56 protein-coding genes and 1 pseudogene (1 of these 57 running past the window's edge) are annotated in these 57,671 nt (G+C 44.1%); 35 read left to right on the plus strand and 22 right to left on the minus strand.

Annotated elements, in window-relative coordinates:
* The 6 genes and pseudogenes from BM265_RS13085 to BM265_RS13110 all read right to left on the minus strand — a co-directional run.
* Nucleotides 1-202 (minus strand): annotated as a pseudogene (locus BM265_RS13085) (IS110 family transposase); the annotation flags it as partial.
* Nucleotides 203-507: 305 nt separating this feature from the next.
* Nucleotides 508-1,131, minus strand: coding sequence for an immunity protein Imm33 domain-containing protein (locus BM265_RS13090; protein WP_074962264.1), 624 nt, complete (start codon nucleotides 1,129-1,131; stop codon nucleotides 508-510).
* Nucleotides 1,132-1,171: 40 nt separating this feature from the next.
* Nucleotides 1,172-1,861: a hypothetical protein gene (locus tag BM265_RS13095; RefSeq protein ID WP_074962265.1), complete on the minus strand. Its 690-nt coding sequence runs from the start codon at nucleotides 1,859-1,861 to the stop codon at nucleotides 1,172-1,174.
* Nucleotides 1,858-2,121 carry a DUF4321 domain-containing protein gene (locus tag BM265_RS13100; protein WP_074829137.1) on the minus strand — a complete coding sequence of 88 codons (264 nt, stop codon included), beginning with the start codon at nucleotides 2,119-2,121 and terminating at the stop codon, nucleotides 1,858-1,860. Before BM265_RS13100 ends, BM265_RS13095 begins: the two co-directional genes overlap by 4 nt.
* Before the next feature lie 15 nt (nucleotides 2,122-2,136).
* On the minus strand, nucleotides 2,137-2,655 hold the full coding sequence (locus BM265_RS13105) for a S1 RNA-binding domain-containing protein (RefSeq protein ID WP_074962266.1): 519 nt from the start codon (nucleotides 2,653-2,655) through the stop codon (nucleotides 2,137-2,139).
* Nucleotides 2,656-2,762: 107 nt separating this feature from the next.
* Nucleotides 2,763-3,305: an FtsB family cell division protein gene (locus BM265_RS13110; RefSeq protein WP_074962267.1), complete on the minus strand. Its 543-nt coding sequence runs from the start codon at nucleotides 3,303-3,305 to the stop codon at nucleotides 2,763-2,765.
* A gap of 301 nt (nucleotides 3,306-3,606) precedes the next feature.
* Here BM265_RS13110 and serS point away from each other — a divergent pair, with 301 nt between their 5' ends.
* The 4 genes from serS to mnmE all read left to right on the plus strand — a co-directional run bounded on the left by serS (nucleotide 3,607) and on the right by mnmE (nucleotide 8,624).
* Entirely contained in the window at nucleotides 3,607-4,896 is a 1,290-nt protein-coding gene (gene serS, locus BM265_RS13115) for a serine--tRNA ligase (protein ID WP_074962268.1), read from the plus strand.
* A 91-nt stretch (nucleotides 4,897-4,987) separates the two neighbouring features.
* Nucleotides 4,988-5,275, plus strand: coding sequence for a hypothetical protein (locus tag BM265_RS13120; RefSeq protein WP_074962269.1), 288 nt, complete (start codon nucleotides 4,988-4,990; stop codon nucleotides 5,273-5,275).
* An 80-nt stretch (nucleotides 5,276-5,355) separates the two neighbouring features.
* Complete coding sequence (gene mnmG, locus BM265_RS13125) at nucleotides 5,356-7,218, plus strand: tRNA uridine-5-carboxymethylaminomethyl(34) synthesis enzyme MnmG (RefSeq protein WP_074962270.1); 1,863 nt, start codon at nucleotides 5,356-5,358, stop codon at nucleotides 7,216-7,218.
* A 38-nt stretch (nucleotides 7,219-7,256) separates the two neighbouring features.
* Nucleotides 7,257-8,624: a tRNA uridine-5-carboxymethylaminomethyl(34) synthesis GTPase MnmE gene (gene mnmE / locus BM265_RS13130; protein WP_074962271.1), complete on the plus strand. Its 1,368-nt coding sequence runs from the start codon at nucleotides 7,257-7,259 to the stop codon at nucleotides 8,622-8,624.
* Nucleotides 8,625-8,866: 242 nt separating this feature from the next.
* On the opposite strand, the gene BM265_RS13135 is transcribed toward mnmE, so the two are convergent.
* From BM265_RS13135 to mobQ, 4 genes are all read right to left on the minus strand, one after another.
* Nucleotides 8,867-10,495: a recombinase family protein gene (locus BM265_RS13135; protein ID WP_074962272.1), complete on the minus strand. Its 1,629-nt coding sequence runs from the start codon at nucleotides 10,493-10,495 to the stop codon at nucleotides 8,867-8,869.
* Nucleotides 10,496-10,603: 108 nt separating this feature from the next.
* Complete coding sequence (locus BM265_RS13140) at nucleotides 10,604-10,825, minus strand: hypothetical protein (RefSeq protein WP_074962273.1); 222 nt, start codon at nucleotides 10,823-10,825, stop codon at nucleotides 10,604-10,606.
* 219 nt (nucleotides 10,826-11,044) lie between these two features.
* Nucleotides 11,045-11,488, minus strand: a complete 444-nt coding sequence (locus BM265_RS13145) for a hypothetical protein (protein ID WP_074962274.1) — start codon at nucleotides 11,486-11,488, stop codon at nucleotides 11,045-11,047.
* A gap of 254 nt (nucleotides 11,489-11,742) precedes the next feature.
* On the minus strand, nucleotides 11,743-12,828 hold the full coding sequence (gene mobQ, locus BM265_RS13150; RefSeq protein ID WP_081358467.1) for a MobQ family relaxase: 1,086 nt from the start codon (nucleotides 12,826-12,828) through the stop codon (nucleotides 11,743-11,745).
* 312 nt (nucleotides 12,829-13,140) lie between these two features.
* Between mobQ and BM265_RS13155 the strand changes: the two genes are divergently transcribed.
* The 11 genes from BM265_RS13155 to BM265_RS13205 all read left to right on the plus strand — a co-directional run bounded on the left by BM265_RS13155 (nucleotide 13,141) and on the right by BM265_RS13205 (nucleotide 27,662).
* Nucleotides 13,141-14,985 (plus strand): hypothetical protein, encoded by a 1,845-nt coding sequence (locus BM265_RS13155; protein WP_074962276.1) that lies wholly within the window; start codon nucleotides 13,141-13,143, stop codon nucleotides 14,983-14,985.
* Between the two features lie 12 nt (nucleotides 14,986-14,997).
* Nucleotides 14,998-16,254, plus strand: a complete 1,257-nt coding sequence (locus tag BM265_RS13160) for an HNH/ENDO VII family nuclease (RefSeq protein ID WP_074962277.1) — start codon at nucleotides 14,998-15,000, stop codon at nucleotides 16,252-16,254.
* Nucleotides 16,255-16,286: 32 nt separating this feature from the next.
* A complete protein-coding gene (locus tag BM265_RS13165) occupies nucleotides 16,287-17,522 on the plus strand; it encodes a hypothetical protein (protein WP_074962278.1) in 1,236 nt (411 codons plus the stop codon).
* A gap of 1 nt (nucleotide 17,523) precedes the next feature.
* The gene (locus BM265_RS13170; RefSeq protein ID WP_074962279.1) at nucleotides 17,524-18,942 is read left to right on the plus strand and encodes a zinc-ribbon domain-containing protein; all 1,419 of its coding nucleotides are present in this window, start codon (nucleotides 17,524-17,526) and stop codon (nucleotides 18,940-18,942) included.
* 383 nt (nucleotides 18,943-19,325) lie between these two features.
* On the plus strand, nucleotides 19,326-19,802 hold the full coding sequence (locus tag BM265_RS13175; protein ID WP_074962280.1) for an RNA polymerase sigma factor: 477 nt from the start codon (nucleotides 19,326-19,328) through the stop codon (nucleotides 19,800-19,802).
* Nucleotides 19,803-19,806: 4 nt separating this feature from the next.
* Nucleotides 19,807-22,386, plus strand: coding sequence for a TolB-like translocation protein (locus tag BM265_RS13180; protein ID WP_074962281.1), 2,580 nt, complete (start codon nucleotides 19,807-19,809; stop codon nucleotides 22,384-22,386).
* Nucleotides 22,387-22,795: 409 nt separating this feature from the next.
* The gene (locus BM265_RS13185) at nucleotides 22,796-23,584 is read left to right on the plus strand and encodes a TatD family hydrolase (protein WP_074962282.1); all 789 of its coding nucleotides are present in this window, start codon (nucleotides 22,796-22,798) and stop codon (nucleotides 23,582-23,584) included.
* A gap of 35 nt (nucleotides 23,585-23,619) precedes the next feature.
* Nucleotides 23,620-24,582, plus strand: a complete 963-nt coding sequence (locus BM265_RS13190) for a glycosyltransferase family 2 protein (protein ID WP_074962283.1) — start codon at nucleotides 23,620-23,622, stop codon at nucleotides 24,580-24,582.
* A 37-nt stretch (nucleotides 24,583-24,619) separates the two neighbouring features.
* Nucleotides 24,620-25,234: an SseB family protein gene (locus tag BM265_RS13195; RefSeq protein WP_074962284.1), complete on the plus strand. Its 615-nt coding sequence runs from the start codon at nucleotides 24,620-24,622 to the stop codon at nucleotides 25,232-25,234.
* A 107-nt stretch (nucleotides 25,235-25,341) separates the two neighbouring features.
* Complete coding sequence (locus BM265_RS13200; RefSeq protein WP_074962285.1) at nucleotides 25,342-25,878, plus strand: NAD(+) diphosphatase; 537 nt, start codon at nucleotides 25,342-25,344, stop codon at nucleotides 25,876-25,878.
* A 2-nt stretch (nucleotides 25,879-25,880) separates the two neighbouring features.
* Nucleotides 25,881-27,662: an Rqc2 family fibronectin-binding protein gene (locus BM265_RS13205; protein ID WP_074962286.1), complete on the plus strand. Its 1,782-nt coding sequence runs from the start codon at nucleotides 25,881-25,883 to the stop codon at nucleotides 27,660-27,662.
* A 603-nt stretch (nucleotides 27,663-28,265) separates the two neighbouring features.
* Here the strand turns inward: BM265_RS13205 and jag are convergent.
* From jag to rpmH, 5 genes are all read right to left on the minus strand, one after another.
* Nucleotides 28,266-29,075: an RNA-binding cell elongation regulator Jag/EloR gene (jag, locus tag BM265_RS13210; protein ID WP_074962287.1), complete on the minus strand. Its 810-nt coding sequence runs from the start codon at nucleotides 29,073-29,075 to the stop codon at nucleotides 28,266-28,268.
* Between the two features lie 54 nt (nucleotides 29,076-29,129).
* On the minus strand, nucleotides 29,130-30,527 hold the full coding sequence (yidC, locus tag BM265_RS13215) for a YidC/Oxa1 family membrane protein insertase (protein WP_074962288.1): 1,398 nt from the start codon (nucleotides 30,525-30,527) through the stop codon (nucleotides 29,130-29,132).
* Nucleotides 30,528-30,726: 199 nt separating this feature from the next.
* Complete coding sequence (gene yidD / locus BM265_RS13220; protein WP_074962289.1) at nucleotides 30,727-30,987, minus strand: membrane protein insertion efficiency factor YidD; 261 nt, start codon at nucleotides 30,985-30,987, stop codon at nucleotides 30,727-30,729.
* A 9-nt stretch (nucleotides 30,988-30,996) separates the two neighbouring features.
* Nucleotides 30,997-31,377: a ribonuclease P protein component gene (gene rnpA, locus BM265_RS13225; protein WP_074962290.1), complete on the minus strand. Its 381-nt coding sequence runs from the start codon at nucleotides 31,375-31,377 to the stop codon at nucleotides 30,997-30,999.
* Between the two features lie 276 nt (nucleotides 31,378-31,653).
* Nucleotides 31,654-31,788: a 50S ribosomal protein L34 gene (gene rpmH, locus BM265_RS13230; protein ID WP_024858169.1), complete on the minus strand. Its 135-nt coding sequence runs from the start codon at nucleotides 31,786-31,788 to the stop codon at nucleotides 31,654-31,656.
* 1,048 nt (nucleotides 31,789-32,836) lie between these two features.
* Between rpmH and dnaA the strand changes: the two genes are divergently transcribed.
* From dnaA to BM265_RS13320, 19 genes are all read left to right on the plus strand, one after another.
* A complete protein-coding gene (gene dnaA / locus BM265_RS13235) occupies nucleotides 32,837-34,216 on the plus strand; it encodes a chromosomal replication initiator protein DnaA (RefSeq protein WP_081350424.1) in 1,380 nt (459 codons plus the stop codon).
* 523 nt (nucleotides 34,217-34,739) lie between these two features.
* Nucleotides 34,740-35,846 carry a DNA polymerase III subunit beta gene (gene dnaN / locus BM265_RS13240; RefSeq protein ID WP_074962291.1) on the plus strand — a complete coding sequence of 369 codons (1,107 nt, stop codon included), beginning with the start codon at nucleotides 34,740-34,742 and terminating at the stop codon, nucleotides 35,844-35,846.
* A gap of 16 nt (nucleotides 35,847-35,862) precedes the next feature.
* Nucleotides 35,863-36,039: a DUF6440 family protein gene (locus tag BM265_RS20140; protein ID WP_177219596.1), complete on the plus strand. Its 177-nt coding sequence runs from the start codon at nucleotides 35,863-35,865 to the stop codon at nucleotides 36,037-36,039.
* 41 nt (nucleotides 36,040-36,080) lie between these two features.
* The gene (locus tag BM265_RS13245) at nucleotides 36,081-36,305 is read left to right on the plus strand and encodes an RNA-binding S4 domain-containing protein (protein ID WP_074962292.1); all 225 of its coding nucleotides are present in this window, start codon (nucleotides 36,081-36,083) and stop codon (nucleotides 36,303-36,305) included.
* Nucleotides 36,305-37,435, plus strand: a complete 1,131-nt coding sequence (gene recF, locus BM265_RS13250; RefSeq protein ID WP_074962293.1) for a DNA replication/repair protein RecF — start codon at nucleotides 36,305-36,307, stop codon at nucleotides 37,433-37,435. The genes BM265_RS13245 and recF overlap by 1 nt, the downstream gene beginning before the upstream one ends.
* Nucleotides 37,436-37,455: 20 nt before the next feature.
* Entirely contained in the window at nucleotides 37,456-37,806 is a 351-nt protein-coding gene (locus BM265_RS13255; RefSeq protein ID WP_207646984.1) for a hypothetical protein, read from the plus strand.
* 31 nt (nucleotides 37,807-37,837) lie between these two features.
* On the plus strand, nucleotides 37,838-38,182 hold the full coding sequence (locus tag BM265_RS13260; protein ID WP_074962295.1) for a hypothetical protein: 345 nt from the start codon (nucleotides 37,838-37,840) through the stop codon (nucleotides 38,180-38,182).
* 49 nt (nucleotides 38,183-38,231) lie between these two features.
* Nucleotides 38,232-38,555: a hypothetical protein gene (locus BM265_RS13265; RefSeq protein ID WP_074962296.1), complete on the plus strand. Its 324-nt coding sequence runs from the start codon at nucleotides 38,232-38,234 to the stop codon at nucleotides 38,553-38,555.
* A 59-nt stretch (nucleotides 38,556-38,614) separates the two neighbouring features.
* The gene (locus BM265_RS13270; RefSeq protein ID WP_074962297.1) at nucleotides 38,615-38,914 is read left to right on the plus strand and encodes a hypothetical protein; all 300 of its coding nucleotides are present in this window, start codon (nucleotides 38,615-38,617) and stop codon (nucleotides 38,912-38,914) included.
* A 43-nt stretch (nucleotides 38,915-38,957) separates the two neighbouring features.
* Nucleotides 38,958-39,221, plus strand: coding sequence for an extracellular matrix regulator RemB (remB, locus tag BM265_RS13275; protein ID WP_074962298.1), 264 nt, complete (start codon nucleotides 38,958-38,960; stop codon nucleotides 39,219-39,221).
* Between the two features lie 91 nt (nucleotides 39,222-39,312).
* A complete protein-coding gene (gene gyrB, locus BM265_RS13280) occupies nucleotides 39,313-41,268 on the plus strand; it encodes a DNA topoisomerase (ATP-hydrolyzing) subunit B (protein WP_074830155.1) in 1,956 nt (651 codons plus the stop codon).
* Between the two features lie 24 nt (nucleotides 41,269-41,292).
* Complete coding sequence (locus BM265_RS13285) at nucleotides 41,293-41,997, plus strand: YcxB family protein (RefSeq protein ID WP_074962299.1); 705 nt, start codon at nucleotides 41,293-41,295, stop codon at nucleotides 41,995-41,997.
* Nucleotides 41,998-42,573 (plus strand): hypothetical protein, encoded by a 576-nt coding sequence (locus BM265_RS13290; RefSeq protein WP_074962300.1) that lies wholly within the window; start codon nucleotides 41,998-42,000, stop codon nucleotides 42,571-42,573.
* Between the two features lie 89 nt (nucleotides 42,574-42,662).
* Nucleotides 42,663-45,173, plus strand: coding sequence for a DNA gyrase subunit A (gyrA, locus tag BM265_RS13295; protein WP_074962301.1), 2,511 nt, complete (start codon nucleotides 42,663-42,665; stop codon nucleotides 45,171-45,173).
* A 112-nt stretch (nucleotides 45,174-45,285) separates the two neighbouring features.
* A complete protein-coding gene (locus tag BM265_RS13300; protein ID WP_074962302.1) occupies nucleotides 45,286-46,095 on the plus strand; it encodes a leucine-rich repeat domain-containing protein in 810 nt (269 codons plus the stop codon).
* Nucleotides 46,096-46,319: 224 nt separating this feature from the next.
* A complete protein-coding gene (locus tag BM265_RS13305) occupies nucleotides 46,320-46,604 on the plus strand; it encodes a hypothetical protein (RefSeq protein WP_074962316.1) in 285 nt (94 codons plus the stop codon).
* A gap of 92 nt (nucleotides 46,605-46,696) precedes the next feature.
* Complete coding sequence (locus BM265_RS20740; protein WP_242940852.1) at nucleotides 46,697-47,218, plus strand: hypothetical protein; 522 nt, start codon at nucleotides 46,697-46,699, stop codon at nucleotides 47,216-47,218.
* A 203-nt stretch (nucleotides 47,219-47,421) separates the two neighbouring features.
* On the plus strand, nucleotides 47,422-48,258 hold the full coding sequence (locus BM265_RS13315) for a zinc ribbon domain-containing protein (protein WP_074962303.1): 837 nt from the start codon (nucleotides 47,422-47,424) through the stop codon (nucleotides 48,256-48,258).
* Between the two features lie 75 nt (nucleotides 48,259-48,333).
* The gene (locus tag BM265_RS13320; protein ID WP_074962304.1) at nucleotides 48,334-49,104 is read left to right on the plus strand and encodes an AraC family transcriptional regulator; all 771 of its coding nucleotides are present in this window, start codon (nucleotides 48,334-48,336) and stop codon (nucleotides 49,102-49,104) included.
* A gap of 495 nt (nucleotides 49,105-49,599) precedes the next feature.
* Here the strand turns inward: BM265_RS13320 and BM265_RS13325 are convergent, their stop codons facing one another.
* The 4 genes from BM265_RS13325 to BM265_RS13340 form a co-directional block, all read right to left on the minus strand.
* Entirely contained in the window at nucleotides 49,600-50,892 is a 1,293-nt protein-coding gene (locus BM265_RS13325; protein WP_074962305.1) for a CAP domain-containing protein, read from the minus strand.
* Nucleotides 50,893-51,105: 213 nt separating this feature from the next.
* Nucleotides 51,106-52,023 (minus strand): ParB/RepB/Spo0J family partition protein, encoded by a 918-nt coding sequence (locus tag BM265_RS13330; protein WP_074962306.1) that lies wholly within the window; start codon nucleotides 52,021-52,023, stop codon nucleotides 51,106-51,108.
* Nucleotides 52,024-52,036: 13 nt separating this feature from the next.
* Nucleotides 52,037-52,534, minus strand: coding sequence for a pyridoxamine 5'-phosphate oxidase family protein (locus BM265_RS13335; protein WP_242940853.1), 498 nt, complete (start codon nucleotides 52,532-52,534; stop codon nucleotides 52,037-52,039).
* Nucleotides 52,535-52,552: 18 nt separating this feature from the next.
* A complete protein-coding gene (locus tag BM265_RS13340; protein ID WP_074962307.1) occupies nucleotides 52,553-53,332 on the minus strand; it encodes a ParA family protein in 780 nt (259 codons plus the stop codon).
* Between the two features lie 501 nt (nucleotides 53,333-53,833).
* On the opposite strand from BM265_RS13340, the gene BM265_RS13345 reads away from it, so the two are divergent.
* On the plus strand, nucleotides 53,834-54,688 hold the full coding sequence (locus BM265_RS13345; protein WP_074962308.1) for a ParB/RepB/Spo0J family partition protein: 855 nt from the start codon (nucleotides 53,834-53,836) through the stop codon (nucleotides 54,686-54,688).
* A gap of 348 nt (nucleotides 54,689-55,036) precedes the next feature.
* Here the strand turns inward: BM265_RS13345 and sfsA are convergent, their stop codons facing one another.
* The 3 genes from sfsA to BM265_RS13360 form a co-directional block, all read right to left on the minus strand.
* Complete coding sequence (sfsA, locus tag BM265_RS13350) at nucleotides 55,037-55,702, minus strand: DNA/RNA nuclease SfsA (RefSeq protein WP_074962309.1); 666 nt, start codon at nucleotides 55,700-55,702, stop codon at nucleotides 55,037-55,039.
* 111 nt (nucleotides 55,703-55,813) lie between these two features.
* Entirely contained in the window at nucleotides 55,814-56,233 is a 420-nt protein-coding gene (locus tag BM265_RS13355; protein ID WP_207646985.1) for an NUDIX hydrolase, read from the minus strand.
* 3 nt (nucleotides 56,234-56,236) lie between these two features.
* Nucleotides 56,237-57,671 carry the 3' portion of an alpha-galactosidase gene (locus tag BM265_RS13360; RefSeq protein WP_074962310.1) on the minus strand. Its footprint extends 776 nt past the window's final position, so 1,435 of the gene's 2,211 nt are visible here — the last part of the coding sequence; its start codon lies off the right edge, out of view — the gene reads right to left on this strand; its stop codon occupies nucleotides 56,237-56,239.

The following is a 57,671-nucleotide window of genomic DNA, read 5'->3' on the forward strand; positions in this document are numbered from 1 at the left end:
TCTTTTCCATGATCCCGGTGATCCATTCAAAAAAGCCTGCGAATCCTTCTGCGTCATTTGTGAACACATAGGCCTTCTTTGAATACTCCATCCCTCTCCAGTCAAATGCTCTGGCATAGTGCTTTTCGCTGCCTACATCGATCCCGACAATTATTTTTTCTTCTCCTACTTGCAAAATCTTTTCATTTTGTGTATAATACATATAGAGGACACCTTTCTGTAGTTTGTATTACTAACTTTCGCATCGTCAGTATTTACATTCTACACTGAGGTGTTCTTTTTTGCAACCCCTTGATTTGTTTGGTTACAGGAAGCTCCATTATCCGGTATTATTCTCTTAAATGGCTATAAACACCTAGAATGATTATATCAGAAATTTAACGAACTGTCAATAGTATAGCTTATTTTTTAAGGGGGGAGTGTTCATAAAGAAAGTGGAAAGATGTTGAGATTTGGTGGATGCTGCCAAAGCTCTCTTCCTTGACAGTTCCCGCTTGTTTGCTGTTGCTACGAATTATATATCAGGCTCTCTCCTTCATCATCAAACAGCTCTGCCAGGTCTTCCCCCCTGAACACTGCTGTATACCCATAGGGCAGACACATAAAGTCCAGCAATTCGGGTCTTTTTACCATCAGCTTATAAACAAACACAGGCTCGAATACCGTTGCATCATCTATCTCCGCTTTGCCTTTTTCGTCGTAAGAATAGCTGTTCAGCTGCCAACCTGACGAACCCATCTCCTTGAAGCGGGTCATCACAAGGTTATCTTTTTCAAGTGCGCCTTTCGCCACTGCCATCTTATCGTAGAAATGCACAGCGTCACCCATAACGCCAAGTTTTTTCAGCAGAAGCACCTGTCTGTACTGTATCTCAAGGGCTGTGGTAAGGTCTGTGTTAAGTGCGGTGAGTGGGTCATCGGTGAAATCGGGGGCGGCTATATCGAAACCGCCGTTATGCTCGCTCAGCAGGAATGTGGAAAATCCTGCCCTTATCCTGAAACCGTCCTTTATCCTTTCTGCGGGGATATGTTCTATCGCTTCAAGCAGAGGTTCAACAAATGGACGCAGAGCTATTTCCGATGAAAATCTGAATTTTATTCCGTGTATCTCTTCTGTAAAATTTACTACCATTGTTATCTCCCTATAAAAAACAGGCGGGAACTATAGTATATCAGCCCGCCTTATCGTTCATAAATTGCTTTACAGTGTTTTCAACAGTACCAACACTGTTTTTTTCGGTTATATCGACCCTGTATGCGTAGGTCTGTTCTTTGCCGTCAGTTTCGGCTGTGGTGGTCTCTGTGAAGTATTCCAGTTTACCGTCGGCATCGAAGTAATACTCTGCTGTAAACCCTGTGACCTCGCCTTTTTCAACTTTTGCGCCTATCTTCTGCGCATCGTAGACGTGGGTGACTTTTATACCGCCGTCGATAGTTTCCTCTTTTGCCGAGGTTATATTCTTTGGGGTATATATCAGCAGACCCTCGTCCGCCTGGGGGTGGGGCATCTTTCTTGTATACCTGACAAAATCCGAGTCGCCTTTGACAGAATATTTCACTTCGCCGTTTTCGTAGGTGAAACATTCCAGTCCGTTATTGAACTGTGCGTACTCGCTGTTATCGCTTTTGCCGTAATAGGAAAAGATCAGCGTGTCCTTTTCATCGTATTTAAAGGTGAAGCACTGTTCTTCCTCACCAGAGTTCATATCTGTCATAGTCACCTTAGCGCTGTTAAGAGAAGCATAATCTTCCCGCGCCTGCTTTACCAGCAGACCGCCCGCCTTATCCTCGGGTTCTCCGCAGCTGCCCAGCATGACAGCGGCTGAAAGTCCTGCAAGCAGGGCTCTGACGAATTTTCTCATAAGTTCTTGCCGATCTTAGAGAAGAGTACGAGCGCCAGAGATATAGTTACCATCTGTGAAAGTGTAGCGCGTATCATAAATCCGATATGGAATCTGATAACATACAGATCAACATTCCAGTTCTCAATACCTATGTCCTTGCCCCATGACATCCAGTTGAAATAGGGTATATTCTGGCATACCTCAGCGAGAAAGCCTCCGAGGATTATGCCTGATATCACAAAGAACAAAAATGCAAAGGTCTTTTTGAATTTATCCATAGCCTGACTCCGTAATTACTTTCTGCGAGAGGGTGAACGTCTCTTGTTATCGGTGATCTTTTTGAGATCGGAGAACTTCTCGTCGCTTGACGCTTTGAACTTACTGAGCATATCTTCAAAATCCGCATTGCCGGATTTCTGGTTGGGGTCGTATATCGGAGGCGGGTTCTTGCTGAAGTCCTGAGGAGGTCTGTCATCTCGGCGGGGTCTGAAACCGCCCTGAGGTCTGCCCTGACCGCCGCGGTTATTATTTCCGCCCATAGGTCTGCCGCCCTTATCGCCCATTTTCTTCGGGGGAGCGGGCTGTGCTTTCTTTATGGACAGAGATATCTTGCCGTCCTCGCCCATGCTCAGCACCTTAACCTTGACAGACTGACCCTCCTGCAGATGGTCCTTTATTTCGCTTACGAAGGTGTTAGCCACCTCGGAGATATGTACCATGCCGGTGGTATCCTTGTCAAGCTCAACAAAAGCGCCGAACTTTGTGATACCGGTTACTTTTCCTTCATAGATCTTTCCTACTTCAAGCTGCATCTGGATTTTACTTCCTCACTTTATTTTTATTTATTTGTACAAACGGCATATTTTCGTACCCAACGGATACCGTACCATGCCGTTTGCAATATTTCATTATGGATAACTTATTCCGACTTGTTCACTATATAGTAGCGTCTTTCATTGGGGTAAGAATAACCCAGCTGTTCAACAGCCACTCTCTCCATGAACTCGTCTTCGTCCGCTTCAAGCAGAGCGGTATACTCGTCGTTCTTCTGCTTTGTTTCTTCTATCTTGCCGGTCATCATGACAGTTTCCTGCCGCAGCTGCTCTATCTCATTCTGCTGAGACATCATATCCACTGCTGCTATGACACAGAAGCACACAATTATAGCAAACAGCACAGGTCTGAACACACTGCGCTTGCTCTTGGGCGCAGCATTCTCTCCGACGTCTTCATCATCATCGGGCAGAGGTTCATCATCGTCTGTTTCGGGAACATTTTCGATATAGACATCGTCAGCATACTCTTCGGCATATTCCTCATCCGACTTGGTATACTCGGTATTATCTTCGGTATCGTCAGTAACATTAAGTTCAGCTGCCTTTACAAGCTCTGCAGCGTCTCCGAGATCGTTGTCATTTTCTGAATTTTCATCATGGATATCAAGCTCGTCGTCCCGTTCCATCGTCTGCTCCTTTCCGACTTCCCATACATTATTATAAAACAGAAGTCTACTCCCAAGTATTATACAACATTTTCGCCCAAAGTTTCAAGGGCTTTTCACAACTTTTTCTATTTTAAGACAAATTTAGGCGTTTTTAACAATAATATAAACCTGCTGTACTCTGTTTTTGTGAAATCAATATCGGCGGTTACTAAGCATTTATTGAAAGCCACAGTCTTCGGGACTTGACAAAACCTATAATAAATGGTACACTATAAGTTGATAAATTTTGGGCGGAAGCCCCAGGTGAGGAGTAATAGATATGATAGATATCAAGCTTATAAGAACTAACCCCGATCTCGTCAAGGAGAACATCAAAAAGAAGTTCCAGGACGAAAAGCTCGTTATGGTAGATGAGGTCGCTGAATTTGATAAGGAATACAGAGCTGCACGCACCAAGGCAGACGAACTGAGAAACCAGAGAAACGTCAAGAGCAAGCAGATAGGCGCTCTGATGGGCAAGGGTCAGAAGGAAGAGGCTGAGGCTGTTAAGGCTGAGGTCAATGCTATGGCTAAGGAACTGGCTGATCTGGAAGTCAAGGAAGAAGAGCTGGAAGCTAAGATCCGCGAGAGAATGCTGGTCATCCCCAATATCATCGATGACAGCGTGCCCATAGGCAAGGACGACAGCGAGAATGTTGAGATAGAGAAGTTCGGCGAGCCTGTTGTTCCCGATTTTGAAGTTTCCTACCATGTTGATATCATGGAGTCATTCGACGGCATCGATCTTGACGCTGCAAGAGAGACATCGGGTAACGGTTTCTACTACCTCAAGGGCGATATCGCAAGACTTCACTCTGCTATACTCTCCTATGCAAGAGATTTCATGATCGACAGAGGATTCACCTACTATGTACCTCCTTTCATGATAAGATCCAGCGTTGTTACAGGCGTTATGAGCTTCGCTGAGATGGAGAACATGATGTACAAGATCGAGGGCGAGGATCTGTACCTGATCGGTACTTCCGAGCACTCAATGATAGGCAAGTTCATCAAGACAACTCTGCCTGAGGCTACCCTGCCCCAGACCCTCACCAGCTATTCCCCTTGCTTCCGTAAAGAGGTAGGCGCACACGGCATCGAGGAGAGAGGTGTGTACCGTATACACCAGTTCGAGAAGCAGGAAATGATCGTTGTCTGCAAGCCTGAAGACAGCAAGACCTGGTATGACAAGCTGTGGCAGAACTCTGTTGACTTCTTCCGTTCACTGGATATCCCTGTACGTACTCTCGAGTGCTGCTCGGGCGACCTGGCTGACCTGAAGGTAAAGAGCTGCGACGTTGAAGCTTGGAGCCCCAGACAGAAGAAGTACTTCGAGGTAGGTTCCTGCTCTAATCTGGGCGATGCTCAGGCAAGAAGACTCCAGATAAGAGTAAAGGGCGAGGACGGCAGCAAGTACTTTGCTCACACCCTTAACAATACCGTTGTTGCTCCTCCCAGAATGCTGATAGCTTTCCTGGAGAACAATCTCAACGGCGACGGCACAGTATCTATCCCCGAACCCCTGAGAATGTACATGGGCGGCAAGGACAAGCTGGTTCCCACAAAGTAATAATAATTATGCGCACTTTCTCCGTCCGCAGGGCGGGGAGATGCGTTTGCTGTATCATCTCCGACACAGATATTTATAGGAAAATGGAAGCATGAGCGAACTAAAAAATGTTGATACAGACGCTTTCGGAAAAGTAAATACTCCGAAAGAACGCAGTGAGATAATGTGCGAAAATTACGACAGGATGTGCCTTGAATACGCAGGCATCTGCCGCAGATACCGCTCTATGCTCGATAATAAGGACAAAGATATTTTTCGGCTGAGAGAAGAAGTGATAAGCTATCAGAATACCCTGTTTTCCAAAGAACGGCAGATAAAGGACTTGCAGAAAAAGATAGCAAAGCTGAATAAAAAACTGCTGAAAGCTCAGCACGATTAGGGTAATGTATACACGGAAGAACCGTATCTTCGCCGCACCTTTATGTGGTGCGGCGAGTTTTTTGAGAAGGAGCAGACCGTATGGAAAATTTTGATATCATAGTTATTGGCGCAGGTCATGCGGGCTGTGAGGCTGCGCTGGCAGGGGCAAAACTTGGTCTTAAAACTGCATTGTTCACCATAACGCTGGACGCTGTTGCCAATATGCCCTGCAATCCGTCGATAGGCGGTACTGCAAAGGGTCATCTTGTGCGCGAGATAGACGCTCTAGGCGGCGAGATGGGCAAGGCGGCAGACAAGACCCTTATCCAGAGCCGTATGCTGAACCGCGGCAAAGGCCCTGCGGTACACAGCCTGCGTGCGCAGATAGACCGTGTGGCTTATCACCGCCTTATGAAAAAGACCATCGAGGACACCGAGGGACTTTTCCTGAAACAGGCTGAGATAACCGATGTACTGTTTGAAGATGACGGCAGAACTGTCCGCGGTGTGCGTACACATCTGGGTGTTGAATATGGCTGCAAGGCGGTAATTATCGCCAGCGGCACTTACCTTAACGGCGAGATACACGTAGGTACTACCACCTATCCCAGCGGCCCTGATTCGGTACTTCCTGCAAGAAAGCTCTCCGACAGTCTGAAAGCTGCTGGTATGAACCTACGCCGCTTCAAAACAGGCACTCCCGCCAGAGTACACAAGCGCTCCATCGATTTTTCAAAGCTTGAAGTACAGCACGGCGATGATGATATCACACCTTTCTCATTCACCAACAGCGGCGATATCGAAAATAAAGTTGACTGCTATGTGGGCTACACCAATGCTGAAACTCACAAGGTCATAACCGATAATATCCATCTTTCACCCATATATTCGGGCAGGATACACGCTATAGGTCCCAGATACTGTCCTTCCATCGAGGACAAGATAATGAGATTCTCGGACAAGCCCAGACATCAGCTGTTTATCGAGCCAATGGGTCTTGATACCGAGGAATACTATCTTCAGGGCATGAGTTCTTCACTGCCTGTTGATGTTCAGCTGAAATTCCTGCGGACTATCGAGGGTCTTGAAAATGTGGAGATAATGCGTAACGCTTATGCTATCGAATACGACTGCTGTGACCCCAACGATCTTCTGCCTACCCTTGAATTCAAGGAATTCCACGGGATATACGGTGCAGGACAGTTCAACGGCACATCGGGATATGAGGAAGCGGCGGCACAGGGTCTTGTGGCGGGCATAAATGCCGCGCTGAAGCTGAAAGGCGAAGAGCCTATGGTACTGGACAGAGCCAGCAGCTACATCGGCACACTGGTGGATGATCTCTGTACCAAGGGAGTATCCGACCCTTATCGTATGCTTACCAGCCGAAGCGAGTACAGACTTCTGCTGAGGCAGGACAACGCCGACCTGAGACTTACGGATACAGGTCACAGGGTAGGTCTTATCGATGATGAGAGGTATGCGACTTTCCTGAAAAAGAAAGAGCAGATAGAAGCTGAGATAAAGCGTATCTCGGCGATAAACACTGCGCCCTCCGAAAAGCTGAACGAGTATCTCGTTTCACAGGGCACAGACCCCATAAACAACGGCATAAAGCTGGCACAGCTTATCCGCAGACCTCAGCTGACTTACAAGGGTCTTGCATTCATCGACCCTGAGCGCCCCGAACTGCCCGATGATGTATGCGAGCAGGTGGAGCTGATGATAAAGTACGAGGGCTATATCAAGATACAGCTGGAGCAGGTAGCGGCTATGCGAAAGCTTGAAAACAAAAAGATACCCGAGGATATAGATTATTCAAAGGTAGGCTCACTGCGCCTTGAAGCCGCTGAAAAGCTGGCGAAGATACGTCCTCTCTCCGTAGGACAGGCAAGCCGTATCAGCGGTGTGAATCCTGCGGATATAAATGTTCTGCTGGTATATCTGGAGACTATAAAGTAGCCCGCACCCAATAGAAACGATTTCAAAGGAGTGACAATATGTCAACTGTATGTGCTATATCTACCCCCCTTGCAGAGGGTGGTATATCTGTTATAAGGATAAGCGGCGAGGACGCTTTTGAGTGCGCGGCTAAAGTTTTCAAACCTTTCACCTGTGAGAGTGTTGAAAAAATGCAGGGCTACACCTGTGCCTACGGTCAGATACGCGACGGCGAAAAGACTGTGGATGACGGCGTGCTGACGGTTTTCCGTGCGCCACATTCCTACACGGGTGAAGATGTCTGCGAGATATCCTGCCACGGCGGTATATATGTTACCAAAAAGGTGCTGAGACTTTGTCTTGAAAACGGCTGTGAGCCTGCACAGGCAGGCGAATTCACAAAGCGTGCTATGCTCAACGGCAAGCTTTCACTTACACAGGCTGAGGCTGTGATGGATACCATAGCGGCACAGGGCGAATACGCTCTTGCTTCTGCGAACCTCACAAGGCAGGGCAGTCTTTTCGGGCAGATACACAAAGTCACAGGCGAACTTGTAAAGCTTCTGGGTGAGCTTGCGGCATGGGTGGATTATCCCGAGGAAGACCTCCCCGCAGTTGAGGAAACAGCCCTCCGCGAAAGCATAAAAAACGCGCTGGCTGTCACAGGCAAGCTTATCGCAGATCACGACAACGGTATGCTGATAAAGCAGGGAATAGATACTGTCATAGCAGGCAAGCCGAATGTTGGCAAATCGACCCTGATGAATCTTCTGCTTGGCTATGACCGTTCTATCGTAACCGATGTTGCGGGCACTACCCGTGATGTTATCGAAGAAAGCGCAAGGCTGGGCGAACTGGTATTCAAACTTTCTGATACAGCGGGCATACGCGACACCGAAGACAAGGTGGAGAAGATAGGCGTTGAAATGGCTGAAAAGCGCCTTGATGAGTGTATGTTCGTTATCGAGGTCTTTGATACTTCTGTTAAACCCGATGAGGACGATATTGCCCTGCTTGAAAAGGTCAAGGCATCACGCAAGAGAAGCCTTATCGTGCTGAACAAATCCGACCTTGAAAGCGCTGTTGACGAAAGCTTTTTCAGGGGATACAGCGAAAACATCGTGTGCATATCCGCTAAAAATCTCGATGACAGGTCGCAAATACAGGCGGCGGTGGAAAAGATATTCACACCCGAAAATTACGATGTGAACAGCACGATATTCGCCAACGAAAGACAGAAAAGCTGTCTTGACAAAGCGCACGAAAATCTGAGCACGGCGCTCGAAGCCCTTGATATGGGCGAAACTCTCGACGCTGTAACGGTGATGATTGACTTCGCCGCAGATTCTCTGCTTGAACTTACAGGCGAAAAAGCCACCGAAGCAGTGGTTGCCGAAGTATTCTCAAAATTCTGCGTAGGAAAATAGGAATATCCCAATTCGGCTGTATATTGCTATAAACGATAATTTATCCTACGAACTGCGGAACTTATTGAGGAAGACCCTTTTGAAAAAGGGTCCTCCTCAAACTCCTCCCCGAAAACTTTTAACTCTTTTTGGCAGGGGGCAGATATTTCTCGAAAGTGCAGTTAGTGACCGTACTAGGTGAACTTTTTAAAGATAGCTGCCCCCTGCCAAAAAGAAATATCATTCATTGTCAAAACCATCTTTTATCTATCCAACTCACAATAGTCTATAATAACCGCATAGACCTTGTCAATTGGCACTTTTTTGATTGAGTATTTGATCTTGAAACCGAACGGCAGACCTTTTAGGAATATTTCCAGACGTCCGTATTCGGGGATAATGATATTATCGATCATCGAGCGATAGAGCTCGGTGTTATTGTTATCGCTGTCAGATATTAACTCTATCTTTCGGATTGCTTCTTTTAATGACTCGATCTGATCGTTGTAGACTGTCTCGGCAGATTTGTGTTTTGAAATCTCATCGCTCAGCTTTGCGATCTCGCCATCATAAAACTCCGTCTGCTCTTTCAGACCATCTTTGTCAAGCAGACCTTCTAGCATTAAATCAACTGCTTTCAGCTTCTTTTGTTTCAGCTTGGAAATCTCGTTCTGCTTTGAGCTTATATCATCGGTAATATTACTCTTTTGAATACATTGAATCTCTGAGAGCAGCTCCGATTTCAGTTGTTCGCTGATATCGTAGATATTTTCCATGACCGATTTCATAGCAATCGCGAGAACACGTTCGTCCACCGTTCTGTTGTCACAGCCTAAAGCCGCACCGTTCACATCGGTACGTTTTTCTTTGCCATAAAGCTGTCGATTCCTGCAAGCAACAGCTCCGAAACCTAATCTTGACGATTTAGCTGAAATATAGCTGTAACCGCACTTCCCGCAGGTGCATAATCCGCTGAACCAGTGTGCTTTTGAATGACGTGAGCCACTTTTGTTCTTTGCACTGCGCCTCTGACGTTCTTTCTGAACTGCGTCCCAAAGTTCACGGGAAACAATGCCCTCATGATGGTTTTTAATTGTAATAAGAGGATTATCTGGGTCATCACCACGATTGACTATTGAATGTTCCGATAGTATATTTGGCTTGTAATTCTTACGCTGTGTCAAATCACCAACATATTTTTCATTTGCGATCATATTCAATATATTCTGCGAGCCCCATGTCTTGTTTTTAAGTGTCGGAATATTTCTTGCTCTCAAATCATTTGCTATCGCAGCTGCGCCCTTGCCGTCATAAGCGTAACTTCTGAATACCTCTTTGACTATCTCGGCTTCTTCGGGGACAACTTCAAGTTTTCCACCTATGACCCTGAATCCATAAACTCTCCCGCATCCCAGAACAAAGCCGTTTTCCATGTTTCTTTTTATCGACCATTTGATACGCTCGGACGTTTTGCGGGATTCTTCCTGAGCGATCGAAGCCATAAGCGTCAATCTCAGTTCGCCGTCCTTATCGTTGGTGTCGATGCCGTCATTCATGAATATCACGTTGATTCCGAGTTCTTGCAGCTTTCTTGTGAAGTTCAGGGTATCGACAGTATTTCTGGCAAAGCGACTGACCTCTTTGGTGAGTATCGTGTCGATCTTACCTTTTTCGCAGTCCGCTATCATGCGATTGAAGCCTTCACGTTTCTTGGTTGATGTTCCGGTGATGCCCTCATCATAATAGACATCGGCCATCTCCCATTTATCGTTGTCGCTGATGTACTCGGTGAAATATGCTCTTTGAGCCGAAAGAGAGTGTATCTGGTCAGAACTGTCCGTGCTCACTCGGCAATATGCCGCTACTTTCTTTTTGCTGTTTTCCTTATACATTGTACCTCCTCTCCCGAATATTCCGGGAATAAAATTCCCCTGCACAGTATACATTTTAGCATAGTAGAGAGCGAAAGTCAAGACCTTCGCTCTCTAAAATACTGTTGATCAATTCAATTTCTGTGCGTCCTTTTCAACAGGCTTGTCCTGCATGGCGATAAGCATTTCAAGCTGTTCATCGGTGAGCAGACCTTTTCTGTGAAAATCCATGTAAAAACCTATCTTCATAGCCTTCAAAAGCTCGTTCTGATTTTCCTTGGATAACTTTGTCACGCTCTGCACAGGTGTTTTGTGTTTCTTCTTATGTTCTATAGCTATATTCTTGTTCAAACTCATGCTCCTATTATCCACTGTATTTGAGAGGGTGATTGGCAAACCCATTCACAGGCAAAAATCATTATGAAAGGAGGATCTATATATGCACAGCAGACGTAGTGTATGCCGGAGTTTGAATTTCTGTTCTCGGGTGCAAAGATTGGCTAGGTATTATTCCCCGGGAACAGTGATCTTTTTACATTGGACTCACCTTACCTTTTCTTCATTTATCTTTTACGCTAATTCGCTGCCTGCGTCCGAATGAACAACTTCATCCGCAGGTGCAGTTTCAGCATCTTCCTCAATATTATTGTTATCATCAGCGGGGACAGATTCAGTAGCTGCACTATTTTCAGCTTTTGCCTTTTCTAGTTCCAGATTATGCCGTTCGATAACCTCAGATATGAACTCCACGCAGTCATCATGCATGAACATGAAATCGATGATCTCACCATATTTGTCCAGTGGCAGAGATACATCCAGTTTACTCCTGAACTTCTTTCCGACCGCCTGATCAGTTACCATTTCGGCTTTTTCCAGTTCATCGGCAATTTCGGCATCGAGCTTCTTTTTAGCAGCCCGCATGGTTTTCATTTTATTTTGCAGCCGTGTCATCTCATCTTCATACTCTTTCGACTTCTCGATCTTTTCTTCTGTTGTCAGTTTCTTGTTACTCAATGGCATTCTCCTTTCGTTCGGCGCATACGCGCCTGATGCATACGCAACCAGCCGTCACAACGGCGGTTTTGACAGAATGGTTATTTTTGCGTTTTTATTCTTCACTTCGTTTTGAACTAACTGACCCCGTAGGGCGCACTTATACAAACTCTCCGAGTTTGCAGTGCGCCAAAGAGGGAAAACTCCCTCTCTGGACTCTCCCTTATGCAAGCGATACCGCTTTAGTGCCATACGGCACAAGGGTGGCTTTGGTGTCATAATCGGGGCTTTGGCTTTTTCGGTGGCGCAGATTTCTGTTGCGTATTGCTCTGGTCGTCCCTTTCAAGGTTCTGCTTCCTGAACTGAGACAGCAGACCGATAGCTTTTTCCTTTTCTGATTTCGGAACAAACAATTCGTATTTATCCTCATTGTAGAAAATGAGTTCGCTAGGGATATTATGACTTTGCAAGTATTTCTCGTACTGTTCCAGCACAGGCATTTCATCATGTATCGCGAAAGCCTCCGACACCTTGTACCCGATATTGGCTTCGATATATTCAATCGTCTCCTGTTTATGCTTAGCACGAGTAGACCGCATCTCCTTTTCAAGCTCTGCGATCTCAGCTTCAAGATTGCGCCGCCTGATTCTTCTGTTCTTGTTTCCCTTGTCAGTCTTAAAGCCCTTGCGTTCAACAGCACAGACCTCGACACCCAGATGTATCTGCGGCAATCGGTCAATTCCTTGTTCCTTATAACTTCGATGATCGACCCGAGCATCTGAAACGAAATATAGTTTATGATTACACCAATCCGCCCAACGCTCTCTCCACTCCAACAGAAGCTTGCGGTCATTCCATGAACGTTCCTTTTGTGTGAATCCATTCTTGTCCACGCGGCGGGTGGTCAGCAGAATATGAACGTGAGGATTTCCGTCGCCCTTGTCATGGATAGCAAAATCACAACACATTCCTTTGCTCACGAAACACTGCTCACAGAACTGTCTGACCAAATCGATCTGATCACCTCTTGACAGTTCGCGCGGTAATGCCGCATTTATACTTCGAGCTGTTTGGGAGTTCTTGCGCTTTTCAGCACACTCGGCAGCGTTCCAGAGTTTGGCTCTGTTGCTGTATTCGGACGGCGCAGATTTCGGCAGCAGAATCTCCTTATGGACAACTTCATGCTTATTGCGGTAATCGTGGATCTTCCCGTCACGCTCATTCCTTATCTTCTCACCTGCGATATATGCTGCACTTGCTACGCAACTGCCCCCACTCGTTCGCGTGACCATTTTGACGTTGAAATGATATATTGCTGTTATGCGCCTTCTTTCGGTTTGGATTAATCTTGATATGCACATACGTTCGATTGTATAGCAGATTATAGCACGAATGTTCGCACTTGTCAAGGGCTTATCGAAAATTTGTTCTTATAGGGAAATAAATTGTACTCATCGATATAGGATACAATAATATTTCTAGTGAAAATAAGTTTATTCATAACTATCATAATAATCGCACTATCGTAAACAACGCAAGATAAAACTAAACAAATTGTATGATGTTAATAGTTTTATTAAAATAAAAATAAAGTTACCTATATATATTGACTTGAATTTGTTTGCATGATATAATTAATACAATAAATACTATGCAAAAGGAGGAATCGTACTATGAAAAAAATCATGCACTTTCTATTAACGGCTACAATATCGTGTGCAAACATACTGTCTTCATCATTACCGTTTCAATTTAACGTATCAGCTTTATCTTCTTCAGAAACCATATACGGAAAACTATACGAATTTGATGAGAAGAACGATTATGAATTCTCATCTTCAAATTCACATTCCGCTATTAATAAATCAAATGCTATCGGTTCGGTAATTGTAAACGGAGAAATTGTCTCTAAAACAACCAAAGATTATATTCAAAGCTTTGAAGTTAAAGACGATACAGCTTTATCAATTTCATTTGAATACAGTTCAGATCTTTTAGATGCATCAGATAATGAATGGTATATCGTATCTGACAGCAAAAAGAAAATAGATAGTGTTGAGCTTGATGAGAAGATAGGCACTGGTACGATAATACTCCAAACTTCACTAGATAATGAGCATTGGTTTGTAAATACCGTTCGGAATGATTTTATAAAGTCAACAGGATCGGTAAGCAGTCAGATTAATATAGCTACGACCAATGATATTCAGCTTACAAATGGCTGTTATTATCGTGTTATAGTAGCATATAAGCTTGAAAAAGAGATCGAGGCTGATATACTGGACGGTAATTTGGGCTTTAATGATTGTAGAAAGCATGCAGAAGTATATAGTTTTTATGCTGGTTATAAAACTAAGGAAGAAACCACCGATACCAATATTCAGAAGTATTATTTTGATGATATTGTTAATACAGGAAAGGACAACGGCTATTCAGGAAACAATAATATCGGTGACGATGATCCTCACTACGGCTGGAAAATGGGCACATTTAAAATAAGTGGTTTTTCCGATAAAACAGATGACCAGATATTTCTGAAAAACGTAGGGGACAAGCTTGAACTTAGTTTTGATATGCTGCAGAATGTAGAAAAGCTCAATAATAATGAAAATCTGAAAATTGTTGAAGACAAAGACGGATACGATCAGTATTTCCAGACTGCAAAAACTAACATGAAACACGGCGCATTGATAATCAGGTATACTGACTACCAGAATGTTAAACATGATCCTGTTATATACACAGATTATCTTGCAGCACTTACTTCGCCAAGTGCAGATACTAAGGTGAAACTCTTTGAAGAAGGCGATTACGAAGTTGCGCTCGATTACAAGATCAAAGATAGTTCCAGTTTAAGAAATAAAGAAAATGATTACCGTCTGTTTTTTACATTCAAAGTACGAAACAGTAACTGCATGGTATTCCCATTTGATACTGTTACCAAAAGTGAGCTTACGGAAAGCTCCGTCACAGAAAATGGATTCTATCTTGATATGGCTAGATCACGTTATCTGAAAATCAATGTCACCATGGCAAGATGGACAAAAAACAATGATGGTCATTATGTAGAGGATATCAGATACAGTAAGTCAGCAAAAGACGGTGATAAATATACCGAGGATGGCATCTATACGATCGAAGTCAAAAATCCTTCGACAGGCAAGAGCATAGAAAAGAAGATTTATGTCGGCACTGATAGTGTGTTAAAAGCATCAATGAATCCCGAAAACGCTTCGTATACTATAGATCAGATCTCTCAGTTTGTAACAGATGGTGCAACGATATCTGATGACGGAACGATCATAATGCCTGTGAAGAACGAAGAATCATCCGAAGAAGAAAGCATTTCTGAAATAAGCTCGGAACCGGAAGTGTCAGAAACCTCTGAAGCAAATATTTCAAAAGCTGAAAAAGAGCTAGTAAAGCAGAAATCGTCAGCTCCGATAGCAGCCGGAGGTGTAGGCGCAGTTACGATCATAGGGATTGCAGCGGTTGTACTAAAAAAGAAAAAGCGATAAGGGGGCGTTGTTATGAAAAAAATACTTGCGTGTTTATTGTCATGCACTCTTTTGCTTACGGGGTGTGGGCTTTCAATTTCTGAAAATGACTCAAATGAGATAACAACTACTACAATCGCGGTTGAAAATAATAATACAGAATATAAAGAAGAAACTATAGCCCAGTCAATAGCATATATTGATACAAATTCAGAAGAATATATTAATTCCTTGGGATTTCAAACTCTGGATGATCCAGAACTTGATAGATATGTAGAAGACACTATATATTCACAGTTGGTTTCTCAGTTGGACAGTGATGATTACTTCGTTCAAAATATTGAAACAACCTATATTTCAAAAGAATATTTGGAAGAGTTAGAGTATAATTCTCAAGCAAATATCTTTTTTGGCTATAAACTTGATGAACTCGATCAACAATTTCAAGGGACAAAATATGTTTTTACACTAGGGAATGATGGACAAACAACAGTAATACCATTTGAAGATTATGATGGTACATATGATGAAATAATCAAAAATGTTGCTGTTGGGTCGGGTGTTATTCTAATATGTGTAACCGTTTCAGTAGTATCAGGTGGAGCTGGAGCTCCTGCGGTAAGCATGATATTTGCTGCTTCTGCAAAAAACGCTGCTATATTTGCTTTATCGTCTGCCGCTATAAGTGGTACAGCTTCAGGGATAGTCGAAGGATATCAAACCGGGAATATTGAAAACGCCTTAAAATCAGCAGCTTTGAATGCGAGCGAAGGATTTAAATGGGGAGCTATATCTGGAGCTGTTTCGGGAGGATTTGAAGAGGCAACAGCACTTAAAGGTGCAACCTTGAATGGTTTAACAATGAATGAAGCTGCAACTATACAAAAAAACACGAAATATCCACTTGATGTCATAAAACAATTCAGCAGTATGGAGCAATATGAAATATGTGAAAAAGCAGGATTAACAGCTAAAATGGTAAATGGAAAAACCGCTTTGATCAGAGATATTGATCTTAATTATATAGCTCAAGAAGCTAATGGAAAGACTAATCTGGAATTAATGCTTGAAGGCAAAGCACCATTTGATATGACTGGAAAAAAATACGATCTTCATCATATAGGTCAAAAATCAGATTCAACTCTAGCCATTCTAACGCAAGAAGAGCATAGATTAGGAGATAGTTATAGTATTTGGCACAAGTTAGAAGGGGATTCTGAAATAGATAGATCAGCATTTAAATCCATAAGGGAAAATTTTTGGAAAAGTTATGCTAATTCTCTTATGTAATTTTATGTGTATCATAAATGGAGGTCGCCTAAATGAATGAGATCAACCCGAATATAGAACAAGAAACAAAAGCATACCTCGATACAATAGGTATTCATACAGAAATAATGACAATAAAGCCAAGCGTTGCCGAACTTCAAAAACAGGGATATAAAAAGCTACCTAATGAGGCTTTCGGTCATATCGGAATGGCTTTTCAGCAGGTACCGGGGCTGGTTGCTCATACTGCAAGCAGATCAGGTGCATATAAAGTAACTATTGATGGAGTCGGTAAACTACAAAAAGCTGCAAATGGTAAGCATTTTTATGGTACGGTAGTAGACGGTGTCAACAATAATATTGTTGGTCAGGCTAAGCTGACTAATCTATCAGCTGCTCCTATTGCGGTCGGTGTGATCTTCTCAGTTATGTCAGCTATCACAGGGCAATACTACCTAAACCAGATAAACAGCAAATTATCAGACATCAATACAAAGATAGACGGCATAAGGCAGTTCCTTGAAGCCGATAAACGCAGCCATATCTGGGGCAGACAACAGTTTATTATGCAGACTATTAACGGGCTTGAAAGCATACGTAGCAACGAACTTCAAAAAACTTCAACGATAACCCAACTGCAGCCTATACGAATAGAAGCCATGGCGGATATAGATTTTTATTCGGTAATGGTCAAAAACAAGGTCAATGAAATAAAGGCACTGCGCTCGGATAAGGGTAATTTCCATGAAAAAGCTACCGAAATGCTGGATGATATCGGATCAAAACTTCCACTTTACTGGTGTTCGGTTTATCTGTTTGCCATGTCTTACTATCTTGAAACGGTGCTTTCGGATAACAAGGATAAAGATTTTCTAGAGCTTGTTTACAACGAGATATACAAAGCAAGAAATTCCTATAAAGAGCTTGTCACGAGCTTTCGCAATGAACTTGAAGATATATTAGAAAATGCAGCTGTCTACAAAACAAATGATACAGTAATGAAGATAGCACAAGTCACTTCAAAAGGAATGAACACTGTATTTAGGAGAGCAGCAGAAACAGGCAGCAACTTAGCCGACAGGTTTGCACAAAAGAATGAAGAGAAAAAAGAGCAGGCTCGCTCAGAGATAACCGATTATATGTACGCTTTGGTAGACCAGTGTTCCAACTATAAGCCTATCACTGAGATTGAGAATAATCTATATCAGTACAACACAATATGTAATTACAGCAAGCTTGAGGTATTGTGTGCTGATGATGAGACGTATGTTAAGTCTGTGAGGGTATAATATGATTAAAATAATAGTTGGTGAAAATGATCTTGCTACAACACATCCTGAACTTGCCAAACAATGGCATCCTACTAAAAATGGAGAGCTGACTCCTCAGAAAGTAACTGCCGGATCTAACAGAAATATCTGGTGGATATGTGCCAAAGGACACGAATGGCATTCAAGAGTTTATCACAGAAGAGATGGAATTGGATGTCCATATTGTTCCGGACAAAGGGCTATACCAGGAGAAAATGATCTTGCATCTGTAAATAAGGAACTTGCTGCCCAGTGGCATCCGACAAAGAATACTAAGTCACCAAGCGAAGTGCTTCCATACTGTAATGACAAAGTTTGGTGGGTTTGTTCTGAAGGTCATGAATGGGAGGCTAGGATCAATGGGCGTTCACGCGGAAAAGGTTGCCCATATTGTAGTGGAAGAAAAGCAACCAAAGATAATAATCTTAAAGTAGTGTATCCTGAATTGATGGAAGAATGGCATCCTACCAAAAATGGAACACTTGATCCTGCTGAGTTGACTACAAGATGTGACAAAAAGGTATGGTGGAGATGTAAAATATGTGACTATGAATGGCAGACAAATGTACACGTTCGTACAACTGGTCATGGCTGTCCTGCGTGTGCAGGAAATGTTGCCATAACCGGCAAAAATGATCTTGCAACTGTTAATCCAGACTTGGCATTGGAATTCCATAAAACAAAAAATGCTGAATTGACACCACAGCTTATCGCTGCATATTCAAATAAAAAGGTTTGGTGGAAAGGAAAATGCGGACATGAGTGGCAAACAACAGTTTCAAGCCGCAATCAAGGAGGCGGTTGTCCTATTTGCTCAAACCAAAAAGTGGAGAAAGGTATCAATGATCTTGCTACAACTAACCCTGAACTAGCAAAACAATGGCATCCGTATAAAAATGGGAAAAAGACAGCTTTTGATGTAACAGAGGGTTCAAACAAAAAAGCATGGTGGAAATGCTCGAAATGTGGTTACGAATGGGAAGCAGTTATCCATAGCCGCAGAAAAAGTTATGATTGTCCTTTATGCAATGCTTCTAAAGGTGAAAAACTTATTAGAGATTATCTAGATAATAATGGTCTTGAATTCATCTATCAGAATAAATTTGCAGATCTGCTAGGGTGTGGCGGACAACCTCTATCTTATGATTTTGCGGTTCATAAAGATGGAAAGATACTTTTGTTAATAGAATATCAAGGTTCTCAGCATTATGATATAAAGTTTGATAATAATGATGAAGATTTAAAAAAGCAGCAAGAACATGATAGACGAAAAAAAGAATATGCAAATAAGAAAAACATACCATTAGTCGAGATAAACTATAAATATGATACTTACGATAAGATCAAATCAATACTTGATACATACTGTTTAATACATTTTAGAGAATTAACCTGTTGACAACTTTAATGAAGCCAATCAAATAGAAAAGCAGCAGTATTTATTATAGAATACTGCTGCTTAGTAATTTGCAGGGGAATCATTATATGTTGTATTTACGTGTGATGATTTATTACATGGTTTTGACAATGAATGATAGAAGTCTTTGGAAAGGGGTCTGGGGAATAACCTTTCTTCAGAAAGGTTTTCCCCAGTAAAATCCGCAGTCCATATGGTAAATTATTATTTGCAGTAATACACAGCCGGATCGGGATATTCTTTTTTTCTAAAAAAATTTTTTATATGCTGCAAGGATATTGTGTTTTCAAACGTATTATATACAGAAAACCAAAAAGACCCGCTGCCGACCCCCTCGGCGGCGGATTATAAGGGGGTGGTTGACTGTGGAAACAGCTTGTTTCGAGATAAGCGGTTTTGATGCCGTTTATGATGAATATTTTGACATGGTGTACAGGATATGCTTTGTATATTTTCACGGCCATACTGCCGATGCTGAAGACGCGGCGCAGACCGTATTCATGCGTTACCTTGAAGCGGACAATGCTCCCGCTGTGGGTGAACACACGAAAGCGTGGCTGATAGTAACGGCACAGAATGTCTGCAAAACGATGCTTAGAAGACATCACCGCAAGGACAAGGAACTTGATTCAGCGGCGGAAAAAGGCGCAGATTTTGAATACAGGGAAGTCATGGATGCAGTTATGCGTCTGCCCGAAAATGAGCGCATGGCTGTCTACCTGAACCTTTACGAGGGCTATACAGCCGCCGAGACCGCAAAGCTGATGGGGTGTCGCGAAAACACGGTATATTCATACATACACCGGGCAAGAAAAAAGCTGAAAAAAGAATTGGGAGGGTGAGACTATGACAGACAAAGAGCTTGATAACAAGCTTGCAGCTGCTTTCGATAATGTGCGCGCTGACAGTTCTGTCAAAGCTCGCATTCGGAAAGGCTTAACAGGTGATGTTATGGAGAACAATAAGATAATCGTCAGCAGCACGGCAAAGGAAAACAGCAATACGGATAAAATAAAAGTAAAGCGCCGCGGCAGGATAGCGGCAGCAGTTATCGCAGGCGTTTTAGCAGTGGGCGGAGGTTCATACCTGCTGAAAGGCGGGTTTGACTGGGTCACACCACACAGTGATTCATCAGCGGCATATACCGACTTTATTGAATCCGCTTTGTATGAAAAATTCGGCTACTATTCAGATATATGGAAACTTCCGAACGGAAGATTCCTTATCAAACAGAGCTATGATGATTACGGTGAAATCAAAATTCCCGATGACTATGAATGGTGTGAAAATCATTATTTTATTTTTGACCCTGTAACGGAATCAGTGATTGGCGATGAGATAGTATCTAATTTTTGCAGTGTAGAAATTTACGAAAACTGTATAGGTATATGGTATGTCGAACAGCCCCAGAACCCGGATACTCCCATTAAAATAAAAGGTTCGCTTTTCGATTTCGACCTGAATCCGATAAAGGAAAACATCAGATTTGACCTCAACGACAGCCAAATACCGTGTATGCCTATGGTATCCGACAATAACGATATATATATTGCGGGCTTAAACTATGAGACTGATAAGGAAAAACTGTCGGTATATGATATTGACGGCAATACTATATATGAAAGTGACGTGGTCTACCACATAGACAGCTGTACCCTTGCCAAGTGTGGCAAATACTTCTATTACACTATTCAGGATGAGGATGATGAAGCTGAAATTATTAAAGGCATAGCCATCAGCGATGGTTATACCGATTGTGAACATACCGACAGCATATATAACAGCGATTCTGTAACAGACGAATATGAACCGCTGTATTTTGACATCGGAAAGTATCTGTACACCGTTTACTACACTGAAAGCGGCAAACAGATGATAAGACGCATAGATATGACAGGCGAGGAAGAACTTTATTTCGGCGAACCTGAAGATGTTATCAACTATGTCGGATTCATGCCTGAATATTACTATGTTTCAAATGACGGAAAATATCTGTTCACTTGCTCTTTGGACAATCTGGAATCGTCCATAACATCAGTCAATGTTTACGATATAGAGAACAATTTCAAAAAGGTATATGAAAAAACGATGGATGAAGCAGGTAGATGTTTCACCCGTGATGGCTGTAATTTGCTTTTCAATGAAGCCTCAGGCAATGTGTGCATAGGCGATCTTCATGAAACAGGTGCTAATACACCGCGGCTTGAATCGACTTTATGCTTCAATATTTTCGGAAAAGAGTATCCGGAATTCGACATAAAAAATATCGAAAAGAACGACACAACAGATACAACAGACACAACAAATACAGCAGATACATCAGATGCTGCACACTATTTCAACGGTGAAGCTGTCGATGAACTGCCTGTATCGAATGAAGAACTGGGATTTGATCCCGATGCTGAAAAAATTGAAGACAAGTTCGGTTCGGCTTTATGGAGATTGTCAAATGGCAACTATATGGGTGTAACGTATTTTAACGAACACGCGGATGAAATTGGTATCATAGAATATTTAAATTTCTATGTTTATATTTACGAGTCTGATACGAACTCGATAAAGAGCGTATTTATAGGGAATGTTGAGGAGTCGGGATTAATTCATGCCGAAGAAAATTGCATATCATATTTCAAACGCAAAGAAAATGCCAAGACTGATACTGACTATACCTTCGAATTATATGATCTTGATCTTGCACCCATCGAAAACAGTACATTCAGTTTCGATGCAGGACGTTCTGAACCTAAGCTCCTGATAACACCCGATAATAAATCGTATATATTTGGTTCGGACTCCTGTATTTACGACAGCAACGGCAGCGTTATCCATAAAATCGAAAATTCCGGTTATTTTTTTCAAAATATAAAAATATCGAAAAACGGCAAGTGCATCTATTACGCTTCAGCTAAAGACAATACCATAACTTTGCACACTGTTTCACTTGATGACGGATATGCTTATGCCGAATATACCTACGAAACATACAAAGATTGGGAACTTCCGTTATATTTTGACAGCGGAAAATATCTGTATCTCGTTTTCGGTGATAAAGACGGTAAACAGCAGTTCAGACGTATAGACATGACAGGCGATGAAGAACCTGTATACGGAACGCCCGAAGATGAACTGGTATTTGATGAAATGGCGGGAGATAATAATGGAGATCAGTGCAATACTTTTGTAACAAAAGACGGTAAATATCTGTTTTTAAGTAACACTGGTGAATACAGCAGCGAACTTCGCATTTATGACATAGAGAACGAATTTAAGAAAGTTTACGAAACAAATATCGATAGCCGTATTATTCGCAGAGACGGTATGAATATACTTTACGATGAGACTACAGGCGATGTATGCCTGAACAGCAGTCATAATAACTGCTTCAACCTTTTCGGAAACAAGTATTCAAACTTAGGTCTGTCCTGATCTGTATTTCTTTATCTGATTATCCCTTTACCACACCACTTAAAATGCCGGATCGACAGGGATATATTATGCTGACGTTATCTTTATATTCCTTTGATCAATGTTAAGTCAGGTGTGTCAGCGGGATAACCATATTTCTTTATTACGACCCACCATAACAAAAAAATTTCCGCCCGCGCTGAGATTATAGCAAACGACATGAATTTTCATACTTATACCAGCCACAGCTGCAAAAAGTAAAGCATCTGCGGTTGGTATAAGTGAAAATTTATATGTCGTTTACTATAACACTCGGCGCGGGCGCATTTTTTGCTGTGATTTTTACTAAAAAGACAAAAAAAGTTCTTTACAAATGTGGATAAATGTGTTATAATATTTTTTGTATATATCGAACAGAAAGGAGATATCTATGGCAGGCATGATATTCGACTCACATTGTCATTACGACGACAGAGCTTTTGACGAAGACAGATATGAACTGCTGGACAAGCTGCTGGTGAGTGAGGGTCATGTGGTTGACAAGATGCTCCATGCGGCGGTAGATGAAAAGTCCTCGCTGTTTGGTATAGAAACGGCTGAAAGATACGGGAATTACTATACATCCATAGGCTTTCATCCCGAGTATGCCGACGATGTTCCCGATAATTATATGGAGATACTTAATGCGCTGTATGAAAAAGCAGCAGCCACAGGTAAACTCCGTGCAGTGGGCGAGATAGGTCTTGACCACCACTATGAGGGATACAACGCCGAAAAGCAGAAGACCCTTTTTATAGATCAGGTGAGATTCGCAAACGAGAAGGAACTCCCCGTTATAATCCACTGCCGCGATGCGACGGAAGAATGTATGGGAATCCTCAGCGACCTAAGACCTGCGGGCGTTATGCACTGTTTTTCGGGTTCGGCTGAAACGGCTGAGGAAGTCGTGGGACTGGGTATGTATATAGGATTCACCGGGGCGCTGGCTTTCAAGAACAACAAGAAAGCAAAACGCGCCTGCGAAGCAGTGCCGCTTGAACGGCTGCTGCTGGAAACGGATTGTCCCTACATGGCACCGCCGCCTTACAGAGGTGAGCGAAGCGACAGTTCGATGATAGCCGAGACTGCTAAGGTCATGGCGGAGATAAAAGGAGTTTCCGCGGAAGAGGTGCTTCGGGCAACTAACGAAAATGCCTGCAGGCTCTTCGGGATACGCTGACCTAAGCGATACTATGATTTTTGGAGATGAATGAATTGGCGGAGACACTGTATTTGGTGATACCATGTTATAACGAGGAGGAGATGCTGCCCATAACCGCAAAGGCTCTTATGAAAAAGATGGATGAGCTTATTGCTGAGGGCAAGGTGAGCAGTGAAAGCAAAGTAATGTTCGTGGACGACGGTTCAAAGGACAATACCTGGGAAGTTATCGAAAAGCTTCACGATATGCCTCAGACAAACCTGTTTACGGGTATAAAGCTTTCAAGAAACAAGGGTCATCAGAATGCACTGCTGGCAGGACTTATGACTGCCAGAAAATATGCGGACATACTGATATCTATGGACGCAGACTTACAGGACGATATCAATGCTATAGACGGTATGCTTGAAAAGCGTGCCGAGGGCTGTGAGATAGTATACGGCGTAAGGTCTTCAAGAGAGACCGATACAGCGTTCAAGAGGAACACAGCCAGAAGCTATTATAAAATGCTGGAATTCATGGGCGTGGAGATAACCTACGACCATGCTGATTACAGGCTGATGAGCAAGAGGGCTGTCGATTCGCTGGCAGAGTTCAAGGAGGTCAACCTGTTCCTTAGAGGAATGGTGCCTATGGTGGGCTTCAAGAGCGACATCGTTAAGTACGAGAGAAACGAGCGTGTAGCAGGCGAATCAAAGTATCCGCTGAAAAAGATGCTGGCTTTCGCAGTGGAAGGTATAACCTCCCTTTCTGTAAAGCCCATAAGATTTATCACAGCACTTGGCGTTGTGATATTCCTCGTTTCCATCATCATGCTGATATACTTCCTTATAGCAAAAGCAGTAGGCGATACTGTCAGAGGCTGGGCTTCAACCATAGTATCCGTATGGGCAATAGGCGGACTGCAGATGCTGGCAATAGGAGTCATCGGCGAATATATCGGCAAGATATATCTTGAAACAAAGGCAAGACCTAAGTTTATTGTTGATATAAACTTGGAAGAAAAACAGGCGTGAAAACAAACCAAAATCTATTTAAAAGGAGTAAAAGACAATGGCAGAGAATTTAAAGATATCGGGAACAGTAACCAAGGAGAAGATAGACAATACCGCACTGGTAGAAGCTATCAATGAAATGAGAAAGGAATTCAGTGCAGACACTCAGAACAAGGTAATCAACACCGCACTGAGATCTACATTCCTTGTACCCGCGATCATCGAAAAGGGTCAGGAGCTTGTAGCTGACCAGAACAACCACGTACAGTTCAAGGACAAGCAGGAAGCTAAGTTCATGCTGGTCAACAAGCCCATCCGCGATGAGCAGGGCAACCAGACAGGTTCTGTATCCTTCTTCCCCGTATTCACCGATGCTGAGGAGCTGAAGAAGCTGAACACAGACCAGCTGTACAGACCTTTCGCTATGAAGTTCAGCGATATCGCTTACCTGACAGAGAGCACTCCCAACGTTGAAGGCTTCGTTATCAACCCCTTCACCCAGGAGCACAACCTGCCCTTCACCAAGCCTATGCTGGAATCCATCAAGCAGACCCTTATCAACTTCAAGAAGACCAAGGACGCTGCTATGGCTGCCGCTGCTGAAGCAGAGGCTCAGGAGGCTGCTGAGGGCGAAAAACCTGATATCACTGTATCTTCTTCCGAAGAGCAGTAAGGCTTAGATACCACGATCATTACGGTCGGGACGGCGGTGCAGCAAAGGGTATCCGATGATATCCTTTGCCTGCGAACTGTTCCGACCATTTTTGCGGAGGAAACAACATGAGATATATTTACTGTCCGCAGTGCGGAAGAAAGCTTATAGAAAAACCTGCGGGCGATGAGGGTCTTGTGCCCTACTGCGAGGGCTGTGAAAAACTGTGGTTCGATTCTTTCCCAAGCTGTTCCATAGTTCTGGTCGCTAACGAGTTCGATGAGATTGCGCTGCTGAGACAGGATTATATGTCGGACAGGTATACCACATTCGTTTCGGGCTATATCACCCCGGGTGAGAACGCCGAACAGACAGCGGTAAGAGAAGTCGCCGAGGAGATAGGCATTAAAGTTGAAAACCTCGACTACGCAGGTACTTACTGGTTTGAAAAACAGGGACTTTTTATGCACGGCTTTATAGCAAGGGTGAAAAAACAGCCCCTGGTGCTGTCATCAGAGGTGGACTGGGCTGACTGGGTGCCCGCTGAAAAAGTGATAGAAACTATATTTCCCGACTCTCCCGGAAATGCAGCTTTTGCAATTTATAAGAAATTCATGGGCGAGTATTTCGGGAAAAGTGACCCCCGCATCGGAAAGGACGATTAACAATGGCTCTTGACGGAGTATTTCTGAGTGAGATAAAAAAGGAACTCATGCCGCTTATCGGCGGAAGAGTGGATAAGATACATCAGCCTTCAAAAGGTGAGCTGCTTTTTGCACTGCGCACCTATGACGGTCTTAAAAAACTGCTGATAAATACGGTGGCAGGCACGGCAAGACTTCATCTGACAAATGCGGATATCGAAAACCCGAAACAGCCCCCCATGTTCTGTATGCTGATGAGAAAACACCTTTCGGGTGCAAAGCTTGTTGATATAAGACAGCCCGATTTCGAGCGCGTAATTATGATGGATTTCGATGCTACCAACGAACTGGGTGATATGGTAAGGCTGACAGTGACTGTTGAACTCATGGGCAGAAGAGCAAATCTGCTGCTGACAGATGAGGATGGAAAAGTTATAGACAGCATAAAGCGAGTGTCTACCGAAGTATCCGAGACCCCGGTGCTTCCCGGAGTAGTCTATACCCTCCCCGAAAGCGACGGCAGACTTTCTCTGACGGAATGTTCAAGGGAAGAGTTTGAAGAAAAGCTGGCAGAGTCCGCAAAGCAGGAACTCTCAAAGGGCATAATGAAGACCCTGCAAGGCATATCCCCCGTATTCGCAAGAGAGTGCGCTTTCTTTACCTCACATTCAGCCGAAGTCATAGTCGGTGAAATGACCCCAGACCATAAGGACAGACTGTGGTTCTATATCAAAAAGATCAGGGAACAGATCGAAAAATGCGAAAATAAATTCACCGTGATAAAGACCACAAGCGGCGAACTGAAAGACTTCTGTTTCTGCAATATAGATCAGTACGGCGGACTTATGGTGACAAAACAGTTTGAGAGCGCATCCGCACTGCTGGATTATTTCTATTCCGAAAGAGACAGCCTTTCCCGTACAAGACAAAAGGCTCAGGACCTTTTCAGACTTCTGGCAAATACCATCGACAGAACAGAATCAAGGGTGAAAAATCAACAGCTTGAACTGAAAGACTGTGCTAAAAGAGAACAGCTGAAACAGTACGGCGACCTCATCACAGCGAACCTTTACACACTTGAAAAAGGCATGACAGAAGCTAAACTCATAAACTTCTACGACCCAGAACAGAGCGAAGTCACCGTAAAGCTGGATAAACGCCTGACCCCAGTCCAGAATGCCCAGAAGTATTTCAAGGAATACCGCAAACTGGATACCGCGGAGAAAGTTCTTGAAAAACTGATATCCCAGGGCGAAGAGGAAGCAAAGTACCTCGATACAGTTCTCGATGCCCTGACAAGAGCGAGAACAGAGGGCGATATCGCCGCACTAAGACAGGAACTTACCGAACAGGGATATATCAGCCGAAGCAGACAGAAAGGCAAACCGCCAAAAGCACTTCCGCCGATGAAGTTCAAATCCAGCGAGGGATATGAGATCCGCGTGGGCAGAAATAACGCCCAGAACGACAGACTGACCTGTAAGGATTCCAAAAAGACAGATGTGTGGCTCCATGCAAAAGATATCACAGGCTGTCACGTAATAATCAGCTGTCCCGACAGAGGAGAAGCCGCAAAGTTCACTCCAGATGAACTCCCCCCCGACCGCACCATAGAAGAAGCAGCGATGATAGCGGCATACTATTCAAAAGCTAAAAATTCATCGAGATGTGATGTGGATTATACCTTTGTAAAGTTCGTAAAGAAACCTGCGGGCTCGAAACCGGGCATGGTTATATTTACGCATAACTATACGATAACGGTAAAACCGGATGAAGAGATAGTGCAGGGATTGGAAAATCAGTAAAGTGCGGAAACTGCCAAGGAAGAGAGCTTTGGCTCAAGCCTTTCGCGAAAGGCTTGCGGGAGTTTGAGGGCAGAGCCCTCAATCACCAAGGCGCAAAGCCAAAATGCATAGCGAACTATAAGCGCATAGCAAACTTCCGACCAAATGGGCGCGGCAATATCAAAAAATCGATCGTGGACAAATCTTGTGTCCACGCTCAAACTATGTGCGAAAATATATTGTCGCGCCTGCCGTCAAACAGCGATAGCGTATTTGATGGCTCGAACCGAGGAACGAGGGGCGACAAACCCCCGCACAAACCATCCCTGTGACCAACTGCCTCAGTACATTAAATCAAAAATGTTCCACGTGGAACATTTGTTCAAAACTCAAAAGAGATACGGCTGTATCCGACTTTCGGAAAGTACATTGTCAACAAAGCTGAGTCTCAGAGGAGTAAAAATGACCGCGGCACTATACCTCAGTAAGCACATTTGTATGTACTCATACTCCAAAGTATCCCACCGCATACGACCACATCCCAACTCAAGCCAACCCCTGCCAAGACAATAACACCAAAAAAGAGCGGAAACCAAAATTTCCGCTCTTTTTATAATGCTGTTATCAGATATCGATCTTGGAATACAGACCCGAACCGAGCATTGAATCCTCGGGCTTGGGCTTCTTGTACTCTTTCTCAAAGCTTGTGGTGAAATCAAAGCCTGTGCTCTGAGGACGTCTGCCGCCCTTTCTTCCACCGCCGTTTCTTCTGTTGCCGCCCTTGCCGCCGCGCTTGAAATCTCTTCCGCCGCGTCTGGGATTGGTGGAGCTGATTATTACCTTTCTGTAAGGATCCTCACCCTTGGACTGAGAAGTAACACCCTCTATCTCGGATACAGCCGCATGGATGATGCGTCTCTCGTAAGGGTTCATAGGCTCCAGCGCAGAAGATCTGCCGCTCTTCTTGACGTTGTTAGCTATCTTAGCAGCCAGCTCTTCAAGCTGCTTCTTTCTTCTCTCACGGAAACCGTTGGAGTCAGTAGTTATTCTGAAATACTCTCTGTCAACCTTGTTGCAAACCAGAGAAGCCAGATACTGCAGTGAATCCAGTAGCTCGCCCTTGGCACCTATCATCTCGCTAAATCCGTCGCCGTTAATCTCCAGTGAGATACCGTTCTCGATCTCAGTTACATCAATGGTGATATTCTCGACGCCCATGCCTGTCAGTACTTTTCTGATGTACTTAACAGTAATATCTGTCTTTGTCTCGGTGTATTCCGCTTCAACTCTTGCATCGCCCTTCACTTTACCAAAAAGGGACTTCTTAGGCTCTTCAATAACAGTAAAGTTGATCTTGTCCTCGCTCACACCGAATTCCTGTGCAGCCAGGGCCTTTGCCTCCTCAACTGTGGGGGCAGAAAATTCCTGCTTCATAAGTCAAGCTCTCCTCTCGTGTTTATTATATCTCATCAGGATATCCTGTGAAATTCAGTTTCCGTATTTTTTCGCCATCTTTTCACGCGCCTTGCGAAGCTTCTCTCTCTGCTCATCGGTGAGATCCTTTTCGTCCTCATCCATCTCTTCAGCAGCTCTCTGTCTTGCTTCGTTTATCTTCTTGCGCTGTTCCTGCTTGATCTCGTTCTTGCTCTTCTTCTTGGGCTCTTCGTAATCGTCGCCGCCTGCCTGCTTTCTGATCTCCGCAGGATCCTTGCCGGCTGCTACCAGCTGAGCCTCTGCCATCTTCTGCATAAGGTTCTGCTTGCCGCTGGTCTTCTTCTTTGCCATATCCTTCTCAACAAGCTCTGCCACGTGCTCGGGAGTATATATCTTGTTGAGTATGATGATCTGGAAAATACCGAACAGTGATGAGAAGCACCAGTAAATACCCAGACCGATAGGATACTTGAATGTGATCCACAGTGAGAATACAGGCATGAAATACATCATCAGCGCTGTAGAACCAGTCATCTTAGCCATTGCAGGATTGTTCTTCTTGCTGTAATGCTGGCTGATCATTGTAGTCAGCAGGTTCAGCAGGAAGCTGAGTATAGGTACAAGACAAGTTACCTTTTTGTCTTTCCAGCTGGGTGTAGTTCCCAGATATATGCCTAAGAATTCATAGTTGAAATCTTCCGAGAAATTCTTCAGTTCAGTAGATACAACACTAAGCACATCAGCATATTCGCCGTTTTTATCCTGTGCAAATACGAATGTCATCAGCTCAGGTCTGCCCTCGATAAGGTTCTGTGCGAAATACTTATCGTCAAGTACGAACTGATCGATATCATTGTGGAGCTTTATAGCATCGATAACATTATCGATGCCGCTTTCCTTCTTAAAGGTCTTTGCAGACTTGGGATACTCTTCCTCGTCCTTGAAAAGGTCTTCCAGCTTCTCATAAGGGTCCTTGCCATCAGCCTCATAGCCTGCGATAAGCTCTTCAAGAGTAGTATCGTGGCTCTCGACTTCCGCACTTACTATATGCAGCTGCTTTATCATCTGGTTTGAAGCCTTGACATCGTCCTTTTCCAGATTTGATACATAAGTCAGAGGACCATAGATAACAGGTATCATCGCGAACAGTATCAGCATCAGTACAAGCATCGGCATACAGCTTGCCATAGGGTTTACGCCTGTCTCCGAATACAGTGCCATCTGTTCTTCCTGAAGCTTCTGCTTGTTCTTGCCGTACTTCTTTTCCAGCTCATCAAGCTTCGGTTTCAGCATAGCCATGCTCGCTGTGCTCTTCTGCTGTTTTATATTCAAAGGGAATAACAGCACCTTAGTTATCAGCGTGAATACAAGCAGGGCTATACCGTAATTCTTAAATACATAGTAACAGCCCTTCATTATCCATCCCAATGGGATAGCAATAAGGTCAAACAATTTAACTCCTCTTTTCTTTCAATTCATTTTATGGCAAATGGGGTACTACCCCACATTCACCACAATGTGCGAACACATTACTTTCCTTGATATCTGTTTTGAAATAACTTGCAAATTCAACTCTGCCAAACTTTGCAATGCAAATGTATCACAACTGTTTTACAGCGAACATACAACTTATTTCAAAACAGTTCCTTACTTATTTCCGTCCTTTTATCTTAAAATAATCTATCCTGACCTTGTCGGGGACTTCATCTATCCCTCCCAGAGACCACGGATTGCACCGCAGAATTCTCCACACCGTAAGCACCGTACCCATAAGAAATCCGTGTTTCTCATAAGCCGTCAGCGCATAGGAAGAACAAGTCGGATAATATTTGCACTGCGCAGGCAGCGCAGGACTTATAAATTTCCTGTATGCCTTGATAGGCAGTCTTGCCAGCCATGCAAAGGGCGACATATATTTCCCTTACCTTTTTTTCTTATTCCTGGATTTTTCAAAAGCCCCGTTCTGCGCGGCTTTTTCCATCTCACAGAATAGCTTTTCCCTGATAAAACTTTCCATCTCCGCAGAGGTCCTCTCAGCAGCGTCGTTCCTGCCGACAAAGATAATGTCGTAGCCTATTGGAAAATCGGTCTCGCAGAGCCTGTAAGCAGCCCTGACTATCCTTTTCACCCTGTTTCTGCACACCGCGTTGCCAAGTTTTTTGCCCGCGGTTATGCCCAGCCTGTTGAACGGCGTACCATTGGGATAAAAATACGCACACACATATCCGCATACAGCATACCGCCCGCTGCGGTAACACCTCTGGAATGACTTGTTATCCTTTATCACCTGTGTGAACAGCATATCTTTCCTCTCCGAATGTATATTATATCAAACGGCAGTATCCCCACCGTTCACTATAAAATGTTAATTTATTAACAAAATTAATTTACTCATAAAAAGATAAAGACCTTATACCAAACAAACGCATACGATCAGAACGCCGCGCAGAAAATGCACGAATAAGACCCGCAGAAATACTGCGGATCACGGTCTGCAAGAAAAACTGCGACCTTTCTGTGCATAACCTGCAAAGCGTCTGTATGACACTGTTTGCTGGTATACGGTCATTGCTCTTTATCAGTGAGTCAGTCTTGCTCTGCCTCTTGCTCTTCTGCGAGCCAGCACCTTTCTGCCGTTAGCAGTAGCCATTCTCTTTCTGAAGCCGTGGACCTTTTTCCTCTGGAGCTTCTTAGGCTGATATGTTCTCTTCATGTCTGTTTCACTCTCCTTTTTGCACGTCCCGAGCATTTTACAACTGTACCCTTTACAGGACACACCCGCAAAAATTGTCGGAAAAAATTATCCATAGCCTGTCTTGTAGACATAGCCCTTGTAATTTAACATTATACCTTACTTACATATAGTTTGTCAAGTCAGTTCATAATTTATTTAATTATTATTTATATATTTATTATTTTTTTTGGTGAGATTTGGAGTTTCATTGCTGAAAACTTCTTCTCGGGCTTTGATTCTTTGTAAGATCGGGGATTTTCGGATTTTCGCACCTCGTTCCTTGGTATGCGATTGTATGCGATCGCATTGGTTCGGATATTCTTAGTTGTATTTTGGAAATGTTCTTAACTATCCATCGATAGTTTGCTGATTTTCGCCACTCGTTCCTCGGGTCACGCCATCGGATAACAAGTTGTAGCTGTCAGCGTCTGAGTAGAGCGCGGGCGTTCATTTACGCGGGAAGATAGTGCGGAGACATTGTCGCCCCTGACGGGTCGAGAAATCAACGAGCTATCGCCGTTGATTTCGGGCGCGGCAATATTCTCCGCAGATAGTTCGTGCGTGTGTCAAAGTTTTGCTCACGCTCTTGGTTTTAATATTGCCGCGAAATTCGCCAACGTTGACTGCGCCGAACGTATCCGACGCTAGGACCTTTTCGCGAAAAGCTTGACCAAAAGCTCTCCTCCTTGGCAGTTTCCGCAAGATTGCTATCCCCTAACCCCATTAAGTAAAATTTTTATTAAATTTATATTTTCATTTGCATAATTCCCCGCAGATACACGAAAAAACCCCTAATGTCCGAATTATATATCAATACTATTATATATATAGGGGGTCTTGAAATTTAATTTGGAATGTGATATAATAAATTATATATTTGTGCCCTTTTTTAATTTTGGTAAAATCTGTAAATATTTATTTTTCCAAGATCTCCTGCGCTGCCTTATTGCAGGGGGTCTGATAAATGTGCCTCATCAAACTTAAATATCGGGTGCATACGGGTAAGATTTTAAGGAGGTCGTAAGAGTTGATCAACTCATTCAATGATGTATTTGAAGAGGTATTAAAATATTGCTATCGTCTGACAGGAAGCGACGTACCCAATGATAAGCGTATAAGCGAATCGGGATATCGTATGTGGATTCAGGTGCTCAAGCCCTATAAGATGGAAAACAATGTGGCGTACCTGCTTGCGAAAAGCGATTTTGTAAAGCAGCAGACCATGACCGCATACGGTGACGTTCTCAATAAAGCTTTTGAAGAAGTAATGGGATTCCCTATCAAGGTCGATATAATGGTTTCGGGCGAGGACGAGCCCGAGGAAAAGAAGGAGATCAGGATAGAGGATACCGAGCTTTCAGACGAAGTAGACGTATATACCTTCGATAATTTCATAAGAGGCAGCTCTAACAGCCTTGCTTATGCATTCTGTAATGCCGTTGCCGAAAAATACGATGTTAAAAACGCTGAGGAGATCGACCCCGACAAGGTGTTCAACCCCCTCATAATATACGGCGATTCCGGTCTTGGCAAAACTCACCTTATGAAGGCTATTGAGTATAAGGTAAGCAAAAGCCATCCCGAGCTGAAGATAATCTATACCACGGGCGAAGCCTTCATCAATGAACTGGTAAAAGCCCTGGAATTCAAAGATACCGTAAATTTCCATGAAAAATACCGTAATGCCGATCTCCTGCTGATAGACGATATCCAGATAATCGCAGGCAAAGAGAGAATGCAGGACGAATTTTTCCATACATTCAACGAACTCTACAATGCCCGCAAGCAGATAGTTCTCACATCTGATATCCTCCCCTCCAAGATGACAAAGCTTCAGGACAGGATATCCACCAGACTTAGTCTCGGTGTGCAGGCTGACGTACAGGCACCTGATTTTGAGACCAGAATGGCTATAATCAACCGCAAGGCTGAGCTGCTGGGTCTCAAACTCTCAGATAATGTAGTAAGACTTATTGCCGAAAAGCTGAAGACCAATATCCGTCAGCTTGAAGGCACAGTCAAGAAGATCAAAGCTCTTACAATGTATACCAACGAATCTCCGTCCATATCCATGGCGCAGAGGGTCATCAAGGAGATAATCATATCCAATCAGCCCTCGGAGATCACCGTAGACAGGATCATATCCGAAGTTGCAAACGCATTCGATGTTACTGCCGATGATATCAAGTCGAATCACAGACATTCAAAGATATCCATCGCCAGAAAGATAACTATATATATATTGAAAGAGGTCAAGGGCATGACATACACCCAGATAGGCGATGCCCTCAACAAGAACCACTCTACCATGACCATACACTACCGCGACGTATCAAATCTCCTGAAATCCAACAAGGAGATGAAGGATACAGTTGACGATATAATCAAAAATCTCAAAGAGAAGTAATCAACAATGTCAGTTGCTTATTTGGGATAAACAAATTAAAATTTGTATTAGTTCTCAACATTTTCAACAGGTTTTTCAACAATTTGATCATCGGGATATTTATTGATATCTCGGGAAAACCTGACAGCATCCGACAGATTTTCAAAATTTTCATCATATGCTAAAATTTGTTTTAAAAGCCAAAAAGTTGAAAGTTTTTATACCCACATTTTTTCAACCGAGTTTTAGCTTTTAAACCAACAATTTCTAAACAATTCAACAGCCAAAAATTTAGCCAACATCTTCCCAACACACACCCAACAAAAACTCCCCCCACCGAAACCCGAAGTTCAAAGGGCTTTCACCCACTTTCCAACATTTTCAACACACACTACTACTAATACTAAAAATATATCTTAACTTTTGTTTTTCTTATCGCGAAAAACACACAGCTATGATAACACCACCTTTGAAAATTCAACAAGGCGGAAAACCGTCCCTAAAAAATAAAAATACATCAGCACCTAATGAAAGGATTGATAATATGAAATTCATCTGTTCCAAGCAGACGCTTTATGATGCAATAGTAAACGTCTCAAAAGCAGTATCCGAAAGGTCAACTCTCCCGTCGCTTGAGGGTATAAAGTTCTCACTTGCGGATTCTCTGCTTGAACTCACAGGCTATAACCTTGAAATGGGTATAAGAACAGTCATCTCCGTAAGAAGCGAAGACAAGGGCTCATGCATAATCAATGCCAGACTTTTTTCCGAGATGATAAAGAAAATGTCAGCTGATGAAGTTCTGATAGATATATCCGAAAGCTATCAGGTAACTATATCGGGCGGTGTTACCAAGTTCAATATGTTTGCAGCTTCAGCCGAGGACTATCCCGAGCTTCCCGAAAAGGACAGCGAGACCCAGATACCAATAGCTCAGCCGGTGCTGAAGAATATGATAGCACAGACAAAGTTTGCAGTAGCTCTCACCGAAGATAAGCCTATACTCAAAGGCGAACTCTTCGATATCGAAGACAATACCCTGACCATGGTAGCTATCGACGGCTACAGAATGGCTGTAAGATACGAACCCGTAAAGTTCAGCGAACCAATGAAATTCGTTGTTCCCTCAAAATCTCTCTCCGAGATACAGGGACTTCTCAGCGATAATGAAGAGGATACAGTGTACATACACCCCTCAAGAAAGCATATAATCTTCGATATCGGCGGATATGTGGTATATTCCAGACTTCTCGAAGGCGATTTCCACCCCTACAAGTCTGCTATACCAAATTCTTCCAATACCGATGTTGTGGTTGACAGAAAAGAGCTGATCTCTACCCTTGAAAGAGCTATGCTGCTTATCAACGACAGATCACCCTCTCCCGTAAGATGCTACTTCGAGAACGATCATGTTAAGATAAACTGTACAACTGCCCTCGGTAAGATCTCCGATGAGATCAATGCCGAGATATCGGGTCCCGTTATCGAGATAGGCTTCAAGTGCAAGTATCTTCTCGATCCCCTGAAAGTTATCGATGACGAAAAAGTCAAGCTCAAAATGGGCGGAAGCCTTCTGGCTATGAAGATAGTTCCCTGCGAGGGCGAAAGGTATACATATCTCGTGCTGCCGGTACGTCTGCCGAGGGAATGAGAGTGAGGTATCTGAGATGGACAGCAGATTTGAATTTGTGGAAAAAAACGGGATGGTGCAGGGTACACATATAATCGTTGATAAGGAGACCGGTGTGCAGTATCTGCTGGCTCACTGGACTAATGTGGGCGGGCTGACTGTTCTGGTCGATAAGGACGGAAAACCCCTGCTTGACCCGAAATACGCAAAGTAGTATACGCTCCGAATAAAAAGATTTGGATAAAGGATAAAATTATGATATACAAGCAAAAGGAAATAGCGATAACCTCCGAATTCATCAAGCTGGATTCCCTGCTGAAATTCGCAGGAATAGTGGAAACAGGCGGAATCGGCAAGGAGATAATCCTTGAAGAGCGCATAAAGGTCAACGGAGAAGTCTGCACCATGCGCGGCAAAAAGATACGCCCCGGCGATAAGGTACAGATCGACGAGATAAAGACCGAACTCGTGATAAAATAATGTTCATTACGGATCTATCGGTGAACGGCTTTAAGAATCTCAAGAATATCGAGATCAAGCCCCATGAGAAAATAAATATCTTCTGCGGGAAGAATGCCCAGGGCAAGACCAATCTCATCGAAGCAATATGGCTGTGCAGCGGCGCAAGAAGTTTCCGCAGCACCAAGGACAGACGTATGATCGGCGATGATGAACAGGTAATGGAAATAAACCTTTCATTCAAAAACAGCTTCCGCGAACAGGATATAAGATACGCCATGGCTAAGCCGAATATCAAGGAAAAAAGCGTTTCCCTCAACGGCGTTAAGCTGAAAGCACCGTCGAAACTCTTCGGCGGACTCAACTGCGTCATCTTTACCCCAGAGGATCTGGAACTTTCCAAAGGTTCACCCGATAACAGACGTCAGTTTGCCGACCTCTCGGTGTCTCAGATAAAGAATTCATACAGCGCAGTTACCGAGAAGTACGAAAAACTCATCGATCAGAGAAATACCCTGCTGAAGAATATCTCTTACGGCAGAAGCAGAAGAGAAGAGCTTGAAATGTGGGATATCCAGCTTGCCCAGATGGGCGCTTATATCTCCCTGCTGAGGTTCAATTATACCAGAAAGCTATGCAGTATAGCAAAAAAGCTCTATTCCGAGATATCCGGCGGCAGCGAAGAGCTGGATATAGACTACTACTCAACGGTCTATGATACCAAACTCCTCGGCGCAGCCTCGGTATATACAGGTGAACTCACCGAACAGTACCTGAATGTGCTGAAAAAGAATATAGACGATGATATCCGCGCAGGCTTCACGCAAAAAGGCGTCCACCGCGACGACCTGATATGTAAGATAAACGGTTCCCCCGTGAGAGAGGACGCTTCACAGGGACAGCACCGTTCTGTTGCACTTATCATGAAGCTTTCCCAGGCGTATATCCTACATGAGGAGATCGACGATCATCCCGTTATCCTCCTGGACGACGTCCTCAGCGAACTCGACCCCTCAAGGCAGAAGTTCGTTATATCAAAAATACACGATATGCAGGTATTCATAACCTGCTGTGATATGAATATCCCCTTTGATGAAAAACAGCACGGGAAGATATTCAACATAGAGAAGGGTCAGATAAAGAAAAAATGACCCCGCATTAAAAGAAAGAGATGAATGAAATGGAAGATATAAGGATAACAGAATGTGAGAACAGACATCTCTATCCGTCAAATCTTTACAAGACTTGTCCTTACTGCAAAAAAGGAGCAGAAGAGATCGCAAAAAGAGAAGCTGTCAAAAAAGCAGAAGAACCAGAATTTCACATAAATACCCCATCTGAAAACTCCAGGCTGAGGTTTGGTAAGTATACAGAAGTTTTCAAAGCTATCCTGTCTGTTTTATTTGCACCGATAGTTATCATGTTTAAGATAATAGATTTGTTTCCGGGAAAATATAAATCGCGGTATGATTCATATTACTGGGATAAGTACGGATCTTATTGGGAGAGGCACGTGAAATAAATGTGTGATCTTTTGAAAAGAGATGAAAGATATGGATGAGATAAAAGAAGTAAATGTGGTAAAGTGCCCCAAAGGACACTTATATCCCGCAAATATGCACAGGACCTGCCCCTACTGCATAGAAGAAGCTAATATCGCCGAAAGGCAGGAAGCCCGCAAAAAAGCGAATGAACGCGAACTTCATATAAATACAAAAGGGGAAAATGCCGAACTCTGGTTCGATAAGTATTTCGGAACGCTGATATCGGTGATCGTAACAACTCTAAAGATAATAACAGCGCCTATAAGACTGCTTATAGAGTCCGGTTATGAGAATCGGTGCGGAGAATGGAGCAGGGGAACATCCTATAGCGAGCGCATGAGAAGACACAGATAAAGATGATCATAGAACATAATACTGGAAATAAAGAAAAGAGAGAGACAATATGGACGAAATAAAAGAAGTAAACGTAGTACAGTGCCCTAAAGGTCACTTATATCCCGCAGATCTGCATGAAAAATGCCCTTACTGCACAAATTTCGAGGAAAAGTCAGCATGGTTCATCAAAGATAGAAATTCTCTCAAAGAAAGCTATCAGCGTGAACTTCATATAAATACCAGATGGGAAAATATCAAACTCTGGTTTGAGAAGCATTTCGGCTTTCTGGGTTACTTGTTAGCCATCATAATCGACAAAATAGAAAGCCGTAATCATTATCATGGCAGAAATCCCTATAGAGATCCCCATCTTTTTGATCTTTACAGGTAGTCATATATGACAGAGAAAAATAATGATTTGTTTTTGACCAAAGAAAAGAGAGAGACAATATGGACGATATCAGAGAAGTAAACATAGTACAGTGCAGTAAAGGACATATGTATTCCTCAAACGAATACAAAAGCTGCCCTTACTGCAAGAAATATGAGCAAAGACAGGAAGCCGAAGCACAGAAATTTCGGGTAAAAAGACAGCGTGAGCTTCACGTTAATACCCGATGGGAGAATTTCAAGCTGTGGTATAATGAGCATTTCGGCACGGCGACATACGTCGTTGTAAAAACATTCAAAATAATAACAGCGCCTTTTAGATTTATTGCAGAAAACAGAAATAAAAATTATTGGCGATAAAAGATAATACGCATATCGGCAAACGCTGTAACGGGGTGGGAATATGTATCTTCACATAGGTAATGACTATATCGTAAACAGCAAGGATATAGTGGGCATATTCGATCTTGATAACAGCTCAACATCAGCCGATACAAGGGATTATCTGGCAAATGCTGAAAAGAATAAACGCGTCATCTACTGCACCTACGAACTTCCAAAAAGCTTCGTGGTCTGCTTCGATGACGATGAACTTGAGGAAAAAGTCTATATCAGCCAGCTGAACTGTGCGACTCTCCTCAAAAGATACAAAGCATCACTCAAATGATGCGGAAATACAACGATATTGATATCTAAAAGCCCGACGGGCAGGAGGTAGTATAATATTGGATAACGAGAATATCAAGGAAGTTGAGGTAGTGGATACAGAATCTATCTCACAGATCGACAAAAGCAACAACTATGACGAAAATCAGATAGAAGTGCTCGAAGGCCTTGAACCTGTTCGTGTAAGACCGGGTATGTATATCGGTTCAACAGGACCCAAGGGTCTGCATCACCTCGTTTACGAGATAGTCGATAACGCCATAGACGAAGCACTTGCGGGATATTGTACCGAGATAATCGTAGATATCCTGCCCGGCGAAGTAATCAGGGTAGTCGATAACGGACGTGGTATACCTACAGGTATCCACCCCAAGGAAGGCATATCCGCAGCTACCGTTGTTTATACCGTGCTGCACGCAGGCGGTAAGTTCGGCGGAGGCGGAGGATATAAAGTGGCAGGCGGTCTCCACGGTGTTGGTGCATCGGTAGTTAACGCGCTGTCCGAATATCTGGAACTCACCGTATATGACGGAAAGAACGTGCATTTCCAGCGCTTCGACAGAGGTCATTACAGCGAGCCCCTGAAAATAATCGGCGAGACCGATAAAACAGGTACCGAGGTCAAGTTCAAGCCCGACCCCGAGATATTCCAGGAAACTACCACCTTCGATTATGAGATACTGCTGAAAAGACTGCGTGAGCAGGCTTTCCTCAACGCAGGCATTAAGATAGTTTTCTCCGACCTGAGAGATGCCGAACACCCCATCAGCGAAGTTCTTCACTATGAGGGCGGTATCCGTCAGTTCGTTGAACATATCCATAAGACCAGAGGTGTTGAACCTCTCAGTGAGGACGTTATCTACATAAACGGCATGGAAGACGATATGTTCGCCGAAATTGCCCTGCAGTATAACGATACCTATAACGAGATAATACTCTCATTCGCAAATAATATCCATACCCCCGACGGCGGTTCCCACGAGATGGCTTTCAAGTCCGCTCTTACCAAGATACTCAACGATTACGGCAAGGCGCATAATCTCATCAAGGATAACGATGACGCTCTTATGGGCGAAGACTGCCGCGAAGGTCTGACAGCTATAGTATCAGTAAAGCTGACAAACTGCGAGTTCGAGGGTCAGACAAAGGGCAGACTTGGTAATCCCGAGGTAAGACCTTTCGTGGATAAGATGCTTAAAGAAAAGCTCCGCAACTATCTGGAAGAAAATCCCGCAGTTGCAAAGGCTATCTTCGATAAATCGATACAGGCTCAAAAAGCAAGAGAAGCCGCAAAGCGTGCAAGAGAACTGACCAGAAGAAAATCAGTTCTGGAATCCGCTTCACTTCCCGGCAAGCTGGCTGACTGCTCCGAAAGAGATATGTCCATGACCGAAATATATATCGTCGAGGGAGATTCTGCGGGCGGTTCAGCAAAAGAGGGTCGTGACAGACGCTATCAGGCTATACTCCCCCTCTGGGGTAAAATGCTCAACGTCGAAAAAGCCCGTATCGATAAGGTCTACGGAAATGAAAAGCTCATGCCCGTAGTTACCGCACTTGGTACATCCATCGGCGAAGACTTCGACCTCAGCAAGCTGAGATACGGCAAAGTCATCATCATGGCCGATGCCGATGTGGACGGTTCCCATATCCGTACACTTCTGCTGACTTTCTTCTTCCGTTTCATGAGACCTCTCATCGAGGAGGAACACGTATTCATCGCACAGCCTCCCCTTTTCAAGGTTGAAAGAAACAAGAAAGTAAGATATGCTTTCACCGATGAAGAAAGAGATAAGTATATAGACGAGCTATCCGATGGCGGCAAACTCAAAGTCGCTGTTCAGAGATATAAGGGTCTTGGTGAGATGGACCCCGAACAGCTCTGGGAGACCACTATGGACCCCGAGCGCAGAACGATGATAAAGGTAACTCTCGAAGATGCAGTTAAGGCTGACGAGATATTCACCATACTTATGGGCGATAAAGTTGCTCCCCGTAAGGAATTCATCGAGAAGAACGCGGAGTATGTCAAGAACCTTGACGTATAATATTATCGGACAGGAGCGTACCTAATGGAAATAGATATATCCAAAAACGGCGGTAATACCCAGGAGACAGAAGAAAAGGCAGAAAAGTTCTATGAGAGGGATAACCTCGATAATACAGCAGAGGAAGAAGCAAAGCCTGAGGAGGAAAAAGAATTTGTCCCCACAGGTGACCCTCTTACTGGATTTGACTATAACGTTAAAAACGAAGAAGAGGAGGAAGCTTTCACCATCTTCCAGCAGAAGTATGTGTATAAGCGCAATTTCGTGATATCCGCCCTTTTTGCCATAGTTGCTGCGATGTTTGCAGTATCCATTGCAAAGAACCCTGATGGTTATCTCAACTGGGTGCTGTGCTTTGTGTGCCTTGTGATGATATTCACCACATGGTTCAATACATTCCGCATCAAAAAATACCTGATGAAAGCCCTCAGTTCTCTTGAAGACGATCAATACCGCTTCACTCTCTATGATGACTGCTTCAAGATCGAAACAGTATTCACCGAAGAGGAGATGCAGGCAGAGGACTTTACTCCCGTAAAGCCCCGTATCGTCAGGTTTGAGGATATCTCACTGAACATAATCGAAAACGAGAGACTTTTTATCATAATACTCAGGAAAGAGACTATCTACGTGCTTTCCAAGCGCGTGATAGACGAAGCCGACCAGAAACTTCTCCGCACTAAGCTGAAAGAAGTCCTCGGCGAGGATTATGAGATAAAGGAGAAATAAATGAGATATAAGACCAAAAGAAACGGCGTGATCTACCTGCTGGGCGGTCTGATGATCATTGCATTAGCTATCTGGTTTTTGGTGCAGGATTCGGCTTATATCTTCCGCGGTGAGATCAAGGATCTCAATGAGATAATAGCAAATGGCGAAGATATCCCCGAAAGCGGCTACGTTACGTATAAAATTTCAATGCCCCTGGAAGCCTACGGCTCTGAAAGGTTTACCTCAGAGATAAAAAAGACCTACAGCTATGCTGTGCTGGATGAAAGCGGTATCATCCTTACCGTAAAAGTCAAGGACGAGGATCTGAAAAAACAGCTTGATTCCTTTAGCAGAAACGGAAAAGATACAATAACCGTTACAGGCGATATCGGCAGTAACAATACCGATATGGAACATTTCCTCAAGGAAAGATACAGTGACTACGCAAAGGAAAATGGTCTTAAACTTACAAGTTACAGGATAGATGCCACACAGACAAGAGGTTCACGTCTGGTAGGTATCATCTTTGGAATGATCATAGGTGTGTCAGGCATTATAATAGGCTTTTCAACAATAAAAAAAGCCGGACGCTAAAAAGTCATCTATTTCGTAAATAAAATGAAAGTCCCCCGCAAACGGCAGCGAGCCTGCGAGCGACCGAAACTAAAAGAGGAGTTGGTAAAGTGGACGAATATAATCTTATAAATCAGGACGTGGAAAGCATAATGAAGGAATCCTTCCTTCAGTATTCCATGGCAGTTATAGTATCAAGAGCTCTTCCTGATGTAAGAGACGGCTTGAAGCCTGTTCACAGAAGAATATTATATACAATGCACGAGAACGGACTTACCCCCGATCAGGCATACCGTAAGTGCGCTGATACCGTAGGTTCAGTGCTGGGTAGATATCACCCCCACGGTGATGCTTCCGTTTACGATGCGCTGGTAAGACTTGCACAGTCTTTCTCGCTGAGATATCCTCTGGTAGACGGTCACGGAAACTTCGGTTCAGTGGACGGCGACCCGCCTGCTGCTTACCGTTATACCGAGGCTAAAATGGCTAAGATGTCAGTAAATATGCTGACAGATATCAAAAAGGATACAGTTGATTTCCAGCCCAACTACGATGACAGACTTCAGGAACCTGTCGTGCTGCCTTCGAGATTCCCTAATATACTCTGTAACGGTGCAGTAGGTATCGCAGTCGGTATGGCAACTAATATCCCCCCTCATAACCTCCACGAAGTTATCGAGGGCATGAAAATAGTTATCCAGAACCCCGATTGTACCTTGGATGAGATCATGCAGGCTATCAAGGGACCCGACTTCCCTACCGGCGGTATCATCATGGGCAGAAGCGGTATACGTGCCGCTTACGGTACAGGCAGAGGCAAGATAACCCTCCGCTCCAAGACCTCTATCGAAGAGATCAAGGGACGTAACTGTATCATCGTTACCGAGATCCCCTATATGGTAAATAAGGCGAGACTTGTTCAGTCCATCGCCGACCTCGTAAAAGATAAGCGCGTTGACGGTATACATGACCTGCGTGATGAAACAGGCAGAGACGGTATGCGTATCGTTATCGAACTGAAAAAGGACGCAAATCCTCAGGTAGTGCTGAATAAACTCTTCAGCTATACCCAGCTTCAGGACAGCGTGGGCGTTATCCTGCTGGCACTGGTAAACGGCGTGCCCAAGGTGCTGACCTTAAAGCAGATACTCCAGGAGTATATCAGCTTCCAGGTAAGCGTTATCCGCAGAAGAACAGAGTTCGACCTGAAAAAAGCCAAGGAACGCGAGCATATATTGCAGGGTCTCGTTATCGCTCTCGATAATATCGATGAAGTCATCGAGATAATGAAGAATTCCAAGAGCATCCCCGAAGCTAAGCAGAAACTGTGTACACGTTTCGGTCTTACAGATATACAGGCAGATCATATCGCACAGATGACCCTCGGTCGTCTCACAGGTATGGAGCGCCAGAAGATCATCGACGAACTGGCTGAAATAACCGCAACAGTTGCCGATCTGGAAGATATCCTGGCAAACGAGCAGAGAGTATACGATATCATCATCGAAGAAGTCGAAGCTATCCAGGATAAATTCGGCGACGAAAGACGTACCCAGATCGAGAACGTCAGCGGCGAAGTGGATATCGAAGACCTTATCCCCGTTGAGGAAAGCGTTGTAACTTATACCAATGTCGGATATATCAAGCGTATGCCAATCAGCGTGTATAAGGCGCAGAACCGCGGCGGCAAGGGCGTTACAGGTATGAAGCAGCGCGAGGACGACTGCATCACCGAGATGAGTGTTTGTTCTTCACATGATAATATACTCTTCATCACCACAAAGGGTCTTGCCTATAAGATGAAGTGCTATGAACTCCCCGAGGGCTCAAAGGCTTCCCGCGGCGTGAATATCAAGAATCTCCTTGAACTTTCCGATGATAACCTCATCACCGCCATGATAAAGGTTGAAGACTTCGATGCGGATAAGTATATCGTCATGGTCACCAAGAGAGGTAAGATCAAGAGAACTCCCCTCTCCGCTTATAAGAACGTCCGCAAGAACGGTCTTATCGCTATCGGTCTTGACGAGGGCGACGAGATAGCAGGCGTAAGACTTACAGACGGTAATAACGAACTCCTGATAGCAACTCATAACGGTATGGCTATACGTATCAGCGAGACCGATGCAAGAGTTATGTCAAGAACAGCCCACGGCGTAAGAGCTATCAAGCTCCGCGGCAGTGACTACGTTGTTTCCATGGCTCGTATCCGTGAGGGAGCATCTGTCCTCACCGTCAGCGAGACAGGTCTCGGCAGACGTGTTGCACTTGAAAACTATCCTATCCGTCACAGAGGCGGCTCAGGCGTGCTGAACTATAAGAACGGCGAAGTATGTGGAATCAAGGTAGTCGATGAGGAAGACGATATCATCATGATCTCTTCCGATGGTATAGTTATCAGACTCCGTGCCTGCGATATCAGCATAATGGGCAGATATTCCCGCGGCGTAAGACTGATGAAGGTAACAGGCGAAAACAAGGTAGTGACCTTCACCAGAACAGAACATGACGACGATGCCGAAATAGCAGAAGTCGAAAAAGCCAGCGAGGAAGATATCCTCAAAGCACAGGAAGAAGAAAAAGCAGAAGTCCTCGAAGAAGACACAGTAGTCGAGGATTGATAATATCTGTATAAAAAAATTGTGAGAATCATTGAGGGAAACTCTTTTAAAAGGGTTTCCCTCAAAATTCACTTTTCTAAAAATTATATTTCTTTTAGTAGGGAGATAAGTAATGACTAAAACTAAAAAACGCATAATGTTTTTTCTATCATTTTTGATAATACTCTGTGTATCGTTTTTTTATATCAGATCAAATTTTGTTATTTTTGATAATCAAATTGTTTATGTAAAAACGAAAGGAATTGCTTTCCATCACATAGATGAAGAAAAAGCACAGACTTTGTCAAGATTTAAAAATCTTGAAAAATTGTCTACAACGACTTGTGATATTTCAAGTATAGATTTTTTGACAAATATGCCGAAACTTAATGTTCTTACTTTAGATGTAAGGAATATAAAGGATCTGTCACCTATCGGCAGTTGTACTGAATTACAGCATCTTGAACTGATTGGTGAGGAATATGATGATCTTAAATTTCTTGAAAGCCTGAATTCTTTGAAATGGCTTACCATTTCAGGAAATGGATTTAAAGATATTGAACCTATACGTCACAAAAACACAATTGAAATACTTAGGATATATTCAAATACCTTAGAAGATATAAGTGCCCTCAGCGGAATGAAAAATATATATGGTCTGACTATTCATTCAAATGAGCTGAGTGATTGTACTCCATTATCAAGCTGTACCGGATTGAAATATCTTTCTTTAAGTGGTTGTGAAAAAATTGATAGCTTGGACTTTTTAGATGGTATGGACGGACTTGAAGAAATACATCTTAAAGGAACATCTGTTACAAACTTTGAGCCTTTGCTTGACCTCAAAAGTCTGGATGAAGTGGCTGTATCAAATGGTCAGCTAAATGATGAAATGACAAAAGCGCTTGAGGAAAAAGGGATCAGCATAGAATACGAAGAGTAACCTTGGTTTTATAAAAAATAACCGTTATTGAAAAAACAATAGCCATATTAAGGAGATAACTTATGTTACGATTTATAAAACAGCATATCATTAAAATTATTGTTATAGCAATAGTGTTATATTTTCTGGGGTCTATTATTTATAGCTTTCATAATTATTTTTCGCTACATAAAAAAACAACCTTTACCGATCAGGAAACAAAAATCCTGTGGTCAAGACTGGGTATGGATTATGTTGATCTTGATATTAGCGAAGCATATTTTAATTCAAGTCTATATGTTATATCAGAAGAATTTGGCAGCATTAATGAGGAAATCGAATATTTAAAACAGTTCGATGGAAACGAAAGTGTTCATGCAGCTGATACTTTCGATATAAACACTGCAACCGGTCATAATGACAAGAAAGTTTATGAAATATATGATATAAAATGTGCTGATAAAGGATATTTTACTAATTGTTACACTTACGAAGAGAACGGAAAATACTACCTGGAATTTTATGTTTGAGATGCTAGGGGACGTGATTTAAATGAGATGTTTGGTTTTTATAAAAAATAACTGTTATTGAAAAAACAATAGCCATATTAAGGAGATAACTTATGTTAAGATTAAAAAAGAAGCATATCAAGACAATTATTGTTTTAGCAATAGTGGTATGTTTTTGGGCATTTATTTATTATAGTTTTAATAGATATTTTAAGCGTAGTACAGAGCTTTATGAAAAAACAACGTTTACCGCTCAGGAAACAAAAAACCTATGGACAGAACTGGGTCTGAAATACATTGATCTGGATATAAGCAAAGCATATTTTAACTTTGACAGAGACCTATATGTTATTTCAGAAGCATTTGACAGTATTGACGCTGAGATCAAATATTTAAAACAGGTCAAAGAAAATGAAAATGTCCATGCAGTCAATGATACACTTGCTCCTGAACTTTCGTCTCATCACGATGGAAAGGAGTTATACGAAATATTCGATATAAGATATGGTAACGATTTTGGAAATATAAGATGTTTCACTTACGAAGAGAACGGAAAATACTATATGGAATTTCATAAAAGTAGAGCCGGATATAATGAGGATTATAATTTACATGAGATGTTTGGTTTAAAATAACAAATAGCTTTTATAGTACTTGTACTTTATTTACAGAGACCTCATACAGATACCATCCCCCTAAAAATCTCACCCCGCATTATAGAAAAGGTAAAATAATGCTTGACAAAGAGATAAAAATGAGGTATTATATTATTGTATATAAATGTCTGAATTGTTACAAACGTTATATATAAATAGGTAGTAATGAAAGGAGAACAATTATGCCAAATTGTCCCGAATGTAATTTTCCCTATGAGGAAGGTCAGGCTTTCTGTAACACCTGCGGCTGTAAGCTGCCTGTTACTATAAAGCAGAAGGTATGCCCCGTATGCGGAAATACTCTGCTTGAAAATACAAAGGTCTGCAATATCTGCGGTACTCCCGTAAGCGCACCTCAGGATACAACAGCTGCCGAGGCACTTGCAAAACAGCAGGAAGCTCTTAAAAATCCTACTATGGATGCAGTTGAGATACCTGTTATAACTGATGATATGCTCCAGAATGAGGAGCCCAATAAGGCTGATATGCCTACTATGGACAGCATTTTCATGCCGGGTCAGGAACCTGCACCCAAGCCTAAGCCTGTCCAGACTGCTAAGCCGGCACCTGCGCCTGCTCCGATACCTACTCCTGCACCTGCACCGATACCACAGCCTGCACAGCAGCCACAGCAGTATCAGCAGCCCGTGCAGCCCCAGAATCAGTACCAGCAGGCTAACCAGTATCAGCAGCCGGTACAGCCTCAGAATCAATTCCAGCAGACTAACTATCAGCAGCCTGCTCAGCCCCAGAACCAGTTCCAGCAGAATAATCAGTATCAGCAGAACCAGTTCCCCCAGAATAATGCACCTATAAATAATGCGCCCATAAATAACGTTCCTCAGAACGGAGTAAAGCAGGGTAAAAAGAGCTTCGCTCCCCTGATACTTATCATCCTGATAATCGCTGTTATACTCGTGGACGTTTTCGTACTGTTCAAAAAGCAGATATTCAAAGATAAGGATGACAGCGCTAAGAAGAACGCAGCTGTTATCACTGTTACTGATGATATATTCTGATGATCCGGAACGAAAAAAGATTTTTTATCGGAGCATGAAAATGCTCCGATTTTCATTATATCAAGGAGGCAGCAAATGTTTTATATCAACCGTATGGGCTGCAGCTGTCAGCATGACGGAAATTTTGTGTTGGATCAGCCCCGCGGCTATGAGGGCCACCTCATGCTTTTCGTTAAGACCAAGGCAGTATTCGTGATAAACGGCGAGACCATAAATGTCGAACCCAATACCTTTATCATATACGATAAGAATTCTCCCCAGTACTATAAAGCCTGCGATGACGAATATATCAACGACTGGATACAGTTTGAATGCAGCGAGGATATATCAGCAGGTGTGGATATCAAGTTCGATACACCTATTTATATCGGTGAAGCCATCGACGTTGCAAGCTATTTCACACTTATCGCCGATTGCTATTACAGAAGAAATAATCTCCAGACCGCAGGCTTCCTTATAAAAGCACTGCTGTCCGAGATCTTCTCCGAAAACGGCAAGCAGGAGGATTCGGGCATAGTCCATTACCGTGAACTCCTTGATCTCCGCCGCAGGATATATGCCCAGCCTTCGGAGGAATGGAGCGTTGAAAAAATGGCACAGCAGATAAACGTCAGCGAACCATATCTCCACCTGCTGTATAAAAAGGCTTTCGGCGTTACCTGTAATGCCGACGTTATCAACAGCCGAATCGAATCGGCTAAGCATTACCTTGCTTATACCGACAGAACTGTTGAAGATATCGCGTTCACCTGCGGTTATAAGAATGCCGTGCATTTTTCCAGACAGTTCAAACAGTCTACCACCCTCTCCCCCAGTGAGTGGAGAAAGAATAACTCAGTGGTATGAATTGCCCTCGGCCGGGCGGGCCGTTTCCGCCTATTTATAGTTTTGTAAGGGCGGTAAAGTCGCGTGACGGCGGGTCATAAAGTGGCAAGGGCAGTAGCAAATGAGGATAGAATGTCAAGGAAACAAAGCGCGCGGTCAAGCCTCGCGCTAGCATGCTTGCGGGAGTTTGAGGGCAGAGCCCTCAATCACCAAGGTGCAAAACCAAAATGCAAAGCGAACAATAAAAGCAAAACAAACTTCCCGCCCTGAAAAAAAATGCGCGGCAATAAAGAAAATTACAGAGCGTGGACAATACAATCGTCCACGCTCTTTCTATCTGCGTAAATATATTGCCGCGCCTGAAATCGACGGCGATAGCTCGTTGATTTCTCGACCCGTCAGGGGCGACAATGCCCCCACAAACCCGAGAAACGAGAGGCGACAAGTCCCCCCACAAACCATCAACCACACCAACCCACAAAAAAGCGGAGAGCCTAAAACTCTCCGCTTGATCTTTTATTCTTCCGCTCCCTCAACAGGAACATAACAATCATTGAACATCAGAAGCTCCCAGTAAGTCACACCATCAGCCTCACTATTCGCCAGTGAAAGATACTTCATGTCAGGGTCAAGTATAACAGCCCTGTGCTCCTTGGAGCTTATCCAGCTGTCAAATACTTCCCTGGCATTAGTGCCGCCCTTGGCAATATTCTCGCCGCTGCGCCACCAGATAAGTCCCTCTTCGCTCAGCGCCGTGTTGTAAGACTTCTCATCTTCGCCGGGTCTTGTGTGGCTGAAATTCTGCGCCAGCTCCTCAGCCCTTATGGCTGAAGCCTTGTCCAGCTCGTCAAGTCCGTATACCATAGGCATATCGTACTGCTTTCTTATCTCGTTCACATAACCCAGCATCTCCTCGGTCAGGACGCTGATATCACCGTTAGCCGTAGCCGCAACACCGTAATCTATCGGAGGTCTCTTGGCTTCAACATTCACCTTGTCGATATCTACCTTGATATCAGGATTTACATAATCATCAGTGTAACCATAAGGCACAAGCTCCTGACCATTGATGTAAAGCACGTTGCTCCATGATGTCGTCAGCAGATCGTCACCCAGCCTGTACACATTGTAAAATAAACCGTCGTCCACACCCTCAGTGTTAAATCCATCATCGTTTGCCACGATCTTGATCTTAGCACCCGTGCTCTCTTTCATCACACATTCATCGGTGATTTTGCCGTCTTTGTCCTTCAGCCTGTATTTGCCCTTTTCCGTACACTCAATAACATAGTCATCGTTGAGCCTGTATGATGAGAACGAAGTTGCCTTGTATTCAACAGGGCTGCTGTCAATGTACAGCTTGCCGTCTTTCAGCTCGATCATGTGGTTCTCGTAAACAAATCCGCCCGCAGGCTGATCGTCTCTCGTCAGCACCAGTTCACCGTCTTCTATGGAGAATACTACCTCAGCACCGCTGTCGTCCTGAACTGCTATGCCCTTGACACTGCTGCCGTTCTCCATAAATGAGTAGTTACCCTCAGTGTCTGCAAATACAACATTTCCGCCAAAGTCTATAGACTCACAGGTCAGCTCGGGCATTTCCGCCGAAAGTATAACTTTCTCGCGGCCGTCTTCGCCGATAACAGTTTTGCCACTGTCCGATCTGCTGCTTGAAGATGTATTGCCGTCGTTCTTTGACTTGATATCCTTGCCGCCCTTTTTCTCCACGACAATTATACCAACACCCAGCGCTGCTACCACCGCCAGACAGATTATATTTTTTACGTTTGCTGCTTTCTTTAAATTCATAACTTATCCTTCTATCCTTAATTTACAAAAATTTCTTATCTGCCGACAACAATTAATTATACTCCTCTGCCGACCTTTTGTCAAGCCCTTTCGCCCCATTTTCTACCCCGCCGTGAATAATGTTCTGCCCTACGTACTGCGGATTTTACTGGGGAAAACCTTTCTGAAGAAAGGTTTTCCCCCAACTAGACCCTCAGTCCGTATGATAGAACATTATTCCTCGGTGAGAAAGTCAGCCAGCTTTGACAGAATCTGTTCGGCGTCGGCTTCCTTTGGTATTTTCAGCTCGACTTTGACTCCGCCGTTGCGGTCTTCCTTTGCCTTGACATCATACTTGGACACCGCGTTCACGGACATCATGAATTCGTACAGGAAAGGTCTGTCCTTTTTGACAGAATTCTTGCGCATACTTCTTTTTTCTGCCGCGTCTTCCCTCTTCTCGCGGATCTCGTCATTCTTGATCTCGTCTTCCAGCTCTCTTACGGACAGCCCTTTTTCAACGATCAGCTCTGCAAATCTTTTCTGAGTCAAATGATCCCAGCCAGAAAGCACCTTCGCGTGACCAAAGGATATCTCGCCCTTGTCCACCATATCGCGCACCGATACTGCAAGGTCAAGCAGTCTCAGCGAATTAGCCACCGCCGAACGGGACTTGCCCACCGCCTGCGCTACCTCCTGCTGAGTCATTTTGTAGGTGTCCATCAGATTTTTGTAAGCCTTGGCTTCCTCGATAGGCGAAAGATCCGCCCTCTGGATGTTCTCGATAAGCGCCACCTGCATGGTCTGCTTGTCGTCCAGCTCCTTTATGTATACAGGTACTTCCGTCAGACCCGCCATCCTTGATGCACGCCATCTGCGCTCACCCGCAACTATCTGATAGCCGCCGTTCTCAAGAGGTCTAGCAAGTATGGGCTGAATAACTCCGTTTTCTTTTATGCTGTCAGCCAGCTCAGCCAGCTTCTCATCATCGAATATCCCACGGGGCTGATCCTTGTTAGGTTCAAGCAGAGTGATCTTCACCATGGTCACGCTGTCGCCGCTTGCCTGCTCGGGGGCTGCACTTACTTCGGGCTGAGTGTTCTCCGCAAAAAGCATATCCAGTCCCGAACCCATTCTGTTTTTCTTTGCCATTGATTTTTCCTTTCTATTTCGCTTTGCAGGTCAGGCTTCTGACTTCCAGCCTGAACACGGCAGTCTCACTGAGCATCTGTTTGCTGAATTCCCAGTCAGCCTTGCCTGAAATCTGTGCCATTATCCTGCCTAGAGCGTGTATCTTTTCCGTATCATCTTCTATTAAACTAAGCCTGCCTGTTCCTATGACACTTTTGAAATGCGCCGAATATCCGCAGGCTGTTTCGGAGGTCATCAGCTGATATCCTCCGTCTATCTCAAATCCAACATCGGGACTTTTCTTCGCAAGCTCATACTTTCGACCCGCCTTAGCGCCGTGAAAGTAGAACACGAAATTACCATCGCTGATATCAAGCCCGTAGTTCACAGGCACAATGTAAACTTCACCTTCGTCTGCAAAACCTACTCTGATTATCTGCTGTTTCCCGATAAAATCAGCTATCTCGTACTTGTCAGTAACTTCCCTGTCGTTTCTTCTCATGTCATCACCCGAATGTTCTACGTGGAACATTTTTACCTGTCACAAAAATTATTTGTCTTTGCGCTTCTTTTCGCGCTTCAAAATCTCCTTCGCCAGTTCCTCATAAGCCTTTGAACCTTTGGCTTTCTTGTCATAGTATATGGCAGGCTGACCAAAACTTGGTGCCTCGGATAGTGCAACATTTCTAGGTATCGAAGTTGAGAAAACTTCTTTCGGGAAATGCTTCTTGACCTCGTTGACTATCTGTCCTGTGATCTTGTACCTGTCAACGCACATTGTAAACAGTATACCTTCTATGATAAGCGACTTGTTCCAGGTCTGCTTCACACGGTCGATGGTGTTATGCAGCTCAACCAGACCTTCCAGCGAGAGAAACTCGCACTGCAAAGGTATCAGCACCGAGTCTGCTGCCACCAGTGCATTGATCGTCAGCATATCCAGTGTCGGCGGGCAGTCGATGAGTATGCGGTCGTAGAAATTCTTTGCTTCTTCCAGCTTCTTACTCAGCTGATATGCCCTGTTGTCCATAGTCATAAGCTGAACAGCCGCGCCCGCCAGTTCCTGAGTAGTCGGGACCACCGACACGCCCCTGAATGCAGTTGCGCACACAGCTTCAAACAGTGAACACTCCCCCATCAGCACATCATACACGGTATTGCGTATGCTGCGCTTTTGTATACCATAACTTGTGGTGGTATTACCCTGAGGGTCAAAATCTATAATGAGGACCTTTTCGCCCCTTGCACCGAAAACAGCAGCAAGGTTGCAGACTGTCGTGGATTTTCCCACGCCGCCTTTCTGGTTTGAAACGGCAATTATCTTACCCATAGTATCTCCTCTTTTCAAATATATCATGATTTTTATTATACAACATTTTTGAAGATTTGAAAACCCCTTTTTGAAAATTTCTGCGTTTTGCACGTAGAGTTTTTTCTACCGCTGAAAATGTTCCACGTGGAACATTTTTGCCGTGCTCTGATTTTGGTGCGAGATTGTTCTACGTGGAACATTTTGCTGTGCTTAGATCTTGGTGTGGGCTTGTTCCACGTGGAACATTTTGCCGTGTTTTGGTTTTGATGTGAGATTGTTCCACGTGGAACATTTTGCCGTGCTTTGATTTTGGAGTGAGATTGTTCCACTTGGAACATTTTGGCGACGACCAGAAATCTTTTCAGCCGACAAATCTTCCGCAGAAAACAGGGAGTGCTGTCGCATCGGAAGGAGAGTCGCAAAATGCTGTCGGCAAAAGGCGAAATATTCTGGGCATAGGTGTATGGAAAATGTTCGGCGGCTATGATAAAATCTACTTAACGAAAAGGAGGTTCGAAAATGAACAGGATAACCGACTTTATCACCAAAGCGTTTGTGGAGGTGCAGGAACGTCCCGAGGAAGAACTGCGGGAACTTGGCAGGGTAGTTGACATAGCCGTGGGGGATATTCACCCGAACCCGTCTCAGCCGCGGAAACATTTTTCAGCCGAAGAACTGACCTCGCTGGCAAAAAGCATAACCGCCAACGGAATAATCCAGCCGCTGACGGTAAGACGTTGCGAGGACGATATTGAGCTGATATCAGGCGAAAGGAGACTGCGTGCGGCAAAGCTTGCGGGGCTGAAGACAGTGCCGTGCATTATCATCAAGGCTGACCGCGGAAGGTCGTCGGTGCTGGCTTTGCTTGAAAATATCCAGCGAAGTGACCTGAACTGTTTTGAAGAAGCCGTCGCCATAAGCGCGCTGATCGACGGCGGGGAAGTCACGCGGGAGGAAGTATCCATCAAGCTGGGTATGGCGCAGTCCACCATAGCCAACAAGCTTCGTCTGCTGAAACTCAGCCGTGAGGAACAGCAGCTGATAATCGAACATGGTTTGACCGAGCGACATGCGCGGGCATTGCTGAAAATATCGGACGACGATCTGCGAAAGGAGATATTAGCAAAGACCATCGGGGGCGGCTGGACGGTGGACGTGCTTGAAAAGTACATAGCCCGACTGGAAAGGGAAGAGCTGAAAAGATCAAGCTATGAAAAGCGCGCTGTCATGCTGAAAGATGTCAGGCTGTTTTTCAACTCCGTCAACAAGGCGCTGGAAGTCATGAAGCTTGCAGGGGTGGATGCCACAGCGAAGCGCACCGACAAGGAGAACTGCATAGAATATACTATCACGATCAGGAATACTGCCAGTTGATTATTATAAAAGTATCTTTGTGGGATGGAGGAAATGTTGAAAACTTGGATCGTGTGTTGAAAAATCATGGGTTGGATTTTTGTGGCTGACGTCATGTGGAGTAAGCGTGAGGAGTTATTATAATAGTATATTTGAGAAATGTTGAAAACTTGGATTTATTGTTGAAAAACCCGGGGTAATTTTTATTGCTGATAATATTGAAGATTTTACCGACTTCACACTATATATAGTATATGTGCCGGAATTTCACCGTAAATTTGTTTTCACTGAAAAGGGTAGAATGAAAATAGGCGGCAAGTTTTCAACAAAAAGAACACCGACAGGTTGAAAATTTCCTGTCGGTGTTTTTTAGCCTTCTGTCATTCCCGTTATGACCAGTTTGTCTGGTTCGGTGTGGCAGGTGAAAAACAGCACTTTCACCCCTGCGGCTTTTGCTTCTTCCATGGCTGTTCCGAATTCGGGGTGGGTGGCGATGTTGGGGCGGACTTCTGTTACTCCGTCCATCTGTATCACGAAACCTATGGCGGCATTGAAGCCCTCTGACTTTGCTTTTATCAGCTCGCGGATATGCTTTACGCCCCGCTCTGTGGGGGCATCGGGGAAGTACCCAATGCCGTCGAATTCAAGGGTACAGCCTTTGATCTCCAGCAGATATTTTTCGTTTCCCCGCTCCATATAAAAATCTATTCTTGAATCGCCATAGGTATACTCGGGGGTGACTTTGTCGTAGCCCTGAGTATCCAGCCATTCACGCATCACCTTATTGGGCGCCTGACTATCGATGTTGAAAATTACTCCGGTGCTTTTTTTCACAGCCACCAGATCGTAACGGGTCTTTCTGCCCTCAGTTTTTGGCTCGGTGAGCCAGACTTCACAGCCGGGTATCAGGAGTTCTTTACATCTCCCTGTATTTTTTACGTGGACAGTTTCCTGCTGACCGCCCACCTTGACTTCGGCTACAAAGCGGTTGGTTCGGGAGAGAAATTCGGCTTTGATGATGTTGGGGTAGGTCATGGGTAGTTCCTTTCGTAGTTAGTGATATTCTTCCCCCGCCGCAAGCGTAGAAAAAGATAACATCAGCATAATATATCCGGTTTTTTAGTGATGTGGTAAAGGGTAGTCAGATTATTTAATATGGTATCGCTCGGGGTGGAGTTTCAGTATCTCGAACATATGACCTATGTTGCCCTCGCCTGCGTACTTTTTCATGTCAAAGAAATCTTCGGTGAGGGGCAGCCATTCAAGGTCGTTTTCATCGCCGTGGACGGTGGCTGGTTCTTTCAGCTGACCTGCCCAGACTTCCACGTAACAGCCGTCCATGGGGTAATCGAAAGTCATGAGGCGTTCGAGGTGGATCTGATCGCGGGTGATGGAGGTCTCCTCGAAGAGTTCGCGGTAGGCGGCGTGTTCGCCCACCTCGCCATGTTCTATCTTTCCGCCGACCAGATTGTACAGCCCTTTGTAGGGGTCTTTGCGGCGTTTGCACATCAGCCACTCGTCGCCCTCGGGGGAGAGGACTATCATGCAGTTGTAACCTTGCATCATGGTTCACTTCCTTACAAAATGGAGTATCTTTGAAGAGTAGTCACCCTTGATTCCGTCAACGCCCCATATCTTTGCGCAGTTGATACCTGCGTTCATCAGGGCTGCGCCTGACATCAGCTTGTCGGGTTCGCTTTCCTCATAGTAGTAAGCATCGGGGTCAAGACCTTTGAGCTTTATCCTGCGGGAGCGATAGTTGGGTCTTGCCATTACCTGCACGAATTCAAACAGGGCTTCGCTCTTGTCATTGGCAACGAACATCCATGCGTCCCAGGTGTTGTCTTCAAACATATTGCCTATGCGGAAGTGTTCTCCTGTGCGGACGAGTGGGTTATACTTTTTGAATTCCTCAATCTGGGCGGGTATCATATCTCTGTCTTCCTGAGGTATGCGGGTGACATCAAGCTCATAGCCGAAGGTACCCACCATAGCCACATGACCTCTTGTTTTGAATGGGGTGTTTCTGTTAAGGAGATGGTTGGGGCAGTCGGAGATATGTGCGCCCATTGCGGAACAGGGGTAGCATATGGAAGTGCCGTGCTGAATTTTCAGGCGCTCGATGGCGTCGGTATCGTCGGAACACCATATCTGCGGTGAGAAATAGAGCATACCCGGGTCGAATCTTGCGCCGCCGCCCGAGCAGTTTTCAAGGAGTATGTGAGGATAGTCGGTGGTGAGTCTGCCCATGAGGTCGTATACACCGAGGACGTATCTGTGCCACAGCTCGCGCTGTCTTTCAGGGGGGAGAGCGGCTGAGCCCACTTCGGTGAGCTGGCGGTTCATATCCCATTTGATGTATTCGATGTTGGCGTTATCGAGTATATTCTTTATCATGGAGTATACGTAGTCGCGGACTTCCTTGCGGGAGTAATCCAGTACGTACTGCTCGCGGCAGAGGGTCATATCTCTGCCCTTTATCTGTATAGCCCAGTCGGGGTGGGCGCGGTAAAGGTCGGAATCGGGGGAGACCATTTCGGGCTCGAACCATATGCCGAATTTCATGCCAAGCTTGTTGACTTCATCGACCAGATGTTTCAAGCCGCCTTGGAGTTTTTTCTCGTAGACGAACCAGTCGCCGAGAGAGGAGTTATCGTAGTCGCGGTGACCGAACCAGCCGTCGTCCATGACAAGCATCTCGATACCCAGCTTTGAGGCTTCCTTGGCGATATCTATCAGCTTGTCGGTGTTGAAATCAAAGTAGGTAGCTTCCCAGTTGTTGATAAGAATGGGGCGGCGCTTGTCTTTGTACTCGCCGCGGATAAGGTTTTCGCGGTAGAGGTCATGGAAAATTCTGGACATTTTGCCTATGCCCTCATCGGAGTGTACCATAACTACTTCGGGGGCGGTGAAAGTTTCGCCCGCATCAAGGAGCCATTCAAAATCAAGGGGATTTATGCCCATGACGAAGCGGGTCTTTTTGTGCTGGGTGACTTCTGCCTGA

Origin of the sequence: Hominimerdicola alba (genome assembly GCF_900112155.1) — a bacterium.
GTDB classification, from domain to species: Bacteria; Bacillota; Clostridia; order Oscillospirales; family Ruminococcaceae; genus Hominimerdicola; species Hominimerdicola alba_D.

Excerpts from the sequence above, each read along its gene's own strand:
- BM265_RS20740 (WP_242940852.1), top strand. The coding sequence starts at position 46,697 with ATGTTAAGATTAAAAAAGAAGCATATCAAGACAATTATTGTTTTAGCA.
- jag (WP_074962287.1), bottom strand. The coding sequence starts at position 29,075 with ATGAAGCAGGAATTTTCTGCCCCCACAGTTGAGGAGGCAAAGGCCCTG.
- BM265_RS13290 (WP_074962300.1), top strand. The coding sequence starts at position 41,998 with ATGAGATATAAGACCAAAAGAAACGGCGTGATCTACCTGCTGGGCGGT.
- mobQ (WP_081358467.1), bottom strand. The coding sequence starts at position 12,828 with ATGTGCATATCAAGATTAATCCAAACCGAAAGAAGGCGCATAACAGCA.
- BM265_RS13340 (WP_074962307.1), bottom strand. The coding sequence starts at position 53,332 with ATGGGTAAGATAATTGCCGTTTCAAACCAGAAAGGCGGCGTGGGAAAA.
- BM265_RS13345 (WP_074962308.1), top strand. The coding sequence starts at position 53,834 with ATGAACAGGATAACCGACTTTATCACCAAAGCGTTTGTGGAGGTGCAG.
- BM265_RS20140 (WP_177219596.1), top strand. The coding sequence starts at position 35,863 with ATGGACAGCAGATTTGAATTTGTGGAAAAAAACGGGATGGTGCAGGGT.
- BM265_RS13110 (WP_074962267.1), bottom strand. The coding sequence starts at position 3,305 with ATGGAACGGGACGACGAGCTTGATATCCATGATGAAAATTCAGAAAAT.
- BM265_RS13315 (WP_074962303.1), top strand. The coding sequence starts at position 47,422 with ATGCCAAATTGTCCCGAATGTAATTTTCCCTATGAGGAAGGTCAGGCT.
- mnmG (WP_074962270.1), top strand. The coding sequence starts at position 5,356 with ATGGAAAATTTTGATATCATAGTTATTGGCGCAGGTCATGCGGGCTGT.
- rnpA (WP_074962290.1), bottom strand. The coding sequence starts at position 31,377 with ATGCTGTTCACACAGGTGATAAAGGATAACAAGTCATTCCAGAGGTGT.
- BM265_RS13255 (WP_207646984.1), top strand. The coding sequence starts at position 37,456 with ATGAATGAAATGGAAGATATAAGGATAACAGAATGTGAGAACAGACAT.
- dnaN (WP_074962291.1), top strand. The coding sequence starts at position 34,740 with ATGAAATTCATCTGTTCCAAGCAGACGCTTTATGATGCAATAGTAAAC.
- BM265_RS13325 (WP_074962305.1), bottom strand. The coding sequence starts at position 50,892 with ATGAATTTAAAGAAAGCAGCAAACGTAAAAAATATAATCTGTCTGGCG.
- BM265_RS13355 (WP_207646985.1), bottom strand. The coding sequence starts at position 56,233 with ATGATGCAAGGTTACAACTGCATGATAGTCCTCTCCCCCGAGGGCGAC.
- BM265_RS13260 (WP_074962295.1), top strand. The coding sequence starts at position 37,838 with ATGGATGAGATAAAAGAAGTAAATGTGGTAAAGTGCCCCAAAGGACAC.
- BM265_RS13265 (WP_074962296.1), top strand. The coding sequence starts at position 38,232 with ATGGACGAAATAAAAGAAGTAAACGTAGTACAGTGCCCTAAAGGTCAC.
- BM265_RS13170 (WP_074962279.1), top strand. The coding sequence starts at position 17,524 with ATGATTAAAATAATAGTTGGTGAAAATGATCTTGCTACAACACATCCT.
- BM265_RS13120 (WP_074962269.1), top strand. The coding sequence starts at position 4,988 with ATGAGCGAACTAAAAAATGTTGATACAGACGCTTTCGGAAAAGTAAAT.
- BM265_RS13160 (WP_074962277.1), top strand. The coding sequence starts at position 14,998 with ATGAAAAAAATACTTGCGTGTTTATTGTCATGCACTCTTTTGCTTACG.
- recF (WP_074962293.1), top strand. The coding sequence starts at position 36,305 with ATGTTCATTACGGATCTATCGGTGAACGGCTTTAAGAATCTCAAGAAT.
- yidD (WP_074962289.1), bottom strand. The coding sequence starts at position 30,987 with ATGTCGCCCTTTGCATGGCTGGCAAGACTGCCTATCAAGGCATACAGG.
- BM265_RS13185 (WP_074962282.1), top strand. The coding sequence starts at position 22,796 with ATGGCAGGCATGATATTCGACTCACATTGTCATTACGACGACAGAGCT.
- BM265_RS13135 (WP_074962272.1), bottom strand. The coding sequence starts at position 10,495 with ATGTATAAGGAAAACAGCAAAAAGAAAGTAGCGGCATATTGCCGAGTG.
- BM265_RS13155 (WP_074962276.1), top strand. The coding sequence starts at position 13,141 with ATGAAAAAAATCATGCACTTTCTATTAACGGCTACAATATCGTGTGCA.
- serS (WP_074962268.1), top strand. The coding sequence starts at position 3,607 with ATGATAGATATCAAGCTTATAAGAACTAACCCCGATCTCGTCAAGGAG.
- BM265_RS13285 (WP_074962299.1), top strand. The coding sequence starts at position 41,293 with ATGGAAATAGATATATCCAAAAACGGCGGTAATACCCAGGAGACAGAA.
- BM265_RS13195 (WP_074962284.1), top strand. The coding sequence starts at position 24,620 with ATGGCAGAGAATTTAAAGATATCGGGAACAGTAACCAAGGAGAAGATA.
- BM265_RS13090 (WP_074962264.1), bottom strand. The coding sequence starts at position 1,131 with ATGGTAGTAAATTTTACAGAAGAGATACACGGAATAAAATTCAGATTT.
- BM265_RS13165 (WP_074962278.1), top strand. The coding sequence starts at position 16,287 with ATGAATGAGATCAACCCGAATATAGAACAAGAAACAAAAGCATACCTC.
- remB (WP_074962298.1), top strand. The coding sequence starts at position 38,958 with ATGTATCTTCACATAGGTAATGACTATATCGTAAACAGCAAGGATATA.
- BM265_RS13095 (WP_074962265.1), bottom strand. The coding sequence starts at position 1,861 with ATGAGAAAATTCGTCAGAGCCCTGCTTGCAGGACTTTCAGCCGCTGTC.
- BM265_RS13330 (WP_074962306.1), bottom strand. The coding sequence starts at position 52,023 with ATGGCAAAGAAAAACAGAATGGGTTCGGGACTGGATATGCTTTTTGCG.
- BM265_RS13270 (WP_074962297.1), top strand. The coding sequence starts at position 38,615 with ATGGACGATATCAGAGAAGTAAACATAGTACAGTGCAGTAAAGGACAT.
- BM265_RS13100 (WP_074829137.1), bottom strand. The coding sequence starts at position 2,121 with ATGGATAAATTCAAAAAGACCTTTGCATTTTTGTTCTTTGTGATATCA.
- mnmE (WP_074962271.1), top strand. The coding sequence starts at position 7,257 with ATGTCAACTGTATGTGCTATATCTACCCCCCTTGCAGAGGGTGGTATA.
- BM265_RS13305 (WP_074962316.1), top strand. The coding sequence starts at position 46,320 with ATGGATTATGTTGATCTTGATATTAGCGAAGCATATTTTAATTCAAGT.
- BM265_RS13205 (WP_074962286.1), top strand. The coding sequence starts at position 25,881 with ATGGCTCTTGACGGAGTATTTCTGAGTGAGATAAAAAAGGAACTCATG.
- BM265_RS13245 (WP_074962292.1), top strand. The coding sequence starts at position 36,081 with ATGATATACAAGCAAAAGGAAATAGCGATAACCTCCGAATTCATCAAG.
- BM265_RS13300 (WP_074962302.1), top strand. The coding sequence starts at position 45,286 with ATGACTAAAACTAAAAAACGCATAATGTTTTTTCTATCATTTTTGATA.
- BM265_RS13335 (WP_242940853.1), bottom strand. The coding sequence starts at position 52,534 with ATGTTCCACGTAGAACATTCGGGTGATGACATGAGAAGAAACGACAGG.
- BM265_RS13105 (WP_074962266.1), bottom strand. The coding sequence starts at position 2,655 with ATGCAGCTTGAAGTAGGAAAGATCTATGAAGGAAAAGTAACCGGTATC.
- BM265_RS13180 (WP_074962281.1), top strand. The coding sequence starts at position 19,807 with ATGACAGACAAAGAGCTTGATAACAAGCTTGCAGCTGCTTTCGATAAT.
- BM265_RS13200 (WP_074962285.1), top strand. The coding sequence starts at position 25,342 with ATGAGATATATTTACTGTCCGCAGTGCGGAAGAAAGCTTATAGAAAAA.
- sfsA (WP_074962309.1), bottom strand. The coding sequence starts at position 55,702 with ATGACCTACCCCAACATCATCAAAGCCGAATTTCTCTCCCGAACCAAC.
- rpmH (WP_024858169.1), bottom strand. The coding sequence starts at position 31,788 with ATGAAGAGAACATATCAGCCTAAGAAGCTCCAGAGGAAAAAGGTCCAC.
- BM265_RS13320 (WP_074962304.1), top strand. The coding sequence starts at position 48,334 with ATGTTTTATATCAACCGTATGGGCTGCAGCTGTCAGCATGACGGAAAT.